At 73.0% G+C, this 56951-nt stretch carries 50 protein-coding genes and 1 tRNA gene (1 of these 51 only partly in view); 30 read left to right on the top strand and 21 right to left on the bottom strand.

The window, feature by feature from the left end; all coding sequences use genetic code 11:
* Positions 1-44 precede the first annotated feature (44 nt).
* Positions 45-1049 (top strand): RNA polymerase sigma factor RpoD/SigA, encoded by a 1005-nt coding sequence (locus ACIPRD_RS22645; RefSeq protein WP_401565436.1) that lies wholly within the window; start codon positions 45-47, stop codon positions 1047-1049.
* A gap of 728 nt (positions 1050-1777) precedes the next feature.
* Entirely contained in the window at positions 1778-2473 is a 696-nt protein-coding gene (locus tag ACIPRD_RS22640; protein ID WP_401565792.1) for a TetR/AcrR family transcriptional regulator, read from the top strand.
* Positions 2474-2667: 194 nt separating this feature from the next.
* On the opposite strand, the gene ACIPRD_RS22635 is transcribed toward ACIPRD_RS22640, so the two are convergent.
* Complete coding sequence (locus tag ACIPRD_RS22635; RefSeq protein ID WP_401565434.1) at positions 2668-3660, bottom strand: helix-turn-helix transcriptional regulator; 993 nt, start codon at positions 3658-3660, stop codon at positions 2668-2670.
* Between the two features lie 317 nt (positions 3661-3977).
* Here ACIPRD_RS22635 and ACIPRD_RS22630 point away from each other — a divergent pair, with 317 nt between their 5' ends.
* From ACIPRD_RS22630 to ACIPRD_RS22615, 4 genes are all read left to right on the top strand, one after another.
* The gene (locus tag ACIPRD_RS22630) at positions 3978-5474 is read left to right on the top strand and encodes an MFS transporter (RefSeq protein ID WP_401565790.1); all 1497 of its coding nucleotides are present in this window, start codon (positions 3978-3980) and stop codon (positions 5472-5474) included.
* Positions 5475-5721: 247 nt separating this feature from the next.
* Positions 5722-6483: a DeoR/GlpR family DNA-binding transcription regulator gene (locus ACIPRD_RS22625; protein ID WP_401565431.1), complete on the top strand. Its 762-nt coding sequence runs from the start codon at positions 5722-5724 to the stop codon at positions 6481-6483.
* Positions 6480-7427 (top strand): 1-phosphofructokinase, encoded by a 948-nt coding sequence (pfkB, locus tag ACIPRD_RS22620; protein ID WP_356406414.1) that lies wholly within the window; start codon positions 6480-6482, stop codon positions 7425-7427. Before ACIPRD_RS22625 ends, pfkB begins: the two co-directional genes overlap by 4 nt.
* A 205-nt stretch (positions 7428-7632) precedes the next feature.
* A complete protein-coding gene (locus ACIPRD_RS22615) occupies positions 7633-9843 on the top strand; it encodes a fructose-specific PTS transporter subunit EIIC (RefSeq protein WP_401565429.1) in 2211 nt (736 codons plus the stop codon).
* 56 nt (positions 9844-9899) lie between these two features.
* Here the strand turns inward: ACIPRD_RS22615 and ACIPRD_RS22610 are convergent, their stop codons facing one another.
* The 4 genes from ACIPRD_RS22610 to ACIPRD_RS22595 form a co-directional block, all read right to left on the bottom strand.
* A complete protein-coding gene (locus ACIPRD_RS22610; protein WP_356406409.1) occupies positions 9900-10646 on the bottom strand; it encodes a DUF6227 family protein in 747 nt (248 codons plus the stop codon).
* Positions 10647-10803: 157 nt separating this feature from the next.
* On the bottom strand, positions 10804-12015 hold the full coding sequence (locus ACIPRD_RS22605; RefSeq protein WP_356406406.1) for an Ig-like domain-containing protein: 1212 nt from the start codon (positions 12013-12015) through the stop codon (positions 10804-10806).
* Positions 12016-12222: 207 nt separating this feature from the next.
* Positions 12223-13263: a P1 family peptidase gene (locus ACIPRD_RS22600; protein WP_401565425.1), complete on the bottom strand. Its 1041-nt coding sequence runs from the start codon at positions 13261-13263 to the stop codon at positions 12223-12225.
* 41 nt (positions 13264-13304) lie between these two features.
* On the bottom strand, positions 13305-14540 hold the full coding sequence (locus ACIPRD_RS22595; protein WP_401565422.1) for a low temperature requirement protein A: 1236 nt from the start codon (positions 14538-14540) through the stop codon (positions 13305-13307).
* Positions 14541-14604: 64 nt separating this feature from the next.
* Between ACIPRD_RS22595 and ACIPRD_RS22590 the strand changes: the two genes are divergently transcribed.
* Positions 14605-14781, top strand: coding sequence for a hypothetical protein (locus tag ACIPRD_RS22590; protein ID WP_356406397.1), 177 nt, complete (start codon positions 14605-14607; stop codon positions 14779-14781).
* Between the two features lie 112 nt (positions 14782-14893).
* Here ACIPRD_RS22590 and mscL read toward each other — a convergent pair whose 3' ends face one another.
* From mscL to ACIPRD_RS22560, 6 genes are all read right to left on the bottom strand, one after another.
* Complete coding sequence (gene mscL, locus ACIPRD_RS22585; protein ID WP_356406394.1) at positions 14894-15382, bottom strand: large conductance mechanosensitive channel protein MscL; 489 nt, start codon at positions 15380-15382, stop codon at positions 14894-14896.
* 138 nt (positions 15383-15520) lie between these two features.
* Complete coding sequence (locus ACIPRD_RS22580; protein WP_401565418.1) at positions 15521-16231, bottom strand: RcpC/CpaB family pilus assembly protein; 711 nt, start codon at positions 16229-16231, stop codon at positions 15521-15523.
* Between the two features lie 363 nt (positions 16232-16594).
* A complete protein-coding gene (locus ACIPRD_RS22575) occupies positions 16595-17428 on the bottom strand; it encodes an S-methyl-5'-thioadenosine phosphorylase (protein ID WP_356406388.1) in 834 nt (277 codons plus the stop codon).
* Between the two features lie 109 nt (positions 17429-17537).
* On the bottom strand, positions 17538-17867 hold the full coding sequence (locus ACIPRD_RS22570) for an FmdB family zinc ribbon protein (protein WP_401565415.1): 330 nt from the start codon (positions 17865-17867) through the stop codon (positions 17538-17540).
* Between the two features lie 67 nt (positions 17868-17934).
* Positions 17935-19230, bottom strand: coding sequence for an MFS transporter (locus tag ACIPRD_RS22565; protein ID WP_401565413.1), 1296 nt, complete (start codon positions 19228-19230; stop codon positions 17935-17937).
* 228 nt (positions 19231-19458) lie between these two features.
* Entirely contained in the window at positions 19459-21051 is a 1593-nt protein-coding gene (locus ACIPRD_RS22560; protein WP_401565411.1) for a potassium/proton antiporter, read from the bottom strand.
* Between the two features lie 187 nt (positions 21052-21238).
* Here ACIPRD_RS22560 and ACIPRD_RS22555 point away from each other — a divergent pair, with 187 nt between their 5' ends.
* Positions 21239-24109: a penicillin acylase family protein gene (locus ACIPRD_RS22555; protein WP_401565408.1), complete on the top strand. Its 2871-nt coding sequence runs from the start codon at positions 21239-21241 to the stop codon at positions 24107-24109.
* A 60-nt stretch (positions 24110-24169) separates the two neighbouring features.
* Here the strand turns inward: ACIPRD_RS22555 and ACIPRD_RS22550 are convergent, their stop codons facing one another.
* Positions 24170-24796: a 5-formyltetrahydrofolate cyclo-ligase gene (locus tag ACIPRD_RS22550; RefSeq protein ID WP_401565405.1), complete on the bottom strand. Its 627-nt coding sequence runs from the start codon at positions 24794-24796 to the stop codon at positions 24170-24172.
* A 122-nt stretch (positions 24797-24918) separates the two neighbouring features.
* Between ACIPRD_RS22550 and galU the strand changes: the two genes are divergently transcribed.
* From galU to ACIPRD_RS22515, 7 genes are all read left to right on the top strand, one after another.
* Positions 24919-25830, top strand: a complete 912-nt coding sequence (gene galU / locus ACIPRD_RS22545; RefSeq protein WP_356406372.1) for a UTP--glucose-1-phosphate uridylyltransferase GalU — start codon at positions 24919-24921, stop codon at positions 25828-25830.
* On the top strand, positions 25827-27149 hold the full coding sequence (gene glp, locus ACIPRD_RS22540) for a gephyrin-like molybdotransferase Glp (protein ID WP_401565402.1): 1323 nt from the start codon (positions 25827-25829) through the stop codon (positions 27147-27149). Before galU ends, glp begins: the two co-directional genes overlap by 4 nt.
* A 293-nt stretch (positions 27150-27442) precedes the next feature.
* Positions 27443-27922: a cyclic pyranopterin monophosphate synthase MoaC gene (gene moaC / locus ACIPRD_RS22535; RefSeq protein WP_356406366.1), complete on the top strand. Its 480-nt coding sequence runs from the start codon at positions 27443-27445 to the stop codon at positions 27920-27922.
* Positions 27919-28548: a molybdenum cofactor biosynthesis protein B gene (locus ACIPRD_RS22530; protein WP_401565399.1), complete on the top strand. Its 630-nt coding sequence runs from the start codon at positions 27919-27921 to the stop codon at positions 28546-28548. Before moaC ends, ACIPRD_RS22530 begins: the two co-directional genes overlap by 4 nt.
* Before the next feature lie 20 nt (positions 28549-28568).
* Positions 28569-29240, top strand: a complete 672-nt coding sequence (locus ACIPRD_RS22525; RefSeq protein ID WP_356406360.1) for a GNAT family protein — start codon at positions 28569-28571, stop codon at positions 29238-29240.
* A gap of 172 nt (positions 29241-29412) precedes the next feature.
* On the top strand, positions 29413-30705 hold the full coding sequence (gene glpR / locus ACIPRD_RS22520; protein WP_356406357.1) for a gephyrin-like molybdotransferase receptor GlpR: 1293 nt from the start codon (positions 29413-29415) through the stop codon (positions 30703-30705).
* A gap of 103 nt (positions 30706-30808) precedes the next feature.
* Positions 30809-30882 (top strand) — tRNA-Ala (locus tag ACIPRD_RS22515).
* Between the two features lie 51 nt (positions 30883-30933).
* Here the strand turns inward: ACIPRD_RS22515 and ACIPRD_RS22510 are convergent.
* Positions 30934-31410, bottom strand: coding sequence for a GNAT family N-acetyltransferase (locus tag ACIPRD_RS22510; RefSeq protein WP_401565395.1), 477 nt, complete (start codon positions 31408-31410; stop codon positions 30934-30936).
* Between the two features lie 71 nt (positions 31411-31481).
* On the opposite strand from ACIPRD_RS22510, the gene ACIPRD_RS22505 reads away from it, so the two are divergent.
* Complete coding sequence (locus ACIPRD_RS22505) at positions 31482-32285, top strand: exodeoxyribonuclease III (protein ID WP_356406351.1); 804 nt, start codon at positions 31482-31484, stop codon at positions 32283-32285.
* Between the two features lie 44 nt (positions 32286-32329).
* Here ACIPRD_RS22505 and ACIPRD_RS22500 read toward each other — a convergent pair whose 3' ends face one another.
* Positions 32330-33568 carry a recombinase family protein gene (locus ACIPRD_RS22500; protein WP_401565393.1) on the bottom strand — a complete coding sequence of 413 codons (1239 nt, stop codon included), beginning with the start codon at positions 33566-33568 and terminating at the stop codon, positions 32330-32332.
* Between the two features lie 295 nt (positions 33569-33863).
* Positions 33864-34484, bottom strand: coding sequence for a MerR family transcriptional regulator (locus ACIPRD_RS22495; protein WP_356406493.1), 621 nt, complete (start codon positions 34482-34484; stop codon positions 33864-33866).
* A gap of 224 nt (positions 34485-34708) precedes the next feature.
* On the opposite strand from ACIPRD_RS22495, the gene ACIPRD_RS22490 reads away from it, so the two are divergent.
* The 4 genes from ACIPRD_RS22490 (at position 34709) to ACIPRD_RS22475 (ending at position 38524) form a co-directional block, all read left to right on the top strand.
* Positions 34709-36334: a flavin-containing monooxygenase gene (locus ACIPRD_RS22490; RefSeq protein WP_401565391.1), complete on the top strand. Its 1626-nt coding sequence runs from the start codon at positions 34709-34711 to the stop codon at positions 36332-36334.
* Positions 36331-37293, top strand: a complete 963-nt coding sequence (locus ACIPRD_RS22485; RefSeq protein ID WP_356406341.1) for an alpha/beta hydrolase — start codon at positions 36331-36333, stop codon at positions 37291-37293. The genes ACIPRD_RS22490 and ACIPRD_RS22485 overlap by 4 nt, the downstream gene beginning before the upstream one ends.
* A complete protein-coding gene (locus ACIPRD_RS22480) occupies positions 37290-38174 on the top strand; it encodes an SDR family oxidoreductase (protein WP_356406338.1) in 885 nt (294 codons plus the stop codon). Before ACIPRD_RS22485 ends, ACIPRD_RS22480 begins: the two co-directional genes overlap by 4 nt.
* 92 nt (positions 38175-38266) lie before the next feature.
* Complete coding sequence (locus tag ACIPRD_RS22475) at positions 38267-38524, top strand: hypothetical protein (RefSeq protein ID WP_356406335.1); 258 nt, start codon at positions 38267-38269, stop codon at positions 38522-38524.
* A gap of 88 nt (positions 38525-38612) precedes the next feature.
* On the opposite strand, the gene ACIPRD_RS22470 is transcribed toward ACIPRD_RS22475, so the two are convergent.
* Positions 38613-41897 (bottom strand): S41 family peptidase, encoded by a 3285-nt coding sequence (locus ACIPRD_RS22470; protein ID WP_401565386.1) that lies wholly within the window; start codon positions 41895-41897, stop codon positions 38613-38615.
* 213 nt (positions 41898-42110) lie between these two features.
* Here ACIPRD_RS22470 and ACIPRD_RS22465 point away from each other — a divergent pair, with 213 nt between their 5' ends.
* The 6 genes from ACIPRD_RS22465 to ACIPRD_RS22440 all read left to right on the top strand — a co-directional run bounded on the left by ACIPRD_RS22465 (position 42111) and on the right by ACIPRD_RS22440 (position 47852).
* On the top strand, positions 42111-42716 hold the full coding sequence (locus ACIPRD_RS22465) for a TetR/AcrR family transcriptional regulator (protein WP_356406329.1): 606 nt from the start codon (positions 42111-42113) through the stop codon (positions 42714-42716).
* A 110-nt stretch (positions 42717-42826) separates the two neighbouring features.
* Positions 42827-45043 carry an MMPL family transporter gene (locus ACIPRD_RS22460; RefSeq protein ID WP_401565384.1) on the top strand — a complete coding sequence of 739 codons (2217 nt, stop codon included), beginning with the start codon at positions 42827-42829 and terminating at the stop codon, positions 45041-45043.
* 138 nt (positions 45044-45181) lie between these two features.
* Positions 45182-45691 (top strand): YbaK/EbsC family protein, encoded by a 510-nt coding sequence (locus ACIPRD_RS22455; RefSeq protein ID WP_356406323.1) that lies wholly within the window; start codon positions 45182-45184, stop codon positions 45689-45691.
* Positions 45688-46533 carry an EamA family transporter gene (locus tag ACIPRD_RS22450; protein ID WP_401565380.1) on the top strand — a complete coding sequence of 282 codons (846 nt, stop codon included), beginning with the start codon at positions 45688-45690 and terminating at the stop codon, positions 46531-46533. The genes ACIPRD_RS22455 and ACIPRD_RS22450 overlap by 4 nt, the downstream gene beginning before the upstream one ends.
* Positions 46534-46595: 62 nt before the next feature.
* Complete coding sequence (locus ACIPRD_RS22445; protein ID WP_356406319.1) at positions 46596-47486, top strand: NAD(P)-dependent oxidoreductase; 891 nt, start codon at positions 46596-46598, stop codon at positions 47484-47486.
* A 90-nt stretch (positions 47487-47576) separates the two neighbouring features.
* Positions 47577-47852 (top strand): DUF1876 domain-containing protein, encoded by a 276-nt coding sequence (locus ACIPRD_RS22440; RefSeq protein WP_356406316.1) that lies wholly within the window; start codon positions 47577-47579, stop codon positions 47850-47852.
* A gap of 186 nt (positions 47853-48038) precedes the next feature.
* Here the strand turns inward: ACIPRD_RS22440 and ACIPRD_RS22435 are convergent, their stop codons facing one another.
* The 3 genes from ACIPRD_RS22435 to ACIPRD_RS22425 all read right to left on the bottom strand — a co-directional run bounded on the left by ACIPRD_RS22435 (position 48039) and on the right by ACIPRD_RS22425 (position 50507).
* Positions 48039-49220, bottom strand: coding sequence for a serine hydrolase domain-containing protein (locus ACIPRD_RS22435; protein WP_401565788.1), 1182 nt, complete (start codon positions 49218-49220; stop codon positions 48039-48041).
* Between the two features lie 125 nt (positions 49221-49345).
* Complete coding sequence (locus ACIPRD_RS22430; RefSeq protein ID WP_356406314.1) at positions 49346-49804, bottom strand: organic hydroperoxide resistance protein; 459 nt, start codon at positions 49802-49804, stop codon at positions 49346-49348.
* A 226-nt stretch (positions 49805-50030) separates the two neighbouring features.
* Positions 50031-50507, bottom strand: coding sequence for a MarR family transcriptional regulator (locus tag ACIPRD_RS22425; RefSeq protein WP_356406313.1), 477 nt, complete (start codon positions 50505-50507; stop codon positions 50031-50033).
* 330 nt (positions 50508-50837) lie between these two features.
* Between ACIPRD_RS22425 and ACIPRD_RS22420 the strand changes: the two genes are divergently transcribed.
* Positions 50838-51188, top strand: coding sequence for an SsgA family sporulation/cell division regulator (locus ACIPRD_RS22420; protein WP_356406311.1), 351 nt, complete (start codon positions 50838-50840; stop codon positions 51186-51188).
* Positions 51189-51351: 163 nt separating this feature from the next.
* On the opposite strand, the gene ACIPRD_RS22415 is transcribed toward ACIPRD_RS22420, so the two are convergent.
* Both ACIPRD_RS22415 and ACIPRD_RS22410 read right to left on the bottom strand, forming a co-directional pair.
* A complete protein-coding gene (locus ACIPRD_RS22415; RefSeq protein ID WP_401565375.1) occupies positions 51352-53013 on the bottom strand; it encodes a penicillin-binding transpeptidase domain-containing protein in 1662 nt (553 codons plus the stop codon).
* A gap of 190 nt (positions 53014-53203) precedes the next feature.
* Entirely contained in the window at positions 53204-54952 is a 1749-nt protein-coding gene (locus tag ACIPRD_RS22410) for a dolichyl-phosphate-mannose--protein mannosyltransferase (protein WP_401565373.1), read from the bottom strand.
* Between the two features lie 104 nt (positions 54953-55056).
* Between ACIPRD_RS22410 and rsmI the strand changes: the two genes are divergently transcribed.
* From rsmI to ACIPRD_RS22395, 3 genes are all read left to right on the top strand, one after another.
* On the top strand, positions 55057-55905 hold the full coding sequence (gene rsmI / locus ACIPRD_RS22405; protein ID WP_356406304.1) for a 16S rRNA (cytidine(1402)-2'-O)-methyltransferase: 849 nt from the start codon (positions 55057-55059) through the stop codon (positions 55903-55905).
* 473 nt (positions 55906-56378) lie between these two features.
* The gene (locus ACIPRD_RS22400; protein WP_356406302.1) at positions 56379-56792 is read left to right on the top strand and encodes a hypothetical protein; all 414 of its coding nucleotides are present in this window, start codon (positions 56379-56381) and stop codon (positions 56790-56792) included.
* A gap of 90 nt (positions 56793-56882) precedes the next feature.
* Positions 56883-56951: the start of a TatD family hydrolase gene (locus ACIPRD_RS22395; RefSeq protein WP_401565370.1), read on the top strand. Its footprint extends 828 nt past the window's final position; the window shows 69 of its 897 coding nt (coding positions 1-69); the start codon lies at positions 56883-56885; its stop codon lies beyond the right edge, outside the window.

Below are 56951 nucleotides of genomic sequence, written 5' to 3'. Positions count from 1 at the left end.
ACTTCCGTTCGAGCAGGGGGGACCTCCAACGCAAGGGAGCACGCATGGCAACCCGTGCCGTCGCCCGTCGTAAGTCCGCCAGTGGCGAGACGGCCGACTCGGCAAGCAGTGTTCGCGCTCGCGCTCACGGCGGCGAGATAGCGGACCGTGATCTGGTCGGCATGTACCTCGACGAGATCGCGCGTACGCCGCTTCTCGACGCGGCCAAAGAGGTCGAGCTGTCCCAGATCATCGAGGCGGGTGTGTTCGCGCGGCAGGTCCTGGACGGGCACGAGGAGACCGGCGCCGCGGCGACCCGCAAGGAACTGGAAGCGCTGATCGACGACGCCGAGCGGGCCAAGGACGTCTTCATCCGCTCCAACCTCCGCCTGGTCGTGGCGGTCGCCCGGCGCTACCCGCGCGCCGGCCTGCCCCTCCTCGACCTGATCCAGGAGGGCAACGCCGGCCTGGTGCGCGCCGTCGAGAAGTTCGACTACCGCAAGGGCTTCAAGTTCTCGACGTACGCCACCTGGTGGATCCGTCAGGCCATCACCCGTTCCATAGCCGACCAGTCCCGCACCATCCGGCTCCCCGTCCACCTGGTGGAGGAGCTGGGCCGCATCCGCCGCGTGCAGCGCGAGTTCAACCGCGAGCACGGGCGCGAGGCGGAGCCCGCGGAGATCGCCGCCGAGCTGGGCTCGACCCCCGAGCGCGTGACCGACGTCCTCGACTGGTCCCGCGACCCGGTCTCGCTGAACATGCCGGTCGACGACGAGGGCGAGACGCAGTTCGGCGACCTGCTGGAGGACACCTCCGCGGTCTCCCCCGAGCAGTCCGTCCTCAGCCTGCTGCGCAGCGAGGAACTGGACGACCTGATCGGCCGCCTGGACGAGCGCACGGCCTCGATCATCAAGATGCGGTACGGCATCGACGACGGCCGGGAGCGCACGCTCACCGAGGTCGGCAAGGAGCACGGACTGACCCGTGAGCGGATCCGGCAGATCGAGAAGCACGCGCTGCTCGAACTGAAGAAGCTGGCGCGCGACACCGGTTTCGACGCGGCGGCGTGACGGCACGGGGCGTACGCCCGGTGGCGGAAGACGGCGCAAATGTGGCGCGGTACCGTCGCTTCAACCCGCTGGTCCGGGGGAACAACCCTTCCGGGCCCGGTAATCGAAGCCGGGATCCACGCCCCGTGACCGATGTCCGGGGGCCGCACTCCCACCCAGCGCCACTTGGACGATGCCATGAGGACGACCAGGTGCGACCTGACCTGGTCCGACCCGCCTGACCCGAGCGGTCGGGCCGCCCGACCCGATCCGGACGGGGCCGACCGGCCCGAGCGGATCCGGCCCGGGGCGACCCGGCCACGACCGGCCCCGGCCCGACCCGATCCGTCCCCACCGGACCGGAGCGGCCGGACGCACCACCCATGAGCCATGTCCCGACGCACAACCCCCCCGGCGCCGGGACCTTCCCCGCCGGGCCCCGGCGCCTACCCCCCCCAGGCGCCGGGGCCCGGTTTTTTCGTGCGAGGGGTGCGTGTCGTCGGTGCGGGCGGCCTCGAAAGGCCCCCCCCCGGCTGCCCGGAACGCCCGTGGACATGCTGAAATGGCGGCCCACCCCGTACCTGAACCACGGGGTCGGCCGCCGAATGGCAGATTCTGCCACATGGGCATAACCTGCCGACGTGAGCACCCCCCGCACCACCGGCACCACCGGCACCACCGTCCATCAGCAGCTTTTTCCGGCCGCCCCGTCGGCCTCCCTCACCGAACGCCGCAAGGCCGAGACCCGCATGGACATCGCCCGCGCCGCGGCCACGCTCTTCGTGCGCCAGGGCCTGCGGAACACCCGGGCCGAGGACATCGCCCAGGCGGCGGGCATCGCCCCGCGGACGTTCTACCGCTACTTCGCCTCCAAGGAAGAGGCGGTGGCCCCTCTCTACGCGGCGGGCGCCCGGCTCTGGATCGAGGCGGTCCGCCAGGCCCCGGCCTCCCTCACCATTCCCGAAGCCCTCCGGCACGCGGTCGACCAGACCCTCTCCCCGGGCGCCGGCGTCTCCGCCTCGTCCTGGGAATGGGCCCGCACCCTGATCCACCTCGCCGACACGAGCCCCGCGCTCCGCAAGGTGTGGGCGGAGGTGTGCCAGGCGGCGGAGGAGGAACTCGCCCCGATCCTCGCCGCGCGTCTCGCCGCCGCGGCGAACGGTACGGCGGCGGACCCGGCGTCCTCGGCGGACCCGGCGTCTCCGGCGGACCCGGCGTCTCCGGCGGTGTCCGCCGCTTCCCCGGACAACGTTGCCGTGACCGTGCCCCTCGTCATCACCCCGCACCTCCGCTTCGCCGCCGCGGTCGCCTGCGCGGCCGTACGCGTGGCGGTCGAGTCCTGGTCCACCACCGCCTCCCCGCACACCGGCCCCGGTGGCCCGGCGGGCCTCACGCTGCGCAGCCTCGCCGCGCTGGGCGACTTCGCCTGGGGCGGCTCGGCCTGAGGCGCCGACGCGAGGGGCCCGCCGGGCCACCGGCCCGGGAAACCGGCCCGGGTGCCGGGCGGCCCCTGCCCCCTGGAGCGGTCCGCGCGTAGCCCGGGCGCCGGTGCGCGCCCCGGCTACGCGGGCTGCCCGGCCCCCGCCGCTCCCGCTGCCCCGGCCACGCGGACGGCTCGACCTCGCTCCTGCCGCCCGGGCTACGCGGAGGACCCGGCCCCCGCCGCCCCCGCCGCCCCGGCCCTGCTCATCCGCGCGCCCAGGTCCCGTACGCAGGAGCTCAGTTCGTCCGGCGACAGGACGGCGAAGTCGTACCCCACCGCCGCGAGCCGTATCGCCAGCGCCTCCACCGGGCCCGTGCTCTCCCCCCGCAGGACGCATCCGCCCTCCCCGTCCCCCTCGGGTGTCCCGGCCCACCAGGGAACCCGCGAGGCGACGTCCTCCGGCGGGGCGGCGAAACGCACGGCGTACGCGTAGGCCGGCTGGCGGCCCCGGATCGAGCGCCGCAGGTACTCCGCCGCGCTCCCCTCCGGCAGTTCCCGCGGCGAGAAGCGCGCCCCGGTGGCGGACGGTTCGCTCACCCGGTCCACCCGGAACGTGCGCCAGTCCTCGCGTCCGAGGTCGTACGCCACGAGGTACCAGCGCTGTCCGGTGGACACCAGCCGGTACGGCTCGGTGAGCCGGCGCGACTCGCCGCCGTCCCTGTCCCGGTAGGCGAACCGCAGCCGTTCCCGGCCCGCGACCGTCGCGGCCATGACGGTCAGCGTCTCGGGCGCGATGCGCGCGCCGTCCCCGAACGCGAGCGGCGTCGTCGCGTTCTGGAGGGTGGAGACCCGGTGCCGCAGCCGCGCCGGAAGCACCTGCTCCAGCTTCGCCAGCGCTCGTACGGACGCCTCGTCGACGCCCGCGACCGCGTGGCCGGCGCCTGCGCGCAGGCCGACCGCGATCGCCACGGCCTCCTCGTCGTCGAGCACCAGCGGGGGCAGCGCCTTGCCCGCGACCAGCCGGTATCCGCCGTCGGAGCCCTTCGTGGCCTGCACCGGATAGCCGAGCTCGCGCAGCCGGTCGATGTCCCGCCGCACGGTGCGCCGGGACACCCCGAGCCGCTCGGCGAGCTCGCCGCCGGGCCATTCGCGCGGGGTCTGGAGGAGGGAGAGGAGCTGAAGGATGCGACCCGGGGTGTCCGTCGTCATGTCTCCGAGCATGCCGTACGACTAGGACACGATCTGTCCTAATGGGGTCCTAGCCTGCCGGCATGACATCCACGGAAGAGAACCACGGCGCCCGGCCGGAACGGGCCGGGGAGCGGGCGGCCGCGGCCGGGGCCGGGACAGCGGCGCGGATCCCGGCCCAGAGCGCGCAGGACCCTGCCCCGGCGCAGGACCCCGGACCGCAGGTGGTCCCCGCTCCGGCGGCGGAAGCGGCGGAAGCGGCGGAAGCGGCGGCTCAGGCGGAGGGCCGGGCCGGGACGCCGGGGGACCGGCGCCGCTGGTTCGCGCTCGCGATCGTGATGACCGCGGCCTTCATGGACCTCGTCGACGTGACGATCGTGAACATCGCGATCCCCTCCATCCGGCAGAACGCCGGTGCCTCCTTCAGCCAGATCCAGTGGATCACCGCGGGGTACGCCCTCGCCTTCGCCGCGGGCCTGATCACCGGCGGCAGGCTCGGTGACATCCACGGCCGCAAGCGGCTGTTCCTCCTGGGCATCGCCGGCTTCACCGCCGCCTCCGCCCTGTGCGGATTCGCCGCGAACCCCGAGATGCTGGTCGCCTCCCGGATCCTCCAGGGCGGCATGGCGGCGATGATGGTCCCGCAGGTCCTGTCGATCGTGCACGCCACCTTCCCGGCCCATGAACGCGGCAAGGTGTTCGGCCTGTTCGGCGCGATCGTCGGGCTCGGCGCGGTCTCCGGCCCGCTGCTCGGCGCGCTGCTGACGGAGTGGAACCTGTTCGGCCTGGAGTGGCGTCCGATCTTCCTGATCAACCTGCCCGTCGGCATCGTGGCCCTCCTCCTCGGCCGCCGGTACATCACCGAGTCCCGCGCCCCGAAGGCGCTCAGGCTGGACCTCGTCGGCGTCGCCCTGGTGACGCTGGGCCTGCTCATGCTGCTCTACCCGCTCACCCGTGGCCACGAGCTGGGCTGGCCGCTGTGGGGGTACCTCTCGATGGCGGGCGCGGTCGCCGTCTTCGCGGCGCTGGTGGCGTACGAGCGCCGCAAGGCCGCCCGCGACGGCTCCCCGCTGATCGAGCTGTCCCTGTTCCGGGTGAAGAGCTTCGCCGCGGGCATCGCCGTACAGACCGTGTTCGGTGTCGCGCTCGGCATCTTCTTCCTGGTGTGGACGCTCTACATGCAGATCGGCCTCGGCTGGCGTCCGCTGCGCGCCGGTCTGACCGGTGTGCCGTTCTCGCTCGCCGTGTCCACGGCCGCGGGCCTGTCCGTGCAGAAGCTGGTGCCGCGCTTCGGGCGCAAGGTGCTCCAGGCGGGCGCGCTGGTGATGGGCGCGGGCGTGCTCGTCTACATCGGGGAGGCCCACCGCTACGGCCTCGCCATCTCCTCCTGGCAGATGATGCTGCCGCTGGCCGTGATGGGCGCGGGCATGGGCCTGATCGTCGCCCCGCTGACCGACGCGGTCCTGTCCGAGGTGCCGCGCGAGCACGCCGGATCCGCGTCCGGCCTGATCAACACCGTGCAGCAGATGGGCAACGCGCTGGGCCTCGGCCTGGTGTCGGTCGTGTTCTTCGGGGTGATCGACGACCGGCTGACCCGTACGCAGGTCGGTCCGGCCTTCGCGCACGCCTTCCAGCACGCGCTGTGGTGGGTGGCGGGCATCATGGGCGTGATCTTCCTGCTGATGTTCGCGCTGCCGGCGCGCCCGGCGCAGCACATCGAGGGCGCGGCGGACGAGAGCGGCGAGGGCGGTGCGGACGGCGCGGTCGGCGGCGCGGAGGGTCCGGCCGGCGGGAAGGGGTCGACGGCCCGGGGCGCGGGCGAACTCGTCCACTGAGCCGCCGCGGGACCTCTTCGGCCCGCGGACCCGGGACCACGGAGTTCCTGAACCAAGTTCCTGAACCCCCTGAACTCCTGCGACTCCGGACGCCGTTCGCGGCGGGAAGGCCCGGCACCCACGGGTGCCGGGCCTTCGGGCTGCCCGGACATGCCCGGATGATGTCCGGACCTGTTTACTTCCCGGCTGTGCGGGCGTAGCCTCCCCGGAAACCACACGTTCGGGCATCATGCGGAGGCGAGCGGACATGTACGCACCGGAGAGACAGCAGGAGATCCTCCGGCTCGCACGGGACGCCGGACGGGTGGACGTCCTCTCGCTCGCCGAGGAGTTCCAGGTGACGGCGGAGACGATCCGCCGCGATCTCAAGGCCCTCGACCGGGCCGGCCTCGTCCGCCGCGTGCACGGCGGCGCCATCCCGGCCGGCCGCCTCGACTTCGAGCCCGACCTCGCCGAACGCGAGTCCACCGCCGCGGACGAGAAGGACCGCATCGCCAAGGCGGCCCTCGCCGAACTCCCCACCGAGGGCACGGTGATCCTCGACGCCGGTTCGACGGTGGCACGGTTCGCCGCCGCGATCCCGCTGGAGAGCGCGCTCACCGTCGTGACCCACAGCCTGCCCATCGCCGCCCGCCTCGCCGACCATCCGGGCATCCAGCTCCACCTGGTCGGCGGGCGCGTACGGCACCGGACGCGCGCCGCCGTGGACGCCTGGGCGCTGCGCGCGTACGGCGAGATCCGCGCCGACGTGCTGTTCGTCGCGGCCAACGGCTTCTCGGCCGAGCACGGTCTGACCACCCCCGACCTCGCCGAGGCCGCGGTCAAGCGCGCGGCCGTCGCCGCCGCCCGCCGCGTGGTCCTGCTCGCCGACTCCGCCAAGCACGGCCAGGAGCACTTCGCCCGCTTCGGCGGTCTCGGCGACGTGGACCTGCTGATCACCGACAGCGGACTGGGCGCCGAGGCCGCCGCCGCCATCGAACACGGCGGCACGGAGGTGGTCCGCGCGTGATCCTCACCGTCACCCCCAACCCGTCCCTGGACCGCACCTACGAGGTGCCGGCCCTGGAGCGCGGCGAGGTCGTCCGCGCCTCCGGCGAGCGGGTGGACCCCGGCGGCAAGGGCGTGAACGTCTCCCGCGCGATCGCCGCCGCCGGCCGCCGCACGGTCGCCGTACTGCCCCTGGGCGGGGCGCCGGGGGCGCTCGTCGCCGCCCTGCTCGACGCGCAGGGCATCGAGGTGGCCCCGGTCCCGGTGGCCGGAGCCACCCGCTCCAACATCGCGCTCGCGGAGGCGGACGGCGTCCTGACGAAGATCAACGCGCCCGGTCCGGAGCTGTCCCCGGCCGAACAGGAACTCCTCCTGGACACCGTCCGCGAGCAGTCGCGCGACGCCGAGTGGATCGCGGGCTGCGGCAGCCTGCCGCGCGGGCTCGCACCCTCCTGGTACGCCGACCTCGTCGCACGGGCGCACGCCGTGGGCGCCCGGATCGCGCTCGACACCTCGGGGCGCGCGCTCCTGGAGGCGCTGCGCGCCCGGCCCGACGTGGTGAAGCCGAACGCCGAGGAACTCGCGGAGGCGGTGGGGCGCCCCCTCGCGACCGTCGGCGACGCGGTGAAGGCGGCCGGGGAACTGCGCGCGAGGGGCGCGCGGGCCGTGCTCGCGAGCCTGGGCGCCGACGGCCAGCTGCTCGTGGACGGCACAGGAGTCTGGTTCGGTACCGCGCGCGTGGACACCGTCCGCAGCAACGTCGGCGCCGGCGACTCCTCCCTCGCCGGCTTCCTCGTCGCCGGCGGCAGCGGCCCCGAGGCCCTGGCCTCCGCCGTCGCCCACGGCGCCGCCGCCGTCCGGCTCCCCGGCAGCGAGATGCCGGGACCCGCCGACCTCGACCCGGCCGCGGTGACCGTCACGTCCGAGGTCCCGGCCGGCCGCGCCCTCACCGAGCCGGTGTCATGAACGGCCCGGGCCGGGACCGTACGACCCCCGCCGGCCGGCGCCCCTTCCGCGCCCCGCTCCGCGACCCGGACCGCCCCGGGAGGCGGCGCGCGGCCCTGCCGCCCGTGCCCCGCCCGGCACCCACCGCTTCCCCCCACAGCGCCACCCCCGTCCCCGTCACCGCCCACCGTGCACCCCGGGCGATACGCGTGCATTGGAGCCCGCGATGACCGACATGATCACCGCGGACCTGGTCGATCTCGACCTGTCCGCCGGCACCAAGGAAGCAGCGGCGCGCAATCTCGCCGCACGGATGGCGGCCCTGGGCCGGGTGACCGACCTGGAGGGCTTCCTCGACGACGTCGCCGCCCGCGAGGCCCAGATGCCGACCGGTCTCGACGGCGGCATCGGCATCCCGCACTGCCGCAGCGCCCATGTCACCGAGCCGACGCTCGCCTTCGGCCGCAGCGCCGCCGGCATCGACTTCGGTGCCCCGGACGGTCCGGCCGACCTGGTCTTCCTCATCGCCGCCCCGGCCGGCGCGGACGACGCCCACCTCACGATCCTCTCCGCTCTGGCCCGCCGCCTGATGGACCCCGGGTTCACGGCCGCACTGCGCGCCACGGCCGACCCGGAGGCGGCGGCGCGGCTGATCGGAGGGCAGGAGACACCTCCGGCCCCGGTGCCGGACCCGGCACCGGCAGCGGGGGCGTCATCGGCGGCGGGAGAAGCCGGAGCGGACGAGTCCGCCGGAGCCCGCCCCGAAGACACCGCCACGGCGCCGGCGGCGGCCTCCGCCGGCGCCGCGGCGGGCAGTACGGCACCCGGGAACCCCGCTGAGGCCGCGGGTCCGGCCGATGGTGCCGAGAGCGCGGAGGAGCCCGGGCGCGGGACCACCGGGGCGGTACGGCCCTTCCGGATCGTCGCCGTCACCTCCTGCCCGACCGGGATCGCGCACACCTACATGGCGGCCGAGTCCCTGGAGAACGCCGGCCGTGAGGCGGGCGTCGAGGTCGTCGTGGAGACGCAGGGCTCGGCGGGCTTCACCCGGCTCGACCCCGCGGTGATCGCGGCGGCGGACGGTGTGATCCTCGCGCACGACCTCCCCGTACGGGAGAGGGAGCGCTTCGCGGGCAAGCCGACCGTGGACGTCGGCGTGAAGGCGGGCATCAGCCGCCCGGCCGAACTGGTCGCGGAGGTCCGCCGGAAGGCGGAGTCGGACGGCACGCCCGCGGGCACGGGCGCGCCCGCCCCTGCGACCGCGTCCGCCTCCGGCGGCACCCCGGTCGAACGTGCGGGTGAGGCCGGCGAGGGATACGGCACGAAACTCCGCAAGTGGCTGATGTCGGGCGTGAGTTACATGGTGCCGTTCGTCGCGGCGGGCGGCCTGCTGATCGCCCTGGGCTTCGCGCTCGGCGGGTACGAGGTCAAGGCGGCACCCTCGGTCCTGGACCACTTCATGTGGTCGCAGCGCGCCGGCTGGGGTGCCCTGCTCTTCCAGATCGGTGGCTTCGCCTTCGGTTTCCTCGTCCCCGTGCTCGCCGGGTACATCGCCTACGGCATGGCGGACCGGCCCGGTCTGGTCCCCGGGTTCGTGGGCGGCATGATCGCCTCCGCGACCGGCGCGGGCTTCCTCGGCGGCCTGGCGGCCGGACTGATCGCCGGCGGCGTGGTGCTGACGGTCCAGCGGGTGCGGATACCCCCCGCCCTGCGCGGCATCATGCCCGTGGTGGTGATCCCGCTGATCTCCTCCGCGATCACCGGGTTCCTGATGCTCGTGGTGATCGGCAAGCCCATCGCCTCCGCACAGAAGGCCATGACCGACTGGCTGAACGGCCTCACCGGCACCAACGCCGTCCTGCTGGGCGCCCTGCTCGGCCTGATGATGTGCTTCGACCTCGGCGGCCCGGTCAACAAGGTGGCCTACACCGTCGGCACCGCCGGCATCGCGGTCGCCGACCCCAGTGACTCCGCCATGAAGATCATGGCCGCGGTGATGGCGGCCGGCATGGTCCCGCCGCTGGCGATGGCCCTGGCCACCACCGTGCGCGGCCGGCTGTTCACCCCGACCGAGCGGGAGAACGGCAAGGCCGCCTGGGTACTGGGCGCCTCCTTCATCACCGAGGGCGCCATCCCGTTCGCGGCGGCCGACCCGCTGCGGGTCATCCCCTCGTCCATGGTGGGCGGCGCCGTCACCGGGGCGCTGTCGATGTCCTTCGGCGCCACCCTGCGCGCCCCGCACGGCGGTGTCTTCGTGGTCCCGCTGATCGGCAACCCGTTCCTCTACCTGCTCGCCGTCCTGGCCGGGGTGTGCGTCACCACCGGGCTGGTGATCCTGCTCAAGGGCCTGCGCACACCGGCCCCCGGCGACAGTGGCACCTCCGGCGCGGGTCCGGCCGAGACCGCCTCCGAACAGCGGCAGCCGGTCGCCGCCTGACCCCCGCCGCGGCGGGACACCTGCGACGGCCCGGGGTGTTCCGCCGCGCCCGCGCGTCAGCCCTGCCGCGCGGCCCGCCGCTCCATGGCCTCCCGGGCCCTGCCCTCCGACGGGTACACCTCGCACATGTGGCGGCCGTCGGGCGTCGCCGTGTGCTCGACCTCCCACAGGGAGATCTCCCTGCCGTCCGGCAGCAGGAACGCGTGCTCGTACAGGGCGAAGTTCAGGCCCGCGCGGCCCGCCCTGCCGGGGCGCCCGAACGCCTGGGTGATCTGGTGCGCGGCCGCCGTCGCGAGCAGCGCCGCCGTCTCCTCGTCCGGCCGGTCCGGGTTCTCCGCACGGCGCAGCAGCCGGCGCGCGTGGTCGGCCGAGCCGTCCGGCGCGTAGACGTGCCGGGGTTCGGGGATGGCCGACAGGTGTGTCAGCACGGGAAGTTCGAAGTCGGGCGTGTCCGACGGCAGGGCCAGGCGGGCCGTGGAGGCCTGCAGCTCCTCCTCGTCGGCGTACACCTCGTGCTGGGGCTCACCGCCGGACGCGGTGTTGTGGACCAGCTCCCACAGGGTCACCGCCTCGCCGTCGGCGAGCAGCCAGGTGTGCCGGTGGGTCTCCCGGTGCAGCCCGGCGCTGTGGTGCGCGGAGTGCAGCGAACTGTCGTGCACCAGTGCGCAGTCGAGTCTGCGTATGACCTCGTCGGGCAGCTCGAAGGAGTTCAGGGCACGGCCGAGGAGCCGCTCGAGGTGCTCCTCCGGAGACTCCGGCGACCCGGCTGGTTCGTACGCTGCTGTCTCGTACGGAACGCTCAAGGCTTCTCCTGGCGTTGCTGCATGTCACCTGGTGGGTGCATACCGTAGCCCCTCGGTCGGACATCATGTCCGGGAACCGAGAAAACGTACGCCGGGAAAACGCGCGGGCCGCGCGAAAAGTTCCCGCGCGGCCCCGCGATCCGTCAGAACCTCCCGCTCAGACCGCGCTTCCGGCGGTCCAGGCGCTCCACGCCATGTTCCAGCCGTTGAGTCCGTTGTCCGGCGCCACCGTGCTGTCGGGGGAGTTCTTCACGAACACCACGTCCCCGACCAGCGAGTTGTCGAAGAACCACTTCGCCGTGGTGGCGCCCTGCGCGCCCCGCACGTCGGCGAGCCCGACGCAGCCGTGGCTGGTGCCCTCGCGGCCGAAGGGCGGGTTGCCCTTGTTGTACCAGTAGTTGCCGTGCACGAAGGTGCCCGACGACGTCAGCCGCATCGCGTGCGGCACGTCCGAGATGTCGTACTCCCCGCCGAACCCGACCGTCGAACCGTCCATCCGGGTCTGCGTGAACTTCTCGGAGATCACCATCTTCCCGTTGTACGTCGTGTGCTGCGGGCTGCCCGCGGAGATCGGCACCGTCCTGATGGTCCGGCCGTCCCGCACCACGGTCATGGTCTGCGTGCGGACGTCCACGGTGGACACCTGCGCGCGTCCGACGGTGAACGACACCGTCTTCTTCTGCACGCCGTAGACGCCGTTCGCGCCCTGGACCCCGTCGAGGTCGATGTGCATCGTGACCTTGGAGCCGGCCTTCCAGTAGTCGTCCGGCCGGAAGTCCAGGCGCCGGTCGCCGAACCAGTGCCCCACGACCTGCTGGCCGCTGCTGGAGTCGACCTTGATGTGGGACTGCACGGCCTTGCGGTCGGTGATGGACTTGTCGAAGGTGAACGACACCGGCATGCCCACGCCCACCGTGCTGCCGCCGTCCGGCGTGTAGGTGCCGATGAAGCTGTTCGAGGTGGTCACCGTGGTGAAGGCGGCGTTGGCCGCTGCCGTGCGGCCGCCGGCGTCCTTCGCGGTCGCCTCTATCGCGTACTTCGTCCCGCGCTCCAGCCGCTGGTTCGGCTTCCAGCTGCCGCCGTCCGCCGAGATGGCGCCCGGCACGCTCTCGCCGGACCCGGACACCGTCATCCTCACGTCGGTCAGCCGGCCGTTGCTGACCTTCACCCCGGTCGCGTTGATCGACGCGCCGGTCGAACCGTCCTTGGCCGAGATCGCTATCTTCGCGGTCGACGTCCGGGTGGAGTCCTTGCCGCCGCCGTTGGTGGCGTTGGCGTCGCCGCCGCACCCCGTGAGGGTGAGGGCGCCGACCATCAGGGCGGCACAGGCCCCCAGTACGCGCCGCGCTGCAATGTCCGGCGTTGTCACGGGCTGCTCCAGGTTCTTGTGATGTGCGTGGTCCGTTCCAGTGCGTGGAGAAAGAGGACCAGGGCGCCGGAAAGGTTCCCTCCGTTCTTCCCGGCGGCCGTCACGTGACAGAACCGCGACAAAACCCGTTCCACCGCGACACTCTGACGCCGCGCCGGCTCGGGACCGGAGGCCGCGTCAGAACACGTCAGCACACCTCAGGGCACCTCAGGACGTCTCGCGCCGGGGGCCGTACAGCTCCTCGTACGACGGCCACGCCCCACCGGGACCTGCCACCCCGCGCGCCGCGCGCACGGCCCGCACGATCGCACGCGTCACCAGATCCGCGCCGGCCGCGAGAACCTCGTTGAGCGCCAGCGGATCCGCCGCGTCCAGCGAGCGCGCGCCGGTGGCCAGCGCGAACACCGTGTCGCCGTCGTGCAGCAGATGCACCGGCCGGACGGCCCGCGCGATGCCGTCGTGCGCCGTGCCCGCCACCTTCTGCGCCTGTGCCTTGGAGAGGTCCGCGTCGGTCGCGACCACGGCGAGCGTGGTGTTGAGCGGCGGCGGCGCGTGCGTCGCGGCGCTCTCGGCCAGACGCCGCCGCGCGGCCTCGTGCGCCTCCCGCGCCGGGTAGGACACACGCCCCTGGAACAGCTCTCCGTACAGGACGCCCGTCTCCGGATCCAGCACCGAGCCCGCCGCGTTCACGACCACCAGCGCGGCGACCGTGATCCCGGAGCCGAGCACCGCGCTCGCCGACCCCACCCCGCCCTTGAGGAGCCCGGCCGCCGCGCCCGTGCCCGCGCCCACGCACCCCTCGGCCACCGGCGCCCCCGGGCCCGTGGCCGCGGCCGCCTCGACCGCGGCCCGGCCCAGCGCCGCGTCCGGCCGGGCGCGGAAGTCGCCGCCCCGCCCCAGGTCGAAGACGCACGCCGCGGGCACCACCGGCACCACATGTGCCGGATCCGCCCCGACCCGCACCCCGCGCCCCTGTTCCTCCAGCCAGGCCATCACGCCCGTCGCCGCGTCCAGTCCGTAGGCGCTGCCCCCGGTCAGCACGACCGCGTCGACCCCGCGCACCACGTTGCGCGGGTCCAGGGCGTCGGTCTCCTTGGTGCCCGGACCGCCTCCGCGCACGTCCACCGCGGCGACCGCGCCGCCCTCGGGGGCAAGCACCACCGTGGTCCCGGTGAGCCGGCCCGCTCCGTCGCGCGTGGCGTGCCCCACCCGGATCCCCGCGACGTCCGTCAGCGCGTCAACTGTCATGCGGGCCAGTCTGGCCCACCCCGGGGCACCCCGGGGGAGTGTCAGGCGGCCGGGGCGGCGGTGCCGTGCCGCGGGCGGCCGGACGAGCGTGCCGTCAGTGTCACCCCGGTGGCCACCGCCGCCGCGGTCACGATCCCCGTCGCGAGGACCGCCCGGTCGCCGAGGAAGGTGCACAGGAGCACCAGCAGTGCCGTGACCGGAAGCACCAGTTGCTGACCGATGCCCGCCTTGTAGTGCCGCGCGTGCAGGAGCCACACCGCCAGCAGGTACAGCGCCGTCGGCAGGGTCACGGCCGCGGCGGCGGCCGGTGCCGAGAGGTGCGCCTTGCCGACCGCCTGCTCCACCGCCACCTCCAGCCCGGCGCCGATCGCGGCGGCCGACGAGAAGATGAAGTAGTGGCCGTAGCCCCACAGGAACGGGTTGCCGCCGCCGCGCAGATGCCCGTGGATCGGCACCACGAAGTAGATCCACCACGCGGAGAAGACGATCAGCAGACCGCCCGCCGCGATGGGCAGGAGCGAGCCCAGCGCGTCGTGCTCGTCGGCCCCCGACCGCACGGCGGCCGTGGCCGCGGCGATCGTCTCGCCGAGCACGATGATGGTGAACAGGCCGTACCGCTCGGCGATGTGGTGCGGATGCCAGGAGGTCGAGTGGGCCCGCTCCGCGTACAGCGGCACGCACAGCTCCACGACCGCCATCACCAGGAACACCCACGGCCGCGCGGACTGCGGCAGCACCACCAGACCCAGCCAGCCGACCTGGCACAGCAGGATCCCGTAGGCGTAGCGCCGGTCCATGGATCTCTCGGGCCCCGTGGCCGAGCCCGCCGCCCTCAGCCACTGCGAGGCCATCGCCACCCGCATGATGGCGTAACCGAGCCAGACGAGCAGGAACTCGTGCCGGTCGAACGCGCGGGAGACACCGGCGGCCAGCACCAGGACACCGGAGATCTGGACGAGGGTCACGACCCGGTAGAGCACGTCGTCGTTGTCGTACGCCGAGGCGAACCAGGTGAAGTTCATCCACGCCCACCAGATGGCGAAGAAGACCATCGCGTAGTCGAGGACGCCCTGGCCGGGACGGCCCCCGGCCACGGAGTGCACGAGCTGGACGCCGGCCTGCGCGATGGCGACGACGAAACACAGGTCGAAGAAGAGTTCCAGCGGGGAGGAGACCCGGTGCGCCTCGTCCCGCCGGCGCGCGGTCAGCCGGCGTACGGGGTTCTGCGGGAACGGAGCGCCCGGCGAGGCGGGCGGAGGAACGGAACTCGGCGTCATGTGTCCCAGGACAGCAGATGTCCGGGCCGGAATCCTGCCGGGACGTGGGCCGTACCCTGGAGGCATGAGCACCGCCCCCGCACCCGAGCCGCGCGACCCCAAGGCCGCGCTGATCTTCGACGACCCGCTGAACCAGCAGTCCTCGGACGACACCGACCGGGGGTGGGGCGAGCGCGGCGACACCGACAGCGCCGCTGACCTCAAGCGTTTCCTCGACGAGAAGCCGCCCCACCACCTCTGAGCGGAGCCGCCCGGGCCCTTGGCGCCGGGTCCGAGCCACCCCTCGCGTGCGTGGTCGTGCCGTGCGGGGGCCTGGCCTCGGGGGAGCCGGGCCAGGCCCCGCGCTTGTGCCGCTAACGGCCCCCGTGGCTGGGGTACCGCTCGTTCGGGCCGGGGCCGCGCTGCGAGACCAGCGCGTCGCGGATCTCCTTGAGCACGTCGACCTCGGTCACCGCGGGCGCCTCGACGGCCTCGGCCGTGCCGTCCTTCGCCTTCTTGCGGGCCGCGACCCGGGCCAGGTACTTGGCCATGGGCAGGACCATCAGGAAGTAGACGACCGCCGCGGTGATCACGAACTGGAGCGTGGCACCGAGGACGGCGCCCCACATCAGCCGGATGCCGTCCTTGCCGTCGCAGTGCGCGCTCAGACACGAGCTGTAGTGGTCCAGGTTCTGGGTCCCGACGGCGCCGACCACCGGGTTGATGATCCCCTTCACCACCGCGTTGACGATGTTGGTGAAGGCGGCGCCGATGACCACCGCCACCGCAAGATCGACAACGTTGCCGCGCATCAGAAAGGCTTTGAAGCCCTCCAGGATGCCCGGATCCTTCTTCGCGCTCACCTCGGAAACTCTCCTCGTTTGCACAGGGTGTGGAACAAAGCGCTCCGCAACCTACGGCACGGTGAGGCCATTGTGTCCAATCCCGTCGCTCGATCGTGGGACTTGACATAACCCGGAGCGGAAAGCGCCCACCGGGGCTCACCACAGCGTCACCGCCAGCCGGGCCGTGGCGCTCGCGCCGACCAGCCGTGCCGCGGTGGCGGGCGGCACCGACAGCACGACCAGCGCCCCGCTCACGGACGTATCGCCGGCGGACCCGTCGGCCTGCTCCCCGGATCCTCCGCCCGGCCGCCCGGTCCCGCTCAGGGCTTCCGGCAGCGCGGCCACGCGTGCCCCGTGAGCCAGCACCCGGGTGCCGCCTCCGGCCGACGGGTCCTCGGCGGCGATCACATCGACCCGGTCGCCGGGGCGCAGCAGCCGTACGGACGCGGCGTCGGCGATCCGCACCGGCGCCCGCATCGTGCCCGCGGGACCGGCCCGGCGTCCGGGAGAGCCGGGCGCGCCCGGCGCGGGATCCGCGGCCGGGCGCCCGCGCGGCCGCTCCGCACGGTGCGGTCCCGCCTCCGCGCCCGGACCCGCCGCCACCAGCGCGGCCGCCGTGACGGCGAGGCCCGCCGCGAGGACCTGCCCGCGCCGCCGTGCCAGCCTCCCCAGCCCGTACCGCCCGCCGCGCACGAGCAGTGGCGCGAACTGCGGCACCTCGCAGGTCGCGGGGGCATCGGTGCCCAACGGCAGGGGCAGGGGCAGGGGCAGCGTCGGCGGGCCGGGTGAGGCGGGAGCCGGGAGAGCCGGAGAGGGCGACGACGCGGACGAGGACGGGGGTACGGGTGTGGAAGGGCGCACGGACATCGGGATCACCGCCGGTGAGGAGGGAACGGGCCTGCGATGCCACGATGACGCCTCACGCCGAAGTCCGCCGGAGCCCGTGGACCACGCCCCGGATGTGGACAACCCGCCCACCCGAACGGGTAGTTCCACCCCCGGCCACCGGGACGCCGGACCTCACCTCACGACCGGCCCACTGCCACGCGCACCCCGCACCCGTGCTCGCCCCGAACCCGAACCCGCCCCGCGCCCGCGCGCACCCCGCACCCGAACCGGCGCTCGCCTCGACCCCGGACCCCACCCCGCACCCGCGCGCACCCCGCACCCGAACCGGCGCTCGCCTCGAACCCGAACCCGCCCCGAATCCGCCCCGCGCCCCGCCTCACCTCACGGCAGTTCGAAGCCCGGGTCCATCCCGCCGAGCGCGTCGACGCACAGGCAGTCCCGGTCCGCCGTCTCCGGAAGCGCGGCGACCGCGTCGAACAGGACCCCGCGCAGCCGGTCCACGTTGGCCGCGAACACCTGGAGCACCTCGTCGTGCGAGACGCCCTCACCTGTCTCGGCGCCGGCGTCGAGGTCGGTCACCAGGGTCAGCGAGGTGTAGCAGAGCTCCAGTTCACGGGCGAGGGCCGCCTCGGGGTGGCCCGTCATGCCCACCACCGACCAGCCCTGCGCCTGGTGCCACAGCGACTCGGCGCGGGTCGAGAAGCGCGGTCCCTCGACCACGACCAGCGTCCCCCCGTCCACCGCCTCCCAGTCCCGCCCGTGGGCCGCCTTCAGCGCGGCCGCCCGCCCGGTGGGGCAGTACGGGTCGGCCATGGACACGTGCACCACGCGGGGCACCGTGCCGTCGGGCAGCGGCATCCCGTCGAAGTAGGTCTGCGCCCGGGACTTGGTGCGGTCCGCGAACTGGTCGGGGACGAGCAGGGTGCCGGGGCCGTACTCGGGGCGCAGACCGCCCACCGCGCACGGGCCGAGGACCTGCCGGACGCCGACCGAGCGCAGGGCCCACAGGTTGGCCCGGTAGTTGATGCGGTGCGGCGGCAGATGGTGGCCGCGGCCGTGCCGGGGCAGGAAGGCCACCCGCCGGCCGGCGATCTCCCCCAGGAACAGGGAGTCGCTGGGGGCGCCGTAGGGCGTGTCCACCTGGACCTCGGTCACGTCCTCTAGGAACGAGTAGAAGCCCGAACCGCCGATGACACCGATCTCTGCGTTCACCATGCCGAGCACCCTAGCTGGCCCCGAAAACGCGGGGGAGCCGGATACCGGGGAACGCCGAGGACCCCGCCGTCGTACGACGGCAGGGTCCTGGAAAGCGTGAAGCGGGGCCTCAGGCGGCGGAGCTGGCGGAGCCCGACGACGAGGCCGAGGACGACGAAGAGGTCGACGACGAGCTCGAAGAGGACGACGTCGAGGACGACGACTTCGTGTCGGACGAGGCCGAGCCGGCCGGCTTCGACGCCGGGCTGCTGCTCGACGTGGAACCGCGCGAATCGTTGCGGTAGAAGCCGGAGCCCTTGAAGACAATGCCGACGGCGGAGAACACCTTCTTCAGGGAGCCACCGCAGGCGGGGCATTCGGTGAGGGCGTCGTCGGTGAACTTCTGCACCGCCTCGAGGCCCTCGCCACAGTCCTTGCACTGGTACTGGTAGGTCGGCACTGTCTTCCTCCTGGCACTCTCACTCAATGAGTGCTAACGACGGTCCATACTGACGTATTCCCGGGTACTAGTCCACCGCGACCGGCTCGCGGTGACCGACGCCACGCGCGACGGTCAGGTTCCGGGGCGGCGCCGACAGCCGGGAACGCAGGGCCAGCAGGGTCGCCAGCGCCAGCAGTGTCCCGGCCATCGGGACCAGGAATCCCGCCCCGCCCCACAGCCTGTCCTCCAGTTGCCCGGCCACGGTGACGGCGGCCGCCTGGCCGAGCGCGACCGCGCCCGTCAGCCAGGTGAACGCCTCGGTGCGGGCGCCGGCCGGGACCAGCGCCTCGACCAGGGTGTACCCGGTGATCAGCGCGGGCGCGATGCACATGCCGACCAGCAGGCCGAGTCCGGCGAGCGGCAGCGCCGAGTGCGCCGTCCACAGCGCGGACGAGGCCAGCGCGAGCCCGGCGTAGCCCACCAGCAGGCGCCGCTCGGGCGTCACCTTCCAGGCGATCGCGCCGCAGACGACGCCGGAGATCATGTTGCCCGCGGCGAAGACCCCGTACAGGACGCCGTTCAGGCCGGGCTCGCCGATCGACTCGGTGAACGCCGCCAGGGAGACCTGCATGCCGCCGAAGACCGAGCCGATGCCCAGGAAGGCGACGACCAGCACGCGCACGCCCGGTACGCGCAGCGCGGAGGCATGCTCCACGCGCGCGTGGCCGCTCCGCGCGGTCACCGCCGGCTGGGTGCTGCGGCGCGCGGCGAACAGCAGGCCGCCGACGAGGGTCAGCGCGGCCTCGGTGACGAGGCCCGCGGACGGGGTGACGGCGGTGCACAGGGCGGTCGCCAGCAGCGGGCCGACGACGAAGGTCAGCTCGTCCGTGACGGACTCGAACGCCGCCGCCGTGGTCATCAGCGGCGAGTCCTGGAGCCGCACGCCCCAGCGGGCGCGCACCATCGGGCCCACCTGCGGCACCGAGGCGCCGGTCGGCACGGCCGCCGCGAACAGCGCCCACAAGGGGGCGTGCGCCAGCGCGAGCGCGGTCAGGGACAGTGCCGAGACCGTGTGCACGAGGACGCCCGGGACGAGCACGGCGCGCTGGCCGTAGCGGTCGGCCAGCCGGCCGCTCCAGGGGGCGGACAGCGCCATGGAGGTGCCGGTGACGGCCGCGGCGGCGCCGGCGGCACCGTACGAGCCGGTGGTGTGCTGCACGAGCAGCACGATGGAGATCGTGAGCATCGCGAACGGCTGGCGCGCCGCGAAGCCGGGGAGCAGGAACGTCCAGGCGCCGCGGGTGCGCAGCAGCTGCCCGTATCCGGGACGGGACGGAGCCGGCGCCTTCGCCGCCTGCTCGGTGGTGACCGTGGATGCCACGGCCCGTGCCTTTCTGCCGCCTGGTAGCGCGCCCGTGCGGGGGGCGCCGAGAGCTGTCCTCTTGCGCGGGACTGCGGTAGATACCGGTGCCACTGCCTTGCGTCCCGGCCGCCATACGGTCGCGCCAGCTCTGCGTCAGACAGAGTTGGTTCGATCTGGTCCGCCCGATCGTACAGGCGGCCCCCGCTCGTGCCCCTGTGAAAATGAGCACCCCGGGCGCGTCGCCGGTCAGTGCCGGTGCTCGTCGTGGGCGCTGTCCGTGCCCAGCCAGTCGGCCAGTTTGCCGCCGTGGGCGACCGCGCGCAGCCGCCGCTCCGCCGCGTCGCGGACCGGGTCGGTGGTGACGACGAGCAGCTCGTCCCCGTGCCGCAGCATCGTCGTGGGCAGCGGGACGAACGATTCGTCGCCGCGCACCACGAGCGTGACCGCCGCCCCGGGCGGCAGCCGCAGCTCGCTGACCTCCACGCCGTGCATCCGCGAGTCCTCGGGGATCGAGAACGACAGCAGGTGGCCCCGCAGATGCTCCAGGGGTGCCGACTCGATGCCGAGGTCGGCGGCCTCGCCGCCCTCGCCGAGGCGCAGCTTGCGCGCCAGCCAGGGCAGCGTCGGTCCCTGGATCAGGGTGTAGACGACGACCAGGACGAAGACGATGTTGAAGATGCGCTGGCTGCCCGTGACGCCGTTCACCATCGGGATGGTCGCCAGGATGATGGGCACGGCGCCGCGCAGTCCGGCCCACGACATCAGCGCCTGCTCCGCCCAGGGCACCCGGAACGGGGTGAGGCTCAGCACCACGCTCAGCGGGCGCGCGACCATCGTCAGCGCCAGTCCGATGATCAGCGCGGGCACGATGTCGTCGCCCAGCTCGTGCGGCGTGACGAGCAGGCCGAGCAGGACGAACATGCCGATCTGGGCGATCCAGCCGAGCCCCTCGGCGAAGCCGCGGGTGGCCGGCCAGTGCGGGAGCCTCGCGTTGCCGAGCATCATCGAGGCCAGGTAGACGGCCAGGAAGCCGCTGCCGTGCGCCAGCGCGCCGGCGGCGTACGCCGTCACGGCGATCGCCAGCACGGCGATCGGGTACAGGCCGGAGGCCGGCAGCGCGACACGCTTGAGCCCCCAGGAGCCGAGCCAGCCCACCGCGAGGCCGATGGCGGCGCCGATGGCCAGCTCCAGCGCGATCTCGCCGAGCAGGACGTACCAGTGTTCGACCGGTCCGGCCGTGCTGAAGGCGACGACCAGGATGACGACCGGGGCGTCGTTGAAGCCGGACTCGGCCTCCAGCATGCCCGTCACGCGTGCGGGGAGCGGGATCCTGCGCAGTACGGAGAAGACGGCCGCCGCGTCCGTCGAGGAGACCACCGCGCCGATGATGAGCGCCTGCCGCCACTCCAGTCCGACCAGGTAGTGGGCGCCGGCCGCGGTGCCCCCGACGCTGACCGCGACCCCCGCCGTGGCCAGCACGGAGGCCGGCGCGATGACCGGCCGCACCTCTTTCCACTTCGTGCCCAGACCGCCCTCGGCGAGGATCACGACGAGGGCCGCGTACCCGATGACCTGGGTCATCTCGGCGTTGTCGAAGCGGATGTGCCCGAGGCCGTCCTGGCCCATGACGATGCCGATGCCCAGGTACACGAGCAGGCTGGGGAGCCCGCTGCGCGAGGAGATCCGCACGGCCGCCACGGCGACGAGGAGCACGAGGGAACAGGCGAGCAGGAGCTGGTTGAGGTGGTGGACAGTCAGCGGCGGTTCCCTTCCTTGGCCCGCGCGCGAGAAGAGGCGGGCACCCGTACAAGACCCGAGGCTGCGGCGCGCCGCACCCAAGTTACTTCGTTACCTTACCTAACTCTTGACGCTTTCTTGACGCTCGCCGGGGCAAGATCGAACGCCCGTGCGCGCCGGATTCCGACTCCGCCTCAAGTGGCTCGGGGCAGTGCCCCTATGGTTGCTCCAGCGCTCATTCAAAGTCACAGCCCGACCTGCCGCTCGCGTTAGGACAGCAAGGACAGCGATGCCTCCCAATACCACCGCCGCAACCGGTGACAAGCCCGGCAAATCCGGCAGGAAGAAGGGACGCAAAGCCCGACTCGTCGTGATCGTGCTGGTCCTCGCAGTCATCGGCTGCGTCGCCGGCGGGTCCTACTGGTCGGTCAGCACCGTCCGCGCCTCCTTCCCGCAGACCAAGGGTTCGGTCACGCTCCAGGGCCTGTCCGGGCCCGTCGACGTGAAGCGGGACGGTTACGGCATCCCGCAGATCTACGCCTCGTCCGACGAGGACCTGTTCATGGCGCAGGGCTACGTCCAGGCGCAGGACCGGTTCTACGAGATGGACGTGCGCCGTCATCTGACCTCCGGCCGCCTGTCCGAGATGTTCGGCAGGAGCCAGGTCAAGAACGACGCCTTCCTGCGCACGCTCGGATGGGACCGCGTCGCCCGGCAGGAGTACGACACCAAGCTGTCGGCCTCGACGAAGAAGTACCTCCAGGCCTACTCCAAGGGGGTCAACGCCTACCTCCAGGGCAAGGACGGCAAGGAGATCTCCCTGGAGTACGCGGCGCTGAACCTCACCGGCGACTACACGCCGGAGAAGTGGACCCCGGTCGACTCCGTCGCCTGGCTGAAGGCGATGGCCTGGGACCTGCGCGGCAACATGCAGGACGAGATCGACCGCGCGCTGATGACGAGCCGCCTCGGCCCGCAGCAGATCCAGGACCTCTACCCGGAGTACCCGTACAGCCGGAACAAGCCGATCGTGCAGGAGCGGCAGAGCGGCGCCACGGGCGGCTCCGCGAACACCTCGACGGGCACCACGGGCACCACGGGCGCGACGGGTACGACGGGTACGACCGGCACCACGGGTACGACGGGCGCGACGGGCACCACCGGCACGACGGGAACCACCGGCACCGCGGGCGGCGCCACGGGCACCTCCGGGGGGACGACCGGCACGACGGGCTCGACCGGGTCCTCCACCGCCGGTTCGGGCATCACGAGCCAGCTGATGGGCCTGCGCGACGTCCTGGCCGACGTGCCCACCGCCGTGGGTGTGAACGGCTCCGGCATAGGTTCCAACTCCTGGGTCGTCGCCGGCTCGCACACGATCACCGGCAAGCCGCTGCTCGCCAACGACCCGCACCTCGGTCCGGCGCTGCCGTCCGTCTGGTACCAGATGGGCCTGCACTGCCGCACGGTCTCGGCTGCCTGCCCCTACGACGTCACGGGCTACACGTTCGCCGGCATGCCCGGTGTGATCATCGGCCACAACGCCGACATCGCCTGGGGCCTGACGAACTCCGGGGCCGACGTCACCGACCTCTACCTGGAGAAGCTCACCGGCGACGGCTACCTGTACGACGGCAAGATCCGCCCGTTCAGGACCCGCGAGGAGACCATCAAGGTCGCCGGCGGCGCCTCGAAGAAGATCGTCGTGCGCCAGACCGCCGACGGCATGCCCCTGCTGTCCGACCGTGACGACCAGCTCGTCCAGGTCGGCAAGACGGCCACCGTCAACACGGCCGCGCCCGACCGCGGCGACGGCTACGGCGTCGCCCTGAGGTGGACCGCGCTCGACCCGGGCACCTCCATGGACGCGATCTTCGCCCTCGACAAGGCGTCCGACTGGAGCGGCTTCCGCTCGGCGGCGGCCCTGTTCGACGTGCCGTCGCAGAACCTGGTCTTCGCCGACGCGCAGCACATCGGCTACACGCTGCCGGGCAAGATCCCCACGCGCTCCGCCTCGGACGACGGTTCCGTGCCGGTGCCGGGCTGGGACCCCAAGTACCGCTGGACCGGCTTCATCCCGCAGAGCGAGCTGCCCTACGAGTTCGACCCCGAGCGCGGCTACATCGTCACCGCCAACCAGGCCGTGGTCGACAAGGACAAGTACCCGTACACGCTGACCACGGACTGGGGCTACGGCACCCGCAGCCAGCGCATCGCCGACCTGATCGAGTCCAAGATCAAGGACGGCGGCAAGATCTCCACGGACGACATGCGGCAGATGCAGCTGGACACCAGCAGCGAGATCGCCAAGCTCCTGGTGCCGACGCTGCTGAAGATCGACCTCAAGGACAAGCATGTCCGTGAGGCCCAGAAGCTGCTGGAGGGCTGGGACTACACCCAGGACGCCGACTCCGCGGCCGCGGCGTACTTCAACGCCGTGTGGCGCAACGTCCTGAAGCTCGCCTTCGGCAACAAGCTCCCCAAGGAGCTGCGGGTCAAGGGCCAGTGCCTGTGGGTCGACAAGGTCGACAGCACCGGCCCGGTGGACGACGACACCAAGGTCCGCGAGTGCGGCGAGCGCGATGCCGACCAGGCGCAGCCGGACGGCGGCGACCGCTGGTTCGAGGTCGTGCGCCGGCTGATGGACAAGCCGGACAGCGACTGGTGGAAGACCCCGAGGTCGGGCACCCGCCCGGCGGCGGAGAACCGGGACCAGCTGTTCGCGCGCGCCATGATCGACGCCCGCTGGGAGCTGACCGCCAAGCTCGGCAAGGACATCGACACCTGGAGCTGGGGCCGGCTGCACCGGCTGTTCCTGAAGAACCAGACGCTCGGCACCGGCGGCCCCGAGGCCGTCCAGTACGTGCTCAACCGCGGCCCCTGGAAGCTCGGCGGCGGCGAGGCCACCGTGGACGCCACCGGCTGGAACGCGGCCGGCGGCTACAACGTGGTCTGGGTGCCGTCCATGCGGATGGTGGTCAACCTCGCCGACATGGACAAGTCGAAGTGGATCAACCTGACCGGGGCCTCGGGCCACGCGTTCAGCGCCCACTACACCGACCAGACCGGCAAGTGGGCCAAGGGCGAACTGCTGCCCTGGTCCTTCTCGGACAAGGCGGTCGGCAAGAGCACGACCGACACCCTCGTCCTCAAGCCGTGAGCCACTGACGGCAAGCCCGGGAACGGCCCTCCACGCGCGCGGGGAGGGCCGTTCCGCGTTTCACGGACCCTTGGGGGTCCAGCCTCGGGCGTCCCCGAAGCGGCGCACGCCCGACGGCGTCACCACGGCCTGCACCGGGCGGTCGTGCGCCTCCGCGGGGACCCGGCCGACGACCTCGGTGTCGTACAGGAGCACGACGAGCGCGGGGTGCGCGTGCGCGCGTTCCAGCCGCGCGAGCACCCGGTCGTAGGATCCGCCGCCGCGGCCCAGGCGCATGCCGCGGCCGTCCACCGCGAGGCCGGGCAGCAGGACGACGTCCGCGGCGGTCACGGCGCCGGGGCCGAGGCGGGCCCCGGAGGGCTCGGACAGCTCCATCCGCCCGCCGTGCCGGACCCGGGCGAGACAGCCGGGGCCGGTGTACTCGCCCCAGTCGAGGTCGTCGTCGGGCAGCAGCGCGGGCAGCAGCACGCGCACGCCCCGCGCGCGCAGCGCCTCCAGCAGCGCGGAGGTGCCGGGCTCGGCGCCGACGGAGACGTACGCCGCCACCGTGCGCGCACGCGCCAGTTCGGGCAGCGCGAGGGCCTGTTCGGCCAGCCTGTCCCCCGACTCCCGTACGACATCCTCCGGCAACCCGTTCCTCACTTCGAGGAACTCCCGTCGCAACAAGCGCTTGTCAGGCTCGGTCATGGGTCCTCGTGCGTCCTTCGCGTTCCACGGGCTTCTCTTGCGACTTTCTCAATATGGTCATATGAGCGCCAGCTGACCGGAGGCACAGATTCCGCTCATAGGCACCGGATAAGGTTGCGCGCATGACTCAGTCGCACCCCAGGATCAGCAAGGCTGTCATTCCCGCAGCAGGCCTCGGCACCCGGTTCCTCCCGGCCACCAAGGCGACTCCCAAGGAGATGCTGCCGGTCGTGGACAAGCCCGCGATCCAGTACGTGGTCGAGGAAGCCGCGTCGGCGGGGCTCGACGACGTCCTCATGATCACCGGACGCAACAAGCGCGCTCTCGAAGACCACTTCGACCGCAACTACGAGCTGGAGTCCGCCCTTCAGAAGAAGGGCGACGCCGATCGGCTCGCGAAGGTACAGGAGTCCAGCGACCTGGCCACGATGCACTACGTGCGCCAGGGCGACCCCAAGGGCCTCGGCCACGCCGTGCTGTGCGCCGCCCCGCACGTCGGCCACGAGCCGTTCGCCGTCCTCCTCGGTGACGACCTGATCGACCCCCGTGACCCGCTGCTCCAGCGGATGATCGAGGTCCAGGAGCAGCACGGCGGCAGCGTGATCGCCCTCATGGAGGTCGCCCCCGAGCAGATCCACCTCTACGGCTGCGCCGCCGTGGAGGCCACCGCCGACGGCGACGTCGTCAAGATCACCGGCCTGGTCGAGAAGCCGGAGCCGGCGGACGCCCCGTCCAACTACGCGATCATCGGGCGCTATGTGCTCGACCCGCACATCTTCGGCATACTCCGCCGGACCGAGCCCGGCCGCGGCGGCGAGATCCAGCTCACCGACGCCCTCCAGCAGCTGGCCGAGGACGAGAAGGTCGGCGGCCCGGTGCACGGCGTCGTCTTCAAGGGCCGCCGCTATGACACCGGCGACCGCGGCGACTACCTGCGTGCCATTGTCAGACTGGCATGCGAACGTGAAGACCTGGGACCGGACTTCCGGACCTGGCTCCGCAGTTACGTCGCCGAGGAGATGCAGGAACGTTGAGCAGCGCCGCGCCCCGCCCCGCCGCACCGGACCACCTGTGGTCGGTGGACGAGCACCTGGACGACATCCTCAGCACCGTCCGCCCGCTCGAACCCATCGAGCTGCGCCTCCTCGAAGCCCAGGGCTGCGTCCTCGTGGACGACGTCATGGTCCCGGTCACCCTCCCCCCGTTCGACAACAGCTCCATGGACGGGTACGCGGTCCGGGTCGCGGACGTCGAGGGCGCCGGTGAGGAGTTCCCCGCCGTCCTGGAGGTCGTCGGGGACGTCGCGGCGGGCGCGGCCGAGCCGGTGCGGGTCGGCCCCGGACAGGCCGCCCGCATCATGACCGGCGCCCCGCTCCCGCCCGGGGCCGAGGCCGTCGTACCCGTCGAGTGGACCGACGGCGGGCTCGGCGAGGGACCCGCGAGCGGCATGCGGGCGCGGAGCCTGGCCCCCGAGGGCGCCGAGGGACAGGTCCGCGTGTACCGGTCCGTCGAGGCGCGCGCGCACGTCCGCGACAAGGGCGGCGACGTGCGCGCCGGTGACCTCGCCCTGGCCGCCGGCACCGTCCTCGGACCGCCGCAGATCGGGCTGCTGTCCGCGATCGGCCACGGCACGGTACGCGTGCGCCCGCGCCCCCGCGTGGTCGTCATGTCCACCGGCAGCGAACTCGTCCAGCCCGGCGAGCCGCTGGGCCCCGGGCAGATCTACGACTCCAACAGCTTCGCCCTCACCGCGGCCGCGCGGGACGCGGGCGCCATCGCCTACCGGGTGGGCGCCGTCGCCGACGACGCCGACACCCTGCGCTCCACCATCGAGGACCAGCTCGTCCGCGCCGACCTCATGGTGACCACGGGCGGCGTCAGCGTCGGCGCGTACGACGTCGTCAAGGAGGCGCTGTCGCACGTCGCCGACGAGGACGAGGCGGGCAGCGGCGTCGACTTCCGCAAGCTCGCCATGCAGCCCGGCAAGCCCCAGGGCTTCGGCTCCATCGGCCCCGACCACACCCCGCTGCTGGCCCTGCCCGGCAACCCCGTGTCGTCGTACGTCTCCTTCGAGATGTTCGTGCGCCCCGCGATCCGCACGCTCATGGGCCTGGAGGACGTCCACCGGCCCCGCGTCCGGGCCACCCTGCGGACGGACGCGGCACTGCGCTCGCCCAAGGGTCGCCGGCAGTTCCTGCGCGGGAAGTACGCCGACGGCGAGGTCGCTCCCGTGGGCGGCGCCGGCTCCCACCTGATCGCCGCGCTGGCGCACGCCGACGCGCTGATCGTGCTCCCCGAGGACATGGAGAGCGCCGAGCCCGGCACCGAGGTCGAGGTCGTCCTGCTGGGCTGACGGAGCACCCTCGCGCGGGCCTCTCCCGGGCCTCCGCGCGGGCCTCTCCTGGGCCCTCGCGCGGTCTCTCCGCCGGCCCTCGCGCGGTCGCCCCGCGGGCCCCCGCGCGGGTCTCTCCGCACCCGCCGTCCACGGCCCGCGGGAACACCGCGGGGGCGGCCGCCGGGCCGCGCCGCACGGGCACGGCGCAGGTCCTGATCCGGTGCCGGCGCCGACTTGGCGGTACCGTGTCGCGCACAGAGCAGGCCCGCGCACCCCCTGGCTGCGGGCCGTGACCGGGAGCGCCGCACAGCATGAACACGCAGGACCGACTGACGCACATCGACGAGGCGGGCGCGGCCCGGATGGTCGACGTTTCCGGGAAGGACGTGACCGCGCGCACCGCCCGTGCCAGTGGCCGGGTCCTGGTCTCGCCCCGGGTGATCGAGCTGCTGCGCGGCGAGGGCGTGCCGAAGGGCGACGCCCTGGCGACCGCGCGGATCGCGGGCATCATGGGCGCCAAGCGCACCCCCGACCTGATCCCGCTGTGCCATCCGCTGTCGGTGTCCGGTGTGACCGTGGACCTCGCGGTCGCGGACGACGCGGTGGAGATCCTGGCGACCGTGCGGACCGCCGACCGCACCGGTGTCGAGATGGAGGCGCTCACCGCGGTGTCCGTCGCCGCGCTGACCGTGATCGACATGGTGAAGGCGGTCGACAAGGGTGCGGTGATCACGGACGTACGGGTGGAGGAGAAGACCGGCGGCAAGTCCGGCGACTGGAGCCGGGCGTGAGCGGCACTCCGCCCCTCGGCGGCGCCCTGACGGCCCGCTACAGCGCGCTGGTCGTCACCGCCTCCAACCGCGCCTCCGCGGGCGTCTACGAGGACCGGGGCGGCCCCGCCGTCGCACGGGGCCTGGAAGGCTTCGGGTTCGCCGTGGACGGCCCGCTGGTGGTGCCCGACGGGGCTCCGGTGGAGGCCGCGCTGCGCGAGGCCGTCGAGGCCGGGTACGACGTCGTGGTCACCACCGGGGGCACCGGCATCTCGCCCACCGACCGCACGCCCGAGGCGACCCGCGCGGTGATCGACCACGAGGTGCCCGGCATCGCGGAGGCGATCCGGGCGTTCGGCCGGGACAAGGTGCCCACCGCCGCGCTCTCGCGAGGCCTCGCCGGCGTCGCGGCGGCCACGCTGATCGTCAACCTCCCCGGGTCCGGCGGCGGTGTGAAGGACGGCCTGGCCGTCCTGGAACCCCTGCTGACGCACGCCGTCGACCAGATCCGCGGCGGCGACCACCCGCTCCCCGCGGCCGGCCCGGCTCCCACGGCCGGATCCGCCCCCGCGGACGCCCCGGCCCCCGCCGCCGGCTCCGCCCCGGCCGGCACCGAGGGCCCAGGGCATGCCGGAGGTGCGAGCTGAACAGGACCTCCTGGCCCGCCGTGCTGACGGACGGCGATGTCGTCCTCCGGCCGATAAAGCTGCGCGACCAGCGGGCCTGGCGCGAGGTCAACCGGCGCAACCGGGACTGGCTGCGCCCCTGGGAGGCGACCATCCCGCCGCCCACGCCGAGCGGGCCGATCACCCACCGGCCGACCTACCGTCAGATGGTCAGGCACCTGCGCTCCGAGGCGGGTTCGGGCCGGATGCTGCCCTTCGTCATCGAGTACCAGGGCCGGCTCGTCGGGCAGTTGACGGTCGCCGGGATCACCTGGGGATCGATGTGCTCGGGGCACATCGGGTACTGGGTGGACGAGTCGGTGGCCGGCCGCGGAGTGATGCCGACGGCCGTCGCGCTCGCGGTGGACCACTGTTTCCGCACCGTCGGGCTGCACCGCATCGAGGTCTGCATTCGCCCCGAGAACCGGCCGAGCCGCCGGGTGGTGGAGAAACTCGGTTTCCGCGAGGAGGGACTGAGGCCGCGTTATCTGCACATCGACGGAGCGTGGCGCGACCACCTCGTCTACGCGCTCACCGCCGAGGAAGTGCCCGACGGGCTGCTGGCGCGCTGGCGGCGTGCCCGCGAGCAGCGGGCGGCCGGCCCGCAGGACGCCGGACGGGAGCCGCGGAACACCCCGGAGACCCCGGGGAATCCCGCTCAGCCCAGAAATTGAATAAGTGTTCGAATTTGATCGCTCGTCGATCGTCTGAGGGCATTCCTTTCGCGACTTCTGCGGTCGGTTGATCGCACCGGTCGCAAAAAAAGCTCGAAATATCAGCCAGATCGTGCGACACACCGGCCCAATTGGCGGATGGCCCCACGCAAACCCCTCTACGGTGTGAGACGTGAGCAGCAGCGGCCTCATCTACGCAGTCATCGTCGGGGCCTGGGCCGCCTACTTGGTGCCGATGTGGCTCCGTAGGCAGGACGAGCTGAACGAGGCCCGTCCGACGGAACGCTTCAGCACCGCCATCCGGCTGCTGTCCGGACGGGCGGGGATGGAGCGCCGGTACGCCAAGGACCTGCGGGCGCGCTCCACCCAGGAGGGGGAGCCGGACGCCGGTGACCCGGACGCCGCCACCGACGCGGTGGACGTCCGGGCCTTCGTCATGCCTCCGACCCGCCGTCAGGCGCGCGCGGAGAGCGGGCCGGAGACGCCCGGGCGGACCGAACCGGCCTACGACCAGAGCACCGTGCCGGCCCCCGAGTCCCCGACGGCGCCCGAACACCACCACTCCGGAGCACCCGTGCACACGTCCGGCCCGGCGCACGCGCACGAGCCCGCGCAGAAGCGGGTGCCGGCCGCACGCCGTACGCCCCCCTCCTCGCAGGCGGCAGCGGCGCGCGCCCAGCGCTCCAAGGTCCTCGCGCGCCGCCGGCGCACCACCGTGATGCTCTTCCTCGCCTTCACCGTCGGCGCGGTCGTCGCGGCGGTCGGCGGACTCGCCTTCCTCTGGGCGCCCGGCGCGCCCGCCGTCGCGCTCAGCGCGTACATCGCCTATCTGCGCACGCAGGAGCGCCGCCGCTTCGCCTACCAGATGGACCGCCGGCACGCCGAGGCCGCGGCCCAGCGCCTGCGCGAGCGGGCCCGTCAGCCGCGCCGCCGCGCCGCCGACCAGGGACCCGGCGCCGACGAGCCGGACGAGGTGCCCGGCCCCGGACCCGACACCGACCCGGCCCTGTCCGCGGCGCTCGCCGCCGACCGGCGCGCCCTCGTCGAGCAGACCGACCACGCCGAATGGGTCGACCAGCAGCGCGAGCGCCAGCGGCGCCCCGGCCACGGCGACAGCTGGGACCCGGTGCCGGTGCCGCTGCCGACCTACGTCACCGCCCCCGTCGCACCCCGGGCCACCGCCGACGTCGACCTGGGAGCGCCCGACATCTGGAGCTCGGCGCGCTCCAGCACGGTCGCGCCGGAGCACGAGGCGGGGTACGCGCCCGAGGCGCTCGCGGAGGAACCGGCCCTGTCCGAGGGCGAGTCGGCGGACGGCCGCGACGACGCCCTCCCGCCCGCCCGCAAGCGGCCGCGCGCGGGCTCCCCGGCCGCCGCCTCCGCCCGCCGGGCGCGCGAGCGCGGCCGCACCCCGCTCTTCGACCAGTACGAGGACGGCGACCGCCCCCGGGCGGCCAACGAGTGACCGCGGTGACCGCGGTCACAGGACGGGCCATCCCGTCTCCGACCGGCCCGGGAGCGGATTTCCGAGCACCCGGATCGGGGTGCTAGAGTTCCACTCGTTGCAAGGGCCTGTGGCGCAGTCCGGTAGCGCACCTCGTTCGCATCGAGGGGGTCAGGGGTTCGAATCCCCTCAGGTCCACGCACAAGATGAAGCCCCAGCCGGTGAGAACCGGCTGGGGCTTCATCGCTTTCACAGCTGCTTCGCGTAGCAGCGGCTCTCCTCGTGATGGCGGTAGTAGCCGAACTTCACGCAGGGCTCGTAGCCGCTCGACACGTACAGGGCGATGGCCTCGGGCTGCTTGCTCCCCGTCTCCAGGACCATGCGCGTACGGCCGGCCGCGCGGGCGTCCGCCTCCAGCTCCGCGAGAATGCGGCGGGCCAGACCCCGGCCGCGCATCCCGTCGACCACGAACATGCGCTTGAGTTCGGCGTCGCCGTCCTCGTTGCCCTCCTCGTTGCGGTCCCGGCCGCGCCAGCCGCCGGTGGCGACCGGACGGTCCTGCTCGTCGTAGGCGATCAGGTACACACCCCGGGGCGGGTCGAAATCCGCGGCGTCCAGGCTGGTGGCGTCGCCGCCGTCGCCGTACCTGAGGTGGTACTCGGCCTGCACCTCGTCGTTGAGCTTCAGCGCGTCGGGGTGATCGAAACGCACACGACGTATGTTCATGCTGGTCTTCACACTTCTATGCGTACTGCTGGGCATTCGGACTTGCACCAGTGTGCCGGTATCGTGCCCGGATGCTGACTGTGACCTCCGTGAACGTGAACGGGCTTCGGGCCGCCGCGAAGAAGGGCTTCGTGGAGTGGCTCGCGACGACCTCGGCGGACGTCGTCTGCCTCCAGGAAGTGCGTGCCGAACCGCACCAGCTGCCCGAGCAGGTGCGGCAGCCCGACGGCTGGCACGTCGTGCACGCCCCGGCCGCCGCCAAGGGCCGCGCCGGCGTCTCCCTCTACACCCGCCGCGAACCCGACCGTGTCCGGATCGGCTTCGGCTCGGCCGAGTTCGACGACAGCGGGCGCTACGTCGAGGCCGACCTGCCCGGCGTCACCGTGGTCTCCCTCTACCTGCCCTCCGGCGAGGTCGGCACCGAGCGCCAGGACGAGAAGGTCCGCTTCATGGACGAGTTCCTGGCCCACCTCAAGGACCTGCGCGTCCGCGCCGCCGCCGACGGCCGCGAGGTGGTCGTCTGCGGCGACTGGAACATCGCCCACCAGCAGGCCGACCTCAAGAACTGGCGCGCCAACACCAAGAACTCCGGCTTCCTCCCCGAGGAGCGCGACTGGCTCACCCGCGTCCTCACCGAGGACGACGGCGGCTACGTGGACGTCGTCCGCGCCCTGCACCCGGACACCGAGGGCCCCTACACGTGGTGGTCCTACCGGGGGCGGGCTTTCGAGAACGATGCGGGTTGGCGCATCGACCTCGCTGTCGTGACGCCCGGTCTCGCCCGGCAGGCGATCAAGGGGTACGTGGAGCGAGCGGCCAGCCACGAGGAACGCTGGTCCGACCATGCTCCGGTGACTGTGGTCTTCGATCGGTGATATCAGCGGCGGGGGCGCACCGATTTCGAGCGCCCCCGCCCGCATCAGGGCTGCGGACGACCGTGTGGCGAGCCCTCGACGGTGAACGCCAGCCGCGATGTGTCCGGGCCGCTCAGCCTCTCCGGTCCACCGCCGGACCGTCCTTTGGCGACGGTGATACGGACCCCGTTCGCGAGGAGCCGTTCCCGGCTCACTTCCGCTTCCGCGCCGAACACCTCTCGGTAGCGGCCGGTGGTGTATTCGTCGAGCCAGTCGGCACGGATGCCCGCGGGGTCGGGACACGTGGTGCCACGGGCGGAGGCGCGGCAGACGTAGTCGCCGTACGCACAGTTCTTCCGAGTCGCGAAGTACATACGGCCGTTGCATCCGGCGCAGTGGGCGACCCCGATCAGCAGGGATGTCTCACGGCGCTTCGGATGGGGCCCGCTGGAGCGGGCGGCGAGGGCGTCCTGCAGGGCCTGGAACTCCTCTGGGTCGAGCAGCGGGGGTCCGATGAGCACGGGCGAGCCCTCGGCGTCCCGTACTGTCTCTCCCTTGTGCACTCGGTGCCCCATCAGCGCGGGAGTGCGGAGGATCTTGGACAGGCTGCCTCCGGTCCAGCGGTACCTCTCGAACTCCCGCCCGTGGCGTCGCCCGCCCATCGGACGCCCCTGGAGCTGAGCGTGGCGGTCGCGCGGTACCGGCAGGCCCGCTGCTTCGAGCCCGCGGGCGATCGCGACGAGGGACAGTCCCGAGTGCACGTCGTCCACGATCTTGCGGACGATGTCGGCGGTTTCCGGGTCAGGAGCCAGACACCAGCCGACGCCGGAGGGGTGAGGCGCCTTCCGGTACCCGAAGGGCACGAGGCCGCCGCCGTATCGTCCGGTCGCCCGAAGGCTTTCATGGGCGCTCGTGAGGCGGGTGGAAATCGTGCGGGCTTCCTGCTCGGCGATGCGGGCCAGGTCCATGCACCGTCCGACGGCGTCGCCGCCCGCTTGTGGGGGGACGACGAGAGGATCACGTTCTTCGGGCATCGCGAAGACGAGTGTCGTCCTGTGCTGCTGGCTCCACTCGATCAACTGGGACATGTGGTCGACGGAGCGCACGGCGCGGTCCACGTGGGACCACGCGAGAGCCTCGTAGTCCTCGGGACGCCGCAGCCAGGGTGACAAGGACGGCCTTTCGAAGGGGGAGACCCGGCGGGCGGAGACCCCGAGATCCGCTGCCTCGCCGATCAGGGTCAGGCCCAGTTCTTCGGCGCGTTGTCGGATGGCGGCGCGTTGTCTGTCGGGTGAAGTGGTCACCTTGGTGATGCAGCTGAGCCGGACGACTCCGAGGGCTCGTGCTGAGCCTTCGAGAGTCGAAGCCGGCAGGGATGGCACAGGGCTATGCTCGGGCACGTCGGCGCTCCTGGAGAGTGTCGGCCATGCCCCGGGGCTGGTAGGACAGCCGCCGGGGTTTTTCGATCTCACTCTCGGAGTGCGAACCGAGTTTCGTCTGCCGGTTCTCGGAAAGTGCTTCGATGGAGTGAAATTGCCGCCGAACGACAGACAGCAGCGCGGGTGCCGTGAGCACCCGTGATCCGCAGCGGCCGGGCCGTCAGTCCCGTTTGGTCAGGCGGCGGTCCAGGGCCAGGGAGAGTTCCGCTTCGACCACGCTGCGGGCCAGGGGGCGCAGGCGCTGGAGGTCTTCCTCGGGGGCGTGGCTGAGGATCAGGCCGGCGAAGAGGTCGGCGAGGGCGTCGGCGTGCTCGCGTACGCGGCGGCCGGCCGCCAGGACCTCGGCGAGCGGGATGCCCTCGCGGACCAGGGCGGAGGAGACGTCGAGCAGGCGCCGGCTGATGTGGACGATCTGGTCGCCGTCGGTGCCGAGGTAGCCGAGGTCCATGGCGGCGGCGAGGTTCTCGGGGGTGACCTCGCCCTCGAAGCGGGCCGCGAGTGCCTCGGGGGTGAGGCGGACCGGTTCCTCCTCGGTGGGGGCGGCGACGCCGATCAGGTCGGCGACGTCCCGGCCGTGGTCGAGGGCCTCGGCCAGTTCCGCGATGCCGTTCAGGGTGTGGCCGCGCTCCAGGAGGGCCGAGATGGTGCGCAGCCGGGCCAGGTGGTGCTCGTCGTACCAGGCGATGCGGCCCTCGCGGCGGGGCGGCGGGATCAGCTTGCGTTCGCGGTAGAAGCGCAGGGTGCGCACGGTGATGCCGGCGAGGCCGGCCAGCTCCTCCATGCGGTACTCGCGTGGTCCGCCGGGCCGTCCGGTGCCCTGTCGTGAGGTGTGTCCGCCGTCGTCTGCCACGTCCGCAGCCTAAGGTGTGCCGCCGGTGCCCGCGGCGCGGCCGCCGATGTGAACGTCCCTCTCCCGGACCCTACCGCTCGGTACGGGGCTGCTCTACAGTCCCATTGCGCCAGTGTTCACTGGCGCGGTTCGAGGCGACGCGTGGAGGCTCCGGGATGGCCGAGCACGAGCATGTACGGGTGGCGGTGATCGGGTCCGGGTTCGGCGGACTGGGCGCCGCCGTGCGGCTGCGCCGCGAGGGGATCACCGACTTCGTCGTCCTGGAACGGGCCGACAGCGTGGGCGGCACCTGGCGGGACAACAGTTACCCCGGGTGCGCCTGCGACGTGCCCTCGCACCTGTACTCCTTCTCCTTCGCGCCCCATCCCGACTGGCCGCGCACCTTCTCCGGGCAGGAGCACATCCGCGCCTACCTGGAGCACGTCACCGATGTCTTCGGGCTGCGCCCGCACATCCGCTTCGGTGCCGAGGTGAAGCTGATGAGCTGGGACACCGAGCGGCTGCGCTGGAACATCGAGACCGCGCGGGGGCCGCTCACCGCCGACGTCGTGGTGTCCGCCACCGGACCGCTGTCCGACCCGAAGATCCCCGCGGTCCCGGGGCTCGAGTCCTTCCCCGGCAAGGTGTTCCACTCCGCCCGCTGGGACCACGACTACGACCTGCGCGGCAAGCGGGTCGCCATGGTCGGCACCGGCGCCTCCGCCATCCAGATCGTGCCCGCCATCCAGCCCCTGGCCGGCCGGCTCACGCTCTTCCAGCGCACCCCGCCCTGGGTGATGCCGCGCATGGACCGCGAGGTCAGCGGCCTGGAGCGGCGGCTGCACCGGGCGCTGCCGGTCACCGCCCGGATCCGGCGCGGGTTCCTGTGGGCTGTGCGGGAGCTCCAGGTGCAGGCGTTCACCAGGCACCCCGACGAACTCGGCCTGATCGAGCGGCTCGCCCGGCGCAACATGGCCCGCGCCGTCCGTGACCCGGAACTGCGCGCCAGGCTCACCCCCGGCTACCGCATCGGCTGCAAGCGCATCCTGCTGTCCAGCACGTACTACCCGGCGCTGACCCGGCCCAACGTGGACGTCGTCGCCGCCGGGCTCGCCGAGGTGCGCGGGTCGACCGTGGTCGGCGCCGACGGCACCGAGGCCGAGGTCGACGCGATCGTCTTCGGTACGGGCTTCCACGTCACGGACATGCCCATCGCCGAGCGCGTGGTCGGCGCCGGGGGCGTCACCCTCGCCGAGGCGTGGAAGGGCGGGATGCGCTCGCTGCGCGGGGCCACGGCCGCCGGGTTCCCCAACTGGATGACGATCATCGGGCCCAACACCGGCCTCGGGAACTCCTCCATGATCCTCATGATCGAGTCGGCGCTGAACTACATGGCCGACTATCTGCGCCAGCTCGGCGTCCTCGACGGGGCCGGGGGCCGTACCGCGCTCGACGCCCGGCCGACCGCGGTCGACGCCTGGAACGAGCGGGTCCAGGAGCGGATGGAGCGGACCGTGTGGAACACGGGCGGCTGCACCAGCTGGTACCTCGACGCGAGCGGTCGCAACACCACCATCTGGCCCGGTACGACCACGGAGTTCCGGCGCGCGACCCGCCGGGTGGACCTGGCCGAGTACCAGGTCCTCCGGCAGACCGACGGGAAGAAGGAGAGGGAGCCCATGAAGAAGGGCAGTGCCAGGAGCGGTCGCCCCGCAGGCGGCAAGGCCGGCAAGGTCGGCAGCGCCGCCGCGGACGGTACGAACAGCGCCGCCGCGGACGGCGCGAGCGGAGCCGCCGTATGAGCCGCGCCGCCGTCACCGCCGTCACCACCGGCCCCTACGCCCCGCCGGCGCCCGCGCGCACCCTGAGCGTGGCCTCCGCCGACGGCGCCCGGCTGCATGTCGAGGTGCACGGGCCCGAGGGCGCGCCCGCCGTCGTCCTCGCCCACGGCTGGACCTGCTCGACCGCCTTCTGGGCGGCGCAGATCCGCGAACTGGCCGCGGACCACCGGGTGATCGCGTACGACCAGCGGGGGCACGGCAGCAGCCCCGTGAGCTCCGCGTGCGGGACGGACGCGCTCGCGGACGATCTGGAGGCGGTGCTCGCCGGGACGCTCGCACCGGGCGAGCGGGCCGTGATAGCCGGGCACTCCATGGGCGGCATGACCGTCATGGCCGCCTCCGCGCGCCCCCGGTTCGCCGAACACGCGGCGGCCGTCCTGCTGTGCAGCACCGGCAGTTCGCGGCTGGTCGCCGAGGCGCGCGTGGTGCCGCTGGGCGCCGGGCGGCTGCGCGACCGGATCACCGGGGGCATCCTCGGCTCGCGCGCTCCGCTCGGCCCGGTCACGCCGGTCGCGAAGAGCGTCCTCAAGTACGCCACCATGGGCGTCCGTCCGGCTCCGCACATGGTGGAGGCGTGCGCGCGGATCGTGCACGCCTGCCCGCGTGCCGCGCGGCACGCGTGGGGCGGTGTGCTGGCCGGTCTCGATCTCGACCACGGGGTACGGGAGTTGCGGGTGCCCACCGCGGTGCTGCACGGCACCTCCGACCGGCTCACCCCGCCCGTGCACGCCCACGCGCTGGTCGCGGCGCTCCCGCACTGCGTGGGGCTCACCGAACTGCCCGGCATCGGTCACATGACCCCGGTCGAGGCGCCCGCGCCGGTGACCGGGCGGATCCGGGAACTCGTCACCACGTACGTCACGGGGAAGGCCTCCGGTGTCTCCGGGGCCCGCCCCACCCCCGCCGAGGAGGGCGCATGAGCAGGGTCGGTCTCGAAGGACAGGTCGCGGTCGTCACGGGAGCGGCGCGCGGCGTCGGTGAGCTGCTCGCCCGCAAGCTCTCCGCGCGCGGCGTCAAGGTGGCGCTGGTCGGGCTGGAGGAGGACCTGCTGAAGGAGGTCTCCGGGCGGCTGCACAGCGAGAGCGCGCACTGGTACGCCGACGTCACCGACCACGAGGCGATGAGCCGGGTGGCGCGTGAGGTGAAGGAGCGCTTCGGCAAGGTCGACATCGTGGTCGCCAACGCCGGTGTCGCGGCGGGCGGTCCGTTCATCGCCTCCGACCCGGAGGCCTGGCGGCGCGTGATCGAGGTCAATCTGATCGGTTCGGCGGTGACGGCCCGCGCGTTCCTGCCGGTGCTGGTCGAGAGCCGCGGCTATCTGCTGCAGATCGCCTCGCTCGCCGCGATCACCCCGGCGCCGATGATGTCGGCGTACTGCGCGTCCAAGTCGGGCGTGGAGGCGTACGCGCACTGCCTGCGCGCCGAGGTCGGCCACCAGGGCGTGCGCGTGGGCGTGGGGTACCTGTCGTGGACCGACACCGACATGGTGCGCGGCGCCGACCAGGACGACGTCATGCGCGAGCTCCGGCAGCGGCTGCCATGGCCGTCGAACAAGACCTACCCGCTGGGTCCCGCCGTGGACCGGATCGTCGACGGGATCGAGCGGCGCTCGGCGCACGTGTACGGGCAGTGGTGGCTGCGCGGCATGCAGAGCGTGCGCGGCTACCTGCCGGCGGTCATCGGCACGGTCGGGCAGCGGGAGATGCGGCGGTTCGCGCCCCGGCTCCAGGGGATGGGTTCGAGGCTCGTCGGCGCAGGTGGGGAGGCGGACGAGGCCGCGAGGGCTACGCACCGTAACTGATCGACATGCGCAGCGTGTTCGCCCGTGTGAATCTGGTCGAGGCCCCACTCAGGGGCCAACCCCCACCTCACCCTCAAGGGGAGTGAACCCACATGGGTATCAAGGACAAGTCGACCCAGCAGCAGGGCCCGTCCAAGTCGAAGGGCGGCCAGCAGCCCGGTATGCCGCAGCGTGGCTCGCAGCAGGGCCACCCGCAGGCCGGCCAGGGCCAGCCGCAGGGCCGGCAGCAGGCGGGCCAGTCGCAGCGCGGCAAGCAGGCCGAGCGCGGCGGTCACGAGAACACCCGTGACATGAAGGACACGGAGCACCGCATGGACGACCGCTACGACCGGGACCACGACGAGGCCTAGTCGTCGCCCCGGCTCCGGCCGGCCCGCGTGGGGCGCCCTCTTCGGGGCGCCCCACGCTCGCGTGTGCGCGTACGGACGCGCGGGGCCGTCAGGCGGACCTCGGCGGGAGCTTCGGCCGGGAGCGGTCGGGTACGTCGCTGTAGTCGGGCGGGATCGCCGCGGGCTCGCTCTCCAGCAGGTCCAGCGCGAGCCGCACCGCGTCGTCGAGCTGGGCGTAGCGGCCCTCGGCCCAGTCGAGGGGGGTGCGCAGGACCTCCAGATCGGGGGCGACGCCGTGGTTCTCGACGGACCAGCCGTAGGCGTCGAACCAGGCGGCGTTCATCGGCACCGTGATGACCGTGCCGTCGCCGAGCCGGTGCCGGCCGGTCATGCCGACCACGCCGCCCCAGGTGCGCTGGCCGACCACGGGGCCGATGCCGAGCTCCTTGAAGGCGGCGGTGATCATGTCGCCGTCGGAGGAGGTCGCCTCGTCCGCGAGGGCCACGACCGGCCCCCGGGGCGCGTTGGAGGCGTACGACACCGGCTGGGCGTCCCTGGTGAGGTCCCAGCCCATGATCGTCCGGGTCAGTTTCTCGATGACGAGTTCGCTGATGTGCCCGCCGGCGTTGCCGCGCACGTCCACGATCAGCGCGGGCCGGGACACCTCCATGCGCAGGTCGCGGTTGAACTGGGCCCAGCCGGAGCCGCCCATGTCGGGGATGTGCAGGTAGCCGCACTTGCCGCCGCTCAACTCCCGCACGACCTGGCGGCGTTTGGCCACCCAGTGCTGGTAGCGCAGCGGCCGTTCGTCGATGAGCGGGACGACGGCGACCCGGCGTGCCCGCCCGGGGCCGCCGCCGGGCGGGACGAACGTCAGCTCCACCGTCGTCCCGCCCGCGCCCGCGAGCAGCGGGTAGGGGCCGGTCACGGGGTCGACGGGGGTGCCGTTCACATGGGTCAGGGCGGCGCCCTCGCGGATGCCCGCGCCCGCGAGGGGCGAGCGCGCCTTGGAGTCGGAGGAGTCGCCGGGGAGGATGCGGCGCGCCACCCACTGCCCGTCGCGGCGCACGAAGTCGGCGCCGAGCAGGCCCTGCCAGCGCTGGTAGTGCGGCGGGCCCTCGTTGCGCCGGGCGGCGGTGACGTAGGCGTGCGAGGTGCCGAGTTCGCCGAGGACCTCGCGCAGCAGGTCGGCGAACTCGTCGGGGGAGCTGACCCGTTCGACCAGCGGACGGTACTGCTCCAGCACCGCCTCCCAGTCGATGCCGCACATGCCCGGGTCCCAGAAGTAGTCGCGGGTGAGCCGGCCGGCCTCCGCGTAGGCCTGCCGCCATTCCGCGGGCGGGTCGACCCGGTGGAGGATGCGGCGCAGGTCCATCCACACGGTGGAGTCGCTGTCGCCGGGCTCGGTCGACGGCACCGCCCGCAGCTCGCCCTCGTCGACCACCACCAGCCGGGTCCCGTCGCCGCTCACCCCGAACCAGTCGAGATGGCCGACCAGTTCGGACTTCTTGGCCTTGGTGATGTTGAAGTGCTCCAGCGTCGGCCGGCCCGTGGTGTCGGACGGGTTGACGAAGGTCTCGCCGAGCGCGCCGGAGATCGGCCAGCGCAGCCAGACCAGGCCGCCGCCGGCGACCGGGCGCAGGGCGGAGTACTTGGAGGCGATGACCGGGAACGGCGTGACCCTGCTCTCCAGTCCTTCGACCTCCACGGTCACCGTGCCGCTGCCGGTGTCCTCGTCCTCCATCGGGTCCAGTCCGCCGGCGGCGGGCCGGCCCTCGGGGTTGAGGGCGAAGGGGGAGGGCGTCGCGGAGGAGAGCGGGACCAGATAGGGGCGGGCGCCGAGCGGGAAGGACAGGTCGCCGGTGTGCACGTCGTACACCGGGTCGAAGCCGCGCCAGGAGAGGAAGGCGAGGTAGCGGCCGTCGCGGGTGAAGACGGGGTTCTCGTCCTCGAAGCGGCCGTTGGTCACGTCCACGATGAGCCGGTCCTTGATGCGGGCCAGCTTGATCTGCCGCAGGGAGCGGCCGATGCCCGGGTGGGACCAGGTGAGCCACGCGCCGTCCGGGGAGAAGGCGAGGTCGCGCACGGGTCCGTTGAGGGAGTGGATCAGTTCGGTGACCGTGCCGGGGCCCTCGCCCGATCCGTCGGTGGGCTCCTCGCCCTCGGCGCCCTCGGTCACGTCGATCAGCAGCAGCCGTCCGTCGTTGGAGGCGACGGCGAGGCGTTCGCCCTGCGGGTCGGAGACCGTCTCCAGCACGTGGCCCAGCTCGCCCTGGGCCAGCAGGCGGGTGCTGCGGTCGCCGCTGGCGCGGGGCAGGCGGGCGATCTCGACGGCGTCGTCGCCCTCGGCGTCCGTGACGTAGGCGACCTGTCCGGTCGAGCCCAGCATCTCCGGGAGCCGGACCCGGACGCCGGGGGTGTCGGAGATCGTCCGGGCCGGGCCGTCGCGGTGGGTGAGCCAGTACAGGCTGCCGCGGACGACGACGGCGCTGGCGCGGCCGGTCTCGTCCACGGAGAGGCCGTCCACGTTCTGTGCGGCGGGCACCTGGTAGGGGCGGCGCCCCGGGCTGGGGCCGCCGAGCCGGATGTCGAGCTTGCGCGGCATGCCGCCGGGCGAGAAGTCGTCCACCATCCACAGGTCGCCCGCGCACTGGTAGACGACCCGGTCGCCGTCGGTGGAGGCGTTGCGGGCGTAGAAGGCGTCGTGGTCGGTGTGGCGGCGCAGGTCGGTGCCGTCGTAGGCGCAGGAGTAGAGGTTGCCGATGCCCTCGTGGTCGGAGAGGAACGCGATCCGGCCGGCGACGAACATGGGGGCGCTCAGCTGGCCGCCGATGTCCGGCAGCAGCCGCCGGCCGTGCAGCCACAGCCGGCCCATGGCGCCGCCCCGGTAACGCTTCCAGGCGGCCGGTTCGTGCGGCGGGGTGCCGGTGAGCAGCAGGGTCCGGTGCTCGTCCTCGACGTCGGCGACCTGGAGGTCGGCGACCGGGCCCCAGGGCAGCCGGCCGCCCGGTTCGCCGTCGGTGGGGACCTTGTAGGCCCAGGAGAAATAGGAGAACGGCTGTCCGTGGGAGGAGACGGCGAGGATGTCGCTCCTTCCTTCGGCGTCCGGCGGGGTCCAGCCGCGCACCTGGGTGTCGGCGCTGCCCCAGTGGGTCAGCTGCCGGGTGGGCCCGCCGTCGACGCCGACGAGGTGGATCTCGGGGACGAGGCTGCGCCAGTTCGTGTACGCGATCTGGCTGCCGTCGGGCGAGAAGCGGGGCGCGCCCGCCTTGGTGCGGTCCGCGGTCAGCCGCCAGGGGCGGCCCGGGGAGTCGAGGGGGGCCAGCCAGAGGTCGTCCTCGGACACGAAGGTCAGCAGGTCGCCGTTGAGGTGGGGCAGGCGCAGATAGCTCACCTTTCCATGCTTTTCCGGGTGGGAGGGCGCAGCAACTCGTGCGGCTGTTTCCGCGGGGCGCCCGGCTCCTTACCCGGACCCGACACTCGTGACCCAGGACACGTACGAAACTGTTTCGTTTCGCAGAACGGGTGCGATACATTCGTCGCGTACGAAGTCACGTACGAAGTCACTTATGAAGCAGCACCGTTCGGAGCGGAAAGGGTGAGGGAGATGACTGAGGTCGCCGCCGCGCGTCGCAGTCGGATCACACCCGAGCGCGAGGCCGAGTTGTACGAGGCCGTGCTCGACCTGCTCCGGGAGGTCGGTTACGACGCCCTCACCATGGATGCCGTGGCCGCCCGCACCCGGTCCAGCAAGGCCACGCTCTACCGTCAGTGGGGCGGCAAGGCCGAACTGGTCGCCAAGGCGATCCGGCACACCAAACCGGGCAGCATCGCCGACGTCGACACCGGATCGCTGCGGGGCGACTTCCACGCCCTCGCCACCCGCGAGGACGACTGCGCCATGGAGCAGAACCAGGCCCTCATGCGGGGACTGGCCATGGCCACCCACACCAACCCGGACCTCCTCCAGGCGTTCCGGGAACAGCTGGTCGAACCCGAGACGGCGGAACTCCGCCGTGTGCTGCAGCGTGCCGTCGACCGAGGTGAGGTCGACCCGGACAATCCGGCGCTGCGGTTCGTGGTGCACATGATGATCGGCGCGTTCGCCACGCGCGCGCTCATCGACGGCCGGCCTCCGACGCAGGCGTTCCTGCGCTCCTACATCGACGCCGTGGTCCTCCCCGCCCTCGGTGTCGCCGTCACCCCCGCGTGATCGCCTGATCGCGCTCCTCGGCAAGCCCACACTCTGACGTCACCGCTCACGTCGTCGGGCTGATCGCTCCTGCCCTGATGAACTCAACGACCTGACCGGGAGACGCCCTCGTGGCCACGTTCCTGTACCGACTCGGCCGGCTCGCCTTCCGGCGACGGCATTTCGCCGCCCTCATATGGGTGGCGCTGCTGACCCTCGCCGGAGTGGGCGCCGCCTCGGCGCCGGCCCCTGGAAACTCGTCCTTCTCGATCCCCGGCACGGAGGCGCAGAAGGCCTTCGACCTGCTCGAACAGCGCTTCCCCGGAATGAGCGCCGACGGCGCGACCGCACGGGTCGTCTTCAAGGCGCCGGGCGGTCAGAAGATGACGGACGCCGGGAACAAGGCGGCCGTCGAGAAGACCGTCAAGGAGCTGCGGCGCGGCTCCGAGGTCGTCTCCGTCGCCGACCCCTACGCCGGGCACGCCGTCAGCAAGGACGGCACGATCGCCTACGCGTCGGTGAAGTACACGGTCTCCGGCATGGAGCTGAAGGACTCCTCCCGCGACGCCCTGGAGAAGGCCGCCGGGGACGCGCGGCACAGCGGACTGACCGTCGAGGTCGGCGGTGACGCGCTGACCACCGCGCCCGAGACCGGCTCCAGCGAGGTCATCGGCATCGCCATCGCCGCCGTCGTCCTCGTCATCACCTTCGGCTCGCTGCTGGCCGCCGGACTCCCGCTGCTGACCGCGATCATCGGCGTCGGCATCGGCGTCTCCACCATCGCCGCGCTCTCCAGCGCCCTCGACCTGGGCTCCACGACCTCCACCCTGGCGTCGATGATCGGCCTCGCCGTGGGCATCGACTACGCCCTGTTCATCGTCTCCCGCTACCGCGCCGAGCTGGCCGAGGGCCGCGAACGCGAGGAGGCGGCCGGACGGGCCGTCGGCACCGCGGGCTCCGCGGTGGTCTTCGCGGGCCTGACCGTCGTCATCGCCCTGGTCGGCCTGTCCGTGGTCGACATCCCGATGCTGACCAAGATGGGTGTGGCCGCCGCCGGCACGGTCGTCGTCGCCGTCCTCATCGCCCTCACCCTGATCCCGGCCCTGCTCGGCTACGCGGGCCGCAGGATCAAGCCCGCCGGCGAGAAGAGCAGGCTGCTCGGCGGTGGCCGCGCCGCGAAGGCCACGGGCGGCAGGGAAGCCCGCCCGAACATGGGCACCCGCTGGGCGAGCTTCGTCGTACGGCGCCCCGTCTCCGTCCTGCTGCTCGGCGTGCTCGGCCTCGGCGCCGCCGCGGTCCCGGCCGCCTCCCTCCAGCTCGGCCTGCCCGACGACGGCTCCCAGCCCGTCTCGACCACCCAGCGCCGCGCCTACGACCTGCTCTCCGAGGGCTTCGGCCCCGGTTTCAACGGCCCGCTGATGGTCGTGGTCGACGCCAAGGACAGCCACGACCCCAAGGGCGCCTTCACCCGGGTCGGCGACGAGATCAAGGGCCTGAAGGACGTCGTCACGGTCACCCCGGCGATGCCCAACAAGGCCGGCGACACCGCGACGATCACCGTGGTCCCGAACTCCAAGCCCTCCTCGGCCACCACCGAGGACCTGGTGCACGCCATCCGCGGCAAGGGCGCGGGCATCACCGCCGCGACCGACGCGAAGGTGCTGGTCACCGGCGCGACCGCGATGAACATCGACGTCTCGCAGCGGCTGAACGACGCCCTGCTGCCCTACCTCGCCCTGGTCGTCGGCCTCGCCTTCCTCCTGCTGATCGTGGTCTTCCGCTCCGTCCTCGTCCCGCTGAAGGCGGCCCTCGGCTTCCTGCTCAGCGTGCTGGCGGCCCTCGGCGCCGTGGTCGCGGTCTTCCAGTGGGGCTGGCTGTCCGGCCTGATGAACGTCGAGGAGACCGGCCCGGTCATGTCGATGATGCCGATCTTCATGGTCGGCGTGGTCTTCGGACTCGCCATGGACTACGAGGTGTTCCTCGTGACCCGGATGCGTGAGGCGTACGTCCACGGGGAGAACCCGGCCCAGGCCGTCGTGACCGGCTTCCGGTACAGCGCGCGTGTGGTCACCGCCGCCGCCGTCATCATGATCGCCGTCTTCTCCGGCTTCATCGGCTCCAGCGAGGCGATGATCAAGATGATCGGCTTCGGCCTCGCCATCGCCGTCTTCTTCGACGCCTTCATCGTCCGCATGGCCATCGTCCCGGCGGTGCTCGCCCTGCTCGGCAGGCGCGCCTGGTGGCTGCCGAAGTGGCTGGACCGCGTCCTGCCCGACGTTGACGTCGAGGGCGAGGGCCTGCGCGCCGGCGCCGGGAGCGACACCGAGAAGGAGCTGGTGCACGCCTGACGCACCGCTCGTCAACAGACCGCCGGTGAGGGCTCCGTGGGGACGGGGTGCCCTCACCGGCCTCTTTTCGCGCGCGGACCGGTCCGGCGGGTGGAACGGCGTCGCGTGCCAGGGACGGCCGGGACTAGCGTGCCGCGTATGACGACTGCCACCGACGCCGAAGAGTCCGGAGCCCACCCCCGTTTCGCCGAGGCGGTGCGCGCCCTCGGACTGGGCGAACTGCTGCCCCGCGTCCGGCGCTTCCCCGAGGCCACCCGCACCGCCGCCGAGGCCGCCGCCGCGATCGGCTGCGAACTCAGCCAGATCTGCAAGTCGCTGGTCTTCTCCGCCGACGGCGTGCCGGTCCTGGTGCTGATGGACGGGGCCTCGCGGGTCGACGTCGAGCGGGTGCGCCGGGAACTGGGCGCGGGGAAGGTCACCCGGGCCGACGCCGGCGTCGTGCGCGAGACCACCGGGTACGCGATCGGCGGCGTCCCGCCCTTCGGGCACCGCACGCGCACCCGGGTCCTCGCCGACCGTTCGCTGCTCGCGCACGACGTGGTGTGGGCCGCGGCCGGGACGCCGTACACCGTCTTCCCCGCCGAGCCCGGGGAACTCGTCCGCCACGCGGGCGCCACCGTCGTCGACGTGCGCGAGACCGCCGGGTGACGCCCCTCGTCACCGCCGCCGTACTCCTCGCCGCCGTCACCCACGCCGGGTGGAACGCGATCGCCCACCGCATCACCGACAAGCCGGCCGGGTTCGCGCTGATCTCCGGCGGCGGCGCGCTGGCCGGCCTCCTCCTGATGCCGTTCACGGCCTTTCCGGCGGGACCCGCCTGGCCGCTGCTGCTCGCCTCCGCCGCCGTCCACGTCGTCTACTACGCGCTGCTGATGACCTCCTTCCGGCTCGGGGACTTCGGGCAGGCGTACCCGCTCGCCCGCGGCAGCGCCCCGCTGGTGGTGACCGTGCTGGCGGCCGTGTTCGCGCACGAGGTGCCGGGCGGCTGGGCGCTGGCCGGGGTCGCCGTGTCCTGCCTCGGCCTCGGCGGGGTGAGCCTGTGGGGGCTGCGCGGACGCCGCCCGGACCTGCCCGCGATCGGCGCGGCCCTGGCCACCGGCCTGACCATCGCGGCGTACACGGTGCTCGACGGCCTCGGCGTCCGCGCCGCCCACACGCCGCTCGGCTACATCGCCTGGCTGATGCTCGTCCAGGGCGGCTTCGTCCCCGCGTGGCTGTACGTCCGCAACCGCTCCGACACCGTCCGGCTGCTCCGTCCGCACGCCGCCCTCGGGCTGCTCGGCGCGGTGCTGTCCGTCGCCGCCTACGCCCTGGTCCTGTGGGCGCAGACCCGCGCCCCACTCGCCCCCGTCGCCGCCCTGCGCGAGTCCTCGATCATCGTCGGCGCGGCCATCGGCGCCCTGCTGTTCAAGGAGCGGTTCGGGGCACCCCGGATCGCGGCGGCGGGCCTGCTGGTCGTGGGGATAGGGCTGATGCTGCACGCCGGGTAGCAAGATGACAGGTGATCACCCCGCTCGCGCGCCCGCGCGTCCGTCCGACAAGGAGCCGTTTCATGACTGACCAGCCGACCGTGGCCGTCCTGGGCACCGGCATCATGGGGGCCGCCATGGCCCGCAACCTCGCCCGCGCCGGACTCGGCGTCAGGGCCTGGAACCGTACCCGCGCCAAGGCCGAGCCGCTCGCCGCGGACGGGATCCGGGTCACCGGCACCCCCGCCGAGGCGGTCGAGGGCGCCGACGTCGTCCTCACCATGCTGTACGACGGCGACAGCGTCCTCGCGGCCATGCGCGAGGCCGCCCCCGCCCTGCGCCCCGGCCAGGTGTGGGCCCAGTCCACCACCGCCGGCACGGAGCTGACCGGCCACCTGGCCGCCTTCGCCCGCGAGCACGGCCTGGTGTTCTACGACGCCCCCGTCCTCGGTACTCGCCAGCCCGCCGAGGCCGGTCAGCTGACCGTGCTGGCCGCCGGGCCCGCCGAGGGGCGCGGCACGGTCGGCCCCGTCTTCGACGCCGTCGGCGCCAGGACGGTGTGGACCGGGGAGGACGGGGCTTCGGGCAGCGCGAGCCGGCTGAAGCTGGTGGCCAACAGCTGGGTCCTCGCGGCCACCGCGGCGACCGGCGAGGTGCTGGCCCTCGCCCGGGGGCTCGGCGTCGACCCGCAGGACTTCTTCGGCCTGATCGAGGGCGGACCGCTGGACATGGGATACCTGCGCGCCAAGTCCGCCCTGGTGCTCGACGGGAAGCTCAGCCCGGCGTCCTTCGCCGTGTCCACCGCCGAGAAGGACGCCCGGCTGATCGTCGCGGCGGGCGAGGAGAACGGCGTACGCCTGGACGTGGCCGCCGCGGCCGCCGAACGGTTCGCCCGCGCCGCCGCCCAGGGCCACGCCGACGAGGACATGGCGGCCGCGTACTTCGCGAGCTTCGAGGAGAAGCCCGGGGAGTGAGGGGCGGCGGGTCCGCACGAGGTGACGTTCTCCGCGCGGGGGAGCACCCTGGAAACACCGGCGATCGGTGGTTCTGCGGAGGTGGCCGAGATGACACACGCCCCTGTCGGATGGCACGTCGAGATGGAGTTCCAGGAGGACGACCAGCACACGCGGGCGGTCGCCCTGCTGCGGCTGCCCGACGGCAACGAGGTCCGCAGCCACGGACATGCCACGCGGCACACCGTGGACGCGAACCAGCCGCGGGTCGGCGAGGAGATCGCGGGTGCCCGCGCCCTCAACGAACTCGCGCTGCGGCTGCTGGCCAAGGCGCACGAGGAGATAGACGAGGACTCCGGCCGGATCTCGCACCCGATCCACGTCTGAGGAACCGCGCCCGGCCCGCGCCCGGCCCGCGCCCGGCCCGCGTCCGGCCCGCGGCCCGCCCCGGCCCCGGCGGGCCGTGGGCTGTGAGGCCCGGGGGCGCGCGGTCCGTGAGGTCCGGGGTCGCGCGGTCCGAGGGGTGCGTACGTGAGCCCGCCCGCGGGGTGTGTGCAGGGCGGGGTCAGCCGGTCACGCCGTCTCCGCGAGGGCCGAGCGGACCGCGCGCACCAGGGCCTGCGCCCTCGGGTCCGCCGTCACGCTCTTGCGGAAGCCGTTGGTGACATAGCCGAAGGCGATCCCCGACTCCGGGTCGGCGAACCCGAGGGCGCCGCCCCGGCCCGGGTGGCCGAAGGAACCGGCGGACAGCAGCGGGGACGCGGCCCCGTGCAGCATCCAGCCGAGGCCGAACCGGGTCCCCACCACGAGCACGCCGTCCGGACCGGCGGACTGCTCGCCGCGGGCCAGCTCCATGGTCTCCGGGGCGAACAGGCGCCTGCCGCCGTCCACTTCGCCGATGAGCGAGGCGTACACGCGGGCCAGGCCGTCGGCGGTGGCGATGCCGTTGGAGGCGGGCAGCGCGGCCGCGCGGTAGGCGGGCGCGTTCTCGTCCGGGGCCGGGGTGATCGCGGCGAAGGCGCGCCGGGTGAGGGACTCGGGGTCGGCGTACGCCTCGGCCACCGCGCGCTTGGGGCGCGTCTTCAGGGCGCCCGCGGTCTCGGGCGCCTGGACCGGGCCCACGCGTCCCACGTGACCCTGCCGCGTCTCCGGCAGCCCGAGCCACAGGCCGGCGGCGGCCGGCGCGGCGATCTCGGCGGCGATCCACTCGCCGGCCGGGCGCCCGGTGATCCGCCGGATCAGCTCGCCGGTCAGCCAGCTGTAGGTCTGCGCGTGGTACCCGTGCCGGGTGCCCGGCTCCCACGCCGGTTCCTGCGCGGCGACGGCCGCCGCGCCGAGGTCGGGGTCGGCCGCCTGCGCGGGGGTCAGCGGGCGGTCCAGCGCCGGTACGCCCGCGCGGTGCGCGAGCAGGTGCCGTACGAGCGTGCGCTCCTTGCCGGCGGCCTTGTACTCCGGCCAGTAGGCGCCCACGGGCGCGTCCAGGTCCAGCTCGCCGCGCTGGTGCAGCAGCAGGAGCGCGGCGGCGGCGACGCCCTTGGTGGCGGAGCGGACGATCTGCGCGGTGCCGGGCTCCCAGGGCGCGGTGCCGTCCACGTCCCGGGTCCCGCCCCACAGGTCCACGACCTTGCGTCCGTCCCGGTACACGGCGACGGCCGCGCCGCGCTCGCCGAGCCGCGCGAAGTTCGCCGCGAACGCCTCCCGGACCGGCTCGAAGCCCGCGGCCACCACGCCGTCCACGCCGGCCGTGGCGCTCATGCCGTCCACGCCGCCCGCACTGTCCATGACGTCCACGCCGCCGTCCACGTCCGCTCGCTTCCCTGAGGGTCTGCCTTCGACAGTGCGTGCAACACCCTGCCGCGACCTGGGATTCCTTCGTGCGGTTACCCCAGGACGATCGTTACATCGATGTTGCCCCGGGTGGCGTTGGAGTACGGACAGACCTGGTGCGCCGCGTCCACGAGCTGAGCGGCGACCTCCTGGTCCAGGACCGGCAGGGAGACGCTGAGGGCGACCGCGAGGCCGTAGCCGCGCTGCCGGTTCGGTCCGATGCCCACCTTCGCGGCGACCGTGGAGCCGCTCAGGTCGTAGCCCGCGCGGTTGCCGACGAGGATCAGCGCGTTGTGGAAGCAGGAGCTGTACCCGGCCGCGAACAGCTGCTCCGGATTCGTGCCGTCGCCGTGGCCGCCCAGCGCGGGGGGCATCGCGACCTTCAGTGCGATCTGGCCGTCCTGGCTGGTGACATGGCCGTCCCGGCCGCCGTGGGCGGTGGCCTCGGCGACGTACATGATCTTCGTCGGACGGGTGTCGACACCGGTGTCCGATGCGGTGCCGTCGGTCATGGCCAGCCTCCCCAGATCAGGTGGTGCGCAAGTACATCGTGCACAAGGTAATGGCTCGTCAGGTCGCCATCGCAGGCAGGGGTGGCAACCGTGGGTAACCCCGGCGCCGAACGGGCCGTGAGGGAGGTGTGCGGAGTCCGGGGAGGTGCGTGGAGCGAACCGAGGTGGATTCGGGGAGGTCCGGGTCGGGGCCCGGGAAACACGGGGGTCGCGGCCGCCCGGGGGGTCAGCGGCGGTCGGCCGCCGTGTCGACACGCTCCGTGAGGTGCCACAGGTCCTCGCGCAGCCGCGCGACCTCCGCCGCGCCCAGTCCCGTCGCCGCGAGGAGGGCCTCCGGCAGACGCGCCGCGCGCTCCTGGAGCTGCTCCCCGCGCCCGGTGCAGGCGACCAGCACCGAACGCTCGTCGGACACCGCGCGCTCCCGGCGCACCAGGCCCGCCGCCTCCAGCCGCTTCAGCAGCGGCGAGACGGTGCCGTAGTCCAGCCGCAGCGCGCCCGCCAGTTCCTTCACGCTGGTCTCGCCGCGCTCCCAGAGGACCAGCAACACGAGGTACTGCGGATAGGTGAGCCCCAGGGCGTCGAGGAGCGGGCGGTAGGCGGAGGTCACGGCGCGCTGGGCGGCGTACAGCGCGAAGCACAGCTGGTCGTCCAGCAGTGGCGAGCCGGCGGCCTCGGTCTCGTCCCGTTCGTCTTGACGCGTCACGCGCCCATTGTCACGGACTCCGGCGGGAACCCGAAGGGCATCTCCGGCCGGTGTCCCCGCGTGGTGCGTCGCCGCAGATCAGGGCGCCGGAAGGCGGGCGGCCGGTTGTTCCGGCCGTGGCGGGGAAGGTGAGCATCGGTACGGAGCGGGTGAACGCCACCGCGGTCCCGGCCGGCGGGGCGGCCCGCTCTCCGCCTTGCTCGGAAGGGTGAAGATGCGGATAGCGGAACGAATAGCTCATTTATGCGCAAACCGGAAAATATGCGACATTGGGAGGGGAGTGAGACGCACTACTTCCGGACAGGTCACCCAGCGTGAGAGGGCGTCCCGATGCCTGTAGTCGAGCAGTACGCGCGCGCCCACATCGTCACGGTCGCGGACGAGGGCCGGCAGGACCCGGCCGCGGTGCCGGTGGTCCTGCGCTACGACCCCGGTACCGACCCCTGGTCGGTGTCGGTCGCACTGCCCGGAGCACAGGAGTGGACCTTCCCGCGCGACCTGCTGGAGCGCGGGCTGCGGACGCCGGCCGAGGACGGTGACGTGCGGGTCTGGCCGTGCGGCCGGGTCCAGACCGTCGTCGAGTTCCACTCCGCGCGGGGCGTGGACGTGGTGCAGTTCGATCTCAAGACGCTGGTCGCCTTCCTGCGCCGGACCCACACGGCCGAACCCGTACGCAGCTGACCGGCACGGCCGACCCGTCGGCGCCCGAACCGGTACGCGGCCGAACCTCGCGCGGCGGATCCGCGCGGCCGCGCCCCGCGGTAACCGGCCGGTGTGTCCGGAGTGCCGGAGCGCAGGTCCGGCGGTGCGGGTCGGACCCGCCGGCGGCCGGTGTTCCGGGCGGTCAGGCGCCGGTCTTGAGTAGTGCCGCGACGATCGGCCCGGCCGTGTCGCCGCCGTGGCCGCCCGCCTCGCACACGCCCGCCGCGGCGAGGTCGCCCTTGTACGCGGAGAACCAGCCGTTGGGCTTCTTCTGGTTGTCGACCTCGGCCGAACCGGTCTTGGCGCCGTAGTCCGGACCGAGGCCCGCCATCGCCTTGGCGGCCGTGCCGTACGCCGCCGTGAACTGCATGACCTCCTGCAGCTGCGCCTGCGTCTTCTTCGACATGGTCCGCGCGGCCTTCGCCAGCGTGCGGTGGTCCACGTCGGGCGAGACCAGGAACGGCTGGTGGAAGACGCCCGAGCGGACGGTCGCCGCCACCGACGCCATGTTCAGCGGGTTCATGCGCACCCCGCCCTGGCCGATCAGCGAGGCACCCATCTGCGCGCCGCTCTGCACGGGCACGGAACCGTCGAAGGACGGGACGCCGATGGACCAGTTGTCCATGCCGAGGCCGTAGACCTCCTGGGCCTCCTTCGTCAGGTCGCTGTCCGACAGCTTCGGCGCGAAGTTGATGAAGGCGTTGTTGCAGGAGGCTCCGAAGCTCTGCTTGAACGAGCCCTTCTTGATCTCGGAGTCGGCGTCGTTGTGGAACGTCCAGCCGGCGAGCTTGTAGGTCTTGGGGCAGGGGTGCGAGGCGTCCGGCGTGACGAGCTTCTTCTCGAACAGCATCGTCGACGTCACGATCTTCATCGTGGAGCCGGGCGCCAGGGAGCCCTGGAAACCGACGTTGAAGCCGTGCGCGGTGTTGGCGACCGCGAGGATCTCCCCCGTGGAGGCCCGCAGGACCACCACCGAGGCCCGCGGCTTCCTGCCGACCTGCTCCTCGGCCTCCGCCTGCATCTTCGGGCTCAGCGTGGTCCGCACGGTGCCCGGGGTGCCCTGGCTCAGCTCCACCAGGGTCTTGTCGGACAGCCCCGCCTTCGACGAGTCCTTGCCGCGCACCACCCGCAGCTCGATGCCCGCCTTGCCGCCCGCGGTCTTGCCGTACTTCTCGCGCAGCCCGTCCAGCACCGCGCCCAGCGACGGGTATTTCGCCGCCGTCAGTTCGCCGCCGTCCCGGTCCAGCGCCGTGACCGGCGGGGTGCCGGACTCGCCGGTGACGAGGGCGTCGCCGTCCTTCAGGTCGGGCTGCACGACGGCCGCCTGCCAGCCGACCACCGGCTCGCCGTCGGTCTTGCGCCGCACCACGGTGAGCGAGCTCTGGTACGCCAGCGGCTTGTTCAGGTTCTGGTACGCCACCGTCGCCTTGACGGAGAACGGCACCTTGGCGCCGGTCGCGGCACCCGGAGTGAGGCTGACGTCCTGCAGATGGGCGTCCTTGAGGACCGTGCCGAGCTGCGCGGCCGCCGCGGCCGGGTCGTCGGTCGCCGCCGACGCCTGCGCGGTACGGCCCTGCTGCCAGGCAGTCAGGAATCGAGTGGAGGCCTTGTGGACCTCCGCCGCGGTCAGCGGGCCCGTCCTGACGGCCTTGCGGGTGGTCGCCTGGGCGTCCGCCGACCCGCCGCCGACCAGCGCGTAGGTGCCGAGGCCGACCCCGCCCACGACCACAGCGATCACCCCGCCCAGTACGGCGGGTCTCGCCTTCGCCTTTCGTTGCTCGGCGACACGCCTTCTCTTGCCCACAGCCTCAGTTCCTCCGTACCTTCCCCAGGGTCCCCGCAGCCCTCACACTCCCCAACGACGGCAACCAGCCTAGAGTCCTCACCCTCACGAGTGATCCCACCCGGCACTCCGTAGCAGGCTTGCGACAAACCCCACAGCCGAACTTCTCCGGATACATGGCCACTTGAACCCGCTCCGGCACAGGCCGCGGCTACACCCAGGTGTCCAGCCACATCCGCGCGCGCCACTGGTCGATCGGGATCGCCGTGCCCGTGTAGAGGGGCCAGAAGTAGATGAAGTTCCAGGCGATCAGGAGGACCAGGACGCCCGCCGCCGAGGCGCCCACCGCGCGGCGGGTGTCGGTGGAGCCGCGGGGGCCGATGATCGCGCCGATCATCATCGCCACCGCGAGGCAGAGGAAGGGGAGGAAGACGACGGCGTAGAAGAGGAAGATCGTCCGCTGCTGGTACTCGAACCAGGGCAGGTACCCGGCCGCGATCGCGCAGGCGATGGCACCGGCCCGCCAGTCGCGGCGGAAGGCCCAGCGCCACAGGACGTACAGGATCGCGAAGCAGGCGAGCCACCACAGCACCGGAGTGCCGAGGGCCAGCACCTCGCGGGCGCACTTCTCCCGCGCGTCCGCCGGGCAGCCGTCCGTGCCCGGCATGGGCGACTCGTAGAAGTACGACACCGGGCGGCCCAGCACGATCCAGCTCCACGGATTGGACTGGTAGGTGTGCGGCGTCGACAGGTGGACGTGGAAGTTGTAGACCTCGTGCTCGTAGTGCCACAGGCTGCGCAGCCAGTCCGGCAGGAAGGTCCAGTGGCCGCCCTTGCCCGCGGTCGCCGCCCAGTCGCGGAAGTAGCCGCCCCGGCCGTTCGCCGGGGACAGGATCCAGCCGGTCCAGGACGCCAGGTACACGGCGAAGGCCACCGGGACCGTCGCGAGGAACGTGAGACCCGTGTCGTGCCTCAGCGCCGCCTGGTACGGGTGCCGGGCGCCCGCCACCCTGCGCGTGCCGACGTCCCACAGCACCGCCATCACACAGAACGCGGCCAGGATGTACAGGCCGTTCCACTTCGTGCCGAAGGCCAGGCCCAGCATCAGCCCGGCCGCCCAGCGCCAGGGCCGCAGGCCGAAGCGGAAGGTGTCGCCGGTGTCCGCGTCCGGGCGGACCCTGCCGTCCGGGTCCACCGGCAGGGCCGCCGCCAGCCGCTCCCGGGAACGGTCCCGGTCGATGATCAGACAGCCGAACGCCGCGACGACGAAGAACATCAGCACGCCGTCGAGCAGCGAGGTCCGGCTCATCACGAAGTGCAGGCCGTCCACCGCCATCAGCGCGCCCGCCAGACAGCCCAGGAACGTCGAGCGGAACATGCGGCGCCCGATCCGGCACAGCAGCAGCACGCTGAGCGTGCCCAGCAGCGCGGTCATGAACCGCCAGCCGAACGGGTCGAACCCGAAGACCAGCTCCCCGAGCCCGATCACGTACTTGCCGACCGGCGGGTGCACGACGTACGCCGCGTCCACGGGGATGTGCAGATGGCCGTGGGTCTGCAGCACCACGTCGTTGGCGTTCTTGTCCCAGTTGACCTCGTAGCCGCGGTGGACGAGCGCCCAGGCGTCCTTGGCGTAGTACGTCTCGTCGAATATGACCTTGTGCGGATTGCCCAGGTTCCAGAACCGCAGCAGGGCCGCCATCAGCGTCACCAGCAGCGGCCCGCCCCAGCCGGACCAGCGCGTGATCCGGTCGGCGAGGAGCGGCGGGACGCCCAGCACGTGCCACAGCCGCGCGCCCGGCTCGGCGTACGGCGGCACCAGCAGATCGCGGACGTCGTCCGCGGGTGTGCCCGGCGCCGGCGTGTGGCCGAAGCGGCGCAGCCGCTGCCGCCATGCCGGCCGCTCGTCGTGCGGTGCCTGGCCCTGCCGGAGGTCCATGGAGGACGCGGTACTGGTCACCGCGCCATCGTAGGGAACCGTGCTGTGTGAGTCCCGCGCATGCGAGGTACCGGTCGGGATACGGTTGTTTTCCCCACTCCCGGCGGCCCTGGGAGGATGGGGGGGTGACTGGAACCCTTGTCCTGGCAGGAACCCCCATCGGCGACACCGCGGACGCGCCGCCCCGGCTCGCCGACGAACTGGCCGGCGCGGACGTCGTCGCCGCCGAGGACACCCGGCGGCTGCGCCGGCTGACCCAGGCGCTCGGCGTGACGCCCAAGGGCCGCGTGGTGTCCTACTTCGAGGGCAACGAGTCCGCGCGCACCCCCGAACTCGTCGAGGAACTGCTCGGCGGCGCCCGTGTGCTCCTCGTCACGGACGCCGGCATGCCCTCGGTGTCCGACCCCGGCTACCGGCTGGTCGCCGCGGCCGTCGAGAAGGACATCAAGGTCACCGCCGTCCCCGGCCCGTCCGCCGTGCTGACCGCGCTCGCCCTGTCCGGGCTGCCCGTGGACCGCTTCTGCTTCGAGGGCTTCCTCCCGCGCAAGGCGGGGGAGCGGCTGTCCCGGCTGCGCGAGGTCGCCGCCGAGCGCCGGACCCTCGTCTACTTCGAGGCCCCGCACCGGCTCGACGACACCCTCGCCGCCATGGCCGAGGCCTTCGGCGCCGAGCGGCGGGCCGCCGTGTGCCGCGAGCTGACCAAGACGTACGAGGAGATCAAGCGGGGGCCGCTCGGTGAGCTGGCCGCCTGGGCGGCCGAGGGCGTGCGCGGCGAGATCACCGTCGTCGTGGAGGGCGCCCCCGAGACGGGCCCCGAGGAACTCGACGCCGAAGAGCTGGTGCGCCGGGTACGGGTGCGCGAGGAGGCCGGGGAGCGGCGCAAGGAGGCGATCGCCGCCGTCGCGGCGGATGCCGGGCTGCCCAAGCGGGTCGTGTTCGACGCGGTGGTCGCGGCCAAACAGGCCGACCGGTGAGCGCGCGCCGGTGAGTGCCGGCTGACTGCCGGCTGAGTCGCGGGCTGAGTCGCGGACGGGTTCCGGCCCGGTTCCGGACGCGTTCCGGCTCGGTTCCGGCCGGGTTCCGGCTCGCGTCACCTGCCGCTCCGCAGGGGAGCGGTCCCCGCCCTCCGCGGTCCCGCCCTCCGCTGCCCCGCGCTCCGCCTCCCTGCCCTCCGTCTCCCCGCCTCCGCGGCCCCGCGCTCCGTCCGTGACCATGAGTGCGCCCCATGCACCGGCAAAGGCGGAGGGCGGAAGGCAAAGGGCTCGCCCGGCCCGCGGGGCTGTTCTGGCAAGGATCGCCCAAAACGGGTCCAACAGTCGGCAGGAGGGCTGCGTTCGCGCTCGTGAAGGCGTCCACTGGTCGCAGGGACGAACCGTCCCTCGCCCCCAGGGATTCCAGGGGAATCCCGCGACCGGGGGTGCTTGTCCAGCGGACAAGAGGAGCTGGAATGAGCGAGATCGCAGGGCAGACCGGCCTCAGCGGCACGGGCACCGCCACCGTCCACGAGTCGTACGCGTTCGCCTGCATGCGCTGCGGGCACGGCTGGGAGCAGTCGTACGCGATAGAGCACCACACCGACACCGAGGGCCGGCAGTGCATCCGGTACGTCGCCGACGGCCGGGTCGTCCCGTCACCACTGAGCCGGCCCGCGTGCCAGAACTGCGACGGCCACGTCGTACGGATCATGCGCGCGGGGCAGGTGTCGTCGGTGCACGGCGCCGCCGTACGGCCCCGGCACACCGCGTCGCCGACGCCCCCCGCCGAGGTGACCACGGCCCCCGCCGACGTCAGCACGGCACACGAGGACCACCACTGGCATCTGTCCGATCTCCTGCACCCCTTCCAGCGCCGGGCGAGCTGACCCGCGTCCCGCGCCGGGCGGCCCGGCCACGGGCGGCCCGGGCGCGGTGAGGCGGGCGGGGCGGGCGTGCCCCTTTCGTAGGATCGGGGCATGTCTTCGAACACCGGCCGGGCCACCAAGGACGACAAGCACACCGCCCCGCCGCTCCCGGCACCCCTG

It is taken from the genome of Streptomyces sp. NPDC090108 (genome assembly GCF_044747185.1).
Lineage (GTDB): Bacteria > Actinomycetota > Actinomycetes > Streptomycetales > Streptomycetaceae > Streptomyces.
Note: the sequence above shows the minus strand (reverse complement) of the source record. Positions and strands in the feature narration are given on the sequence as shown.

Excerpts from the sequence above, each read along its gene's own strand:
- ACIPRD_RS22645 (WP_401565436.1), top strand. The coding sequence starts at position 45 with ATGGCAACCCGTGCCGTCGCCCGTCGTAAGTCCGCCAGTGGCGAGACG.
- ACIPRD_RS22640 (WP_401565792.1), top strand. The coding sequence starts at position 1,778 with ATGGACATCGCCCGCGCCGCGGCCACGCTCTTCGTGCGCCAGGGCCTG.
- ACIPRD_RS22635 (WP_401565434.1), bottom strand. The coding sequence starts at position 3,660 with ATGACGACGGACACCCCGGGTCGCATCCTTCAGCTCCTCTCCCTCCTC.
- ACIPRD_RS22630 (WP_401565790.1), top strand. The coding sequence starts at position 3,978 with ATGACCGCGGCCTTCATGGACCTCGTCGACGTGACGATCGTGAACATC.
- ACIPRD_RS22625 (WP_401565431.1), top strand. The coding sequence starts at position 5,722 with ATGTACGCACCGGAGAGACAGCAGGAGATCCTCCGGCTCGCACGGGAC.
- ACIPRD_RS22615 (WP_401565429.1), top strand. The coding sequence starts at position 7,633 with ATGACCGACATGATCACCGCGGACCTGGTCGATCTCGACCTGTCCGCC.
- ACIPRD_RS22600 (WP_401565425.1), bottom strand. The coding sequence starts at position 13,263 with ATGACAGTTGACGCGCTGACGGACGTCGCGGGGATCCGGGTGGGGCAC.
- ACIPRD_RS22595 (WP_401565422.1), bottom strand. The coding sequence starts at position 14,540 with ATGACGCCGAGTTCCGTTCCTCCGCCCGCCTCGCCGGGCGCTCCGTTC.
- ACIPRD_RS22590 (WP_356406397.1), top strand. The coding sequence starts at position 14,605 with ATGAGCACCGCCCCCGCACCCGAGCCGCGCGACCCCAAGGCCGCGCTG.
- ACIPRD_RS22580 (WP_401565418.1), bottom strand. The coding sequence starts at position 16,231 with ATGTCCGTGCGCCCTTCCACACCCGTACCCCCGTCCTCGTCCGCGTCG.
- ACIPRD_RS22575 (WP_356406388.1), bottom strand. The coding sequence starts at position 17,428 with ATGGTGAACGCAGAGATCGGTGTCATCGGCGGTTCGGGCTTCTACTCG.
- ACIPRD_RS22555 (WP_401565408.1), top strand. The coding sequence starts at position 21,239 with ATGCCTCCCAATACCACCGCCGCAACCGGTGACAAGCCCGGCAAATCC.
- ACIPRD_RS22550 (WP_401565405.1), bottom strand. The coding sequence starts at position 24,796 with ATGACCGAGCCTGACAAGCGCTTGTTGCGACGGGAGTTCCTCGAAGTG.
- galU (WP_356406372.1), top strand. The coding sequence starts at position 24,919 with ATGACTCAGTCGCACCCCAGGATCAGCAAGGCTGTCATTCCCGCAGCA.
- moaC (WP_356406366.1), top strand. The coding sequence starts at position 27,443 with ATGAACACGCAGGACCGACTGACGCACATCGACGAGGCGGGCGCGGCC.
- ACIPRD_RS22510 (WP_401565395.1), bottom strand. The coding sequence starts at position 31,410 with ATGAACATACGTCGTGTGCGTTTCGATCACCCCGACGCGCTGAAGCTC.
- ACIPRD_RS22505 (WP_356406351.1), top strand. The coding sequence starts at position 31,482 with ATGCTGACTGTGACCTCCGTGAACGTGAACGGGCTTCGGGCCGCCGCG.
- ACIPRD_RS22495 (WP_356406493.1), bottom strand. The coding sequence starts at position 34,484 with ATGGAGGAGCTGGCCGGCCTCGCCGGCATCACCGTGCGCACCCTGCGC.
- ACIPRD_RS22490 (WP_401565391.1), top strand. The coding sequence starts at position 34,709 with ATGGCCGAGCACGAGCATGTACGGGTGGCGGTGATCGGGTCCGGGTTC.
- ACIPRD_RS22485 (WP_356406341.1), top strand. The coding sequence starts at position 36,331 with ATGAGCCGCGCCGCCGTCACCGCCGTCACCACCGGCCCCTACGCCCCG.
- ACIPRD_RS22480 (WP_356406338.1), top strand. The coding sequence starts at position 37,290 with ATGAGCAGGGTCGGTCTCGAAGGACAGGTCGCGGTCGTCACGGGAGCG.
- ACIPRD_RS22475 (WP_356406335.1), top strand. The coding sequence starts at position 38,267 with ATGGGTATCAAGGACAAGTCGACCCAGCAGCAGGGCCCGTCCAAGTCG.
- ACIPRD_RS22465 (WP_356406329.1), top strand. The coding sequence starts at position 42,111 with ATGACTGAGGTCGCCGCCGCGCGTCGCAGTCGGATCACACCCGAGCGC.
- ACIPRD_RS22455 (WP_356406323.1), top strand. The coding sequence starts at position 45,182 with ATGACGACTGCCACCGACGCCGAAGAGTCCGGAGCCCACCCCCGTTTC.
- ACIPRD_RS22445 (WP_356406319.1), top strand. The coding sequence starts at position 46,596 with ATGACTGACCAGCCGACCGTGGCCGTCCTGGGCACCGGCATCATGGGG.
- ACIPRD_RS22440 (WP_356406316.1), top strand. The coding sequence starts at position 47,577 with ATGACACACGCCCCTGTCGGATGGCACGTCGAGATGGAGTTCCAGGAG.
- ACIPRD_RS22435 (WP_401565788.1), bottom strand. The coding sequence starts at position 49,220 with ATGAGCGCCACGGCCGGCGTGGACGGCGTGGTGGCCGCGGGCTTCGAG.
- ACIPRD_RS22430 (WP_356406314.1), bottom strand. The coding sequence starts at position 49,804 with ATGACCGACGGCACCGCATCGGACACCGGTGTCGACACCCGTCCGACG.
- ACIPRD_RS22420 (WP_356406311.1), top strand. The coding sequence starts at position 50,838 with ATGCCTGTAGTCGAGCAGTACGCGCGCGCCCACATCGTCACGGTCGCG.
- ACIPRD_RS22400 (WP_356406302.1), top strand. The coding sequence starts at position 56,379 with ATGAGCGAGATCGCAGGGCAGACCGGCCTCAGCGGCACGGGCACCGCC.